This window comes from Nocardia araoensis NBRC 100135 (assembly GCF_000308435.1).
GTDB classification, from domain to species: domain Bacteria; phylum Actinomycetota; class Actinomycetes; order Mycobacteriales; family Mycobacteriaceae; genus Nocardia; species Nocardia araoensis.
Genome location: NZ_BAFR01000199.1, coordinates 1 through 56,830 on the forward strand (window position 1 = coordinate 1; position 56,830 = coordinate 56,830).

The window sequence follows — 56,830 nt, forward strand, 5'->3', positions numbered from 1 at the left end:
ACAACTGTGGACGGACAACGAAACGCCCTTCGTAGCCCCTGCGACTGCGATCTGATGGTCGCGCCCCTGATTTGCCCCGGGGGCGTGGCGTGACGAAAGCGCTGCTCGCGGTACATGTCCTGACAGCGATCATTGCCATCGGCCCGGTCACCGTGACCTCGAGCATGTTTCCGCCAGCCGCACGGCGAGCGGCCGAGTTCGGTAGGGACCGCGACCACGCAGTCGTCGCAACGTTGCATCGCATCTGCCGCGTCTACGCCGGAATGGGAATCGCCGTCCCGGTCTTCGGCTTCGCTACCGCAAGCAGCCTGGGCGTCCTCAGCGAAGGATGGCTTATCGCGTCGATCGCCCTTACAGCCGCTGCGGCAGCAGTGCTCGGGCTGCTCGTCATCCCTGCACAAGCCGTGCTGGCAGGTGAAAACATCACACCTGCCGGGCAGTCGCCAGTCGATGAGCTGGCCGCCGCGAAATTGGCCATGTACACCGGCGTTTTCAACCTGCTCTGGGCAGTCGTCACGGTCCTGATGATCGTGCGTCCCGGATCGACGACAGGAGCCTGATCATGAACCCTCGGCATGCGCTCCGCATCGCAGCCATCACCGAGCCACTGTCGCTGTTTGTCCTCCTGCTCAACCTTGTCACCGTGCATTGGCCGATGGTCGCTACACTGATCGGCCCCGTACACGGATGCGCCTACATTGCCGTCATCGTCCTGGTCTTCCGACTGGAGGGAGCTGGACGCGGCGTCAAAGCCACCGCGCTGCTCCCCGTCGTCGGCGGGCTTCTGGCTTTTCGCGCCCTCAGCCGTCGCGAGCACCCTGTTCACCATGCACCAGGTACCGCACCCGTCGAACAGGCCGCCCTCGAACTCTGACAGCCGACGGTACTTGCCCGGAGGACTCACGTATGACCGACCACTGCGTCACACTCATCGATGTGATCGAGCCCCCGCGATCGGCTCGACAAGTTGATCAGACCGCGCAGCCCGTGGCGCAGCGTCGACCATGTCGATTCTCCACCGCTTGATGTCGACTGGGTCAACCACCGGCGGCTGTACCGCTACTGCGGCGAGATCCCGCCCGCAGAGATGGAAGCCCGCCTACCACTCTTCCGGCCCAACCAGCAATCCGCCGGGCTGTCGCCGAGCATTCCGTCCCTGGTCACGTTGTTCCTTTGAGTTATTCCGCGAACAGTGTGACCCCGTCATATGGAACACTTGGGTCCGGTGCCAGCCCCGGTCCCGGCCGGCGGATTGTGTTGCGGCGTTGCGAATATCGCCGCGACGGTCGGCGGCGGTAATCGCGCAATGCCATCGAAGTGGGCGATTGGTCCCAGCCAGCGGTTCCTCGTGGTGCCGATCCCGGAGGGCTGCGCGGCTTCGCCGACTACCAGCCCGTGGTGGACACCGCGCGGCCTGGGCATTCCAGCGGGACCGGTGGAAGCGCGCACTGGCCGTGGTCTGGTGTGCGGGCCTCGCGGTGCTCGGTTTCGGAGCGACGAGCGCGGTATTCGATCGGCTTTCCCCGGCGGATAGGCGACCAGGGTTCGCCGTCAGCGCCGCGGCGGCGCGGTCAGGTCGAGCTGTGTACCCGCGGTGGCGTCCAGGGTCGCCATGCACATCCGCAGGACCTCGTCACGCGAAACACGTTGGTGGACGAGCCATTCGACCGCCACCTCGCGAATGAAGGCGATCCATCCGATCAGCGCCGCAGCGGCGACCTCCCGCGCGTGTCCTGTGGCGCCACACGCGTCGAGGAGGCGCTCGCACAGGGCATTCAGGTCCTCGACCACCGGTCCGCGCACCGCCGGATCGGCGGCCAGGGCGGTGCGGTTGGCGATAAGAACCAGCGGAACGTGGTCGCGGTAGAAATCCAGATGTGCCACCAGGGTCCGGTAGGCGGCGGTGCGAACCGGCTCCTCGGGGTCGATGCGCAGTTCGGCGAGCAGTCGATCGTGGGCTCGTTTCCAGATGGCCGCGAAGAACTCCCCCTTGGTGGGGAAGTAGTGGTACATCAGGGCGCGGGAGGCGCCGGCGTGGGCGGCGATGTCATCCATCGAGAGTTCGTCGTAGGAGCGTTCGCCGAACAGTCGTGCGCCTACGTCCATCAATTCGTCGCGGCGCTGCTCGGGGGTGAGGCGGCGTCGGCTCGGCATCTGCTCATGGTAGGCGTAGGCGTGCGGTGGTTGACGCGAGCCGCGGCAGCGGCCTACCGTAGTAGCTTATTCTACAATCGTCTAATAGGGGTCGGTATGCGACGAGTGCTGCAGATCTGGTTACTGGTGTTCGGGTTGGCGTGTGTGGGAATCGCGTTGGCACATCTGTTTTTCGGTACTGCCAGCATCATCGGTGCGGGGCCGGTGAACGCCACCATCGATTCCGATATGCGCTTCTATGCCGTCGTGTTCGGCGCTTACGGGATGGCCGTGGCGTGGTGTGCGCGCGATGTGGAGCAGAAGGGGCCGGCGATCAACTCGCTCGGCGCCGTCTTCTTCGCCGGGGGGCTCGCCCGACTGCTGGCGTGGGTGGTGAGCGGGGAACCCAATTGGTTCTATGTGCTGATGACGCCGGTGGAACTGCTGATTCCGATCCTGAACTACTTCCTGGTGCGGGCGGTGTGCGTGGACCACGCGTCCAACGACGGCCGCGCATGCATAATCCAGAGCGGCCCGATCCGAAATTCGCATTCCATCACTGCCGCACTCCCGTTCGAATTGGAGCTACAGCTCGACGGATCGGACCGCCCGAAACGGGTGCGAGTAGTGGACGTCTTCACCGTGAACGAAGAGGGACTCGTTACGTCCATGAAGGCATACTGGTCACCCGAAGATATCCAGGAAATCTGACGAAGTAGGCCCCCAACTGCTCTTGATCACCGTCGGGTCTTGCACGATCTATGTATAGGCACCAGGGACCTACGGGGGAGCGAAAGTCGGTGTCCGCCAAGCCGCATCGACACCCGCACCGGGTGTTCGGTCCAGCTCGACCACTACCTGGAAGTGCTGAAGATCAAACCGGGCGCGTTCCCGGGCTCGACCGCGCTGGCCCACGCCCGCACGGCGGGAGTGTTCACCCGTGCCCACGAAGCGTTCCGGGCAGCGGCGCGACGAGTCAACGGCGACGCTGAAGGCGCCTGGGAGCTCTGATCGAGGTGTTGTTGCTGCACCGCAGCCTCAACGCTGCCGATGTGATCGCCGGAAGCGTGGCCGCCCTCGAGGTCGGGGCGTGAGCGCCGATGTGGTCGCGGTCGAGGCCCGCCACCCGACCACCAAGAGGGCTGGCGTCGAATTGGACCTCACCACACCGCCCACCACCTCCGGCAAGGGCAGCGAGTTGTCAGCCTCACCCAACGCCGGCTCACCGACCCGGCTGCGATTACCGCCGTGCTGCCCCCGACCCGCGGCCCTTGCCACGCGTCACCGCCTACGACGAACTCCTACCCCGCCGCGTCACCCCACCACACCACCCATCACCGATGCGTCCGACGCCGAAGAGAGCAGCGCCTCATGAGCCAGCCCAAAACCCCGCAATCCCGCCGCGGCCGACCGGTGGGCCTGGCTGCTGCTGGCCGCCTACACCCAACTCCTCTCGCCCCAGCCTTGCGGCCGACCAACGGCGACCTTAGGAGAAACCAGCTACGACTTACACCCGCCCACGTCCGTCGAAGGTGTGGGCACCTGCGCACCTAAGCCCCTCTGCCCCGCCAGTGCGCCAAAACCCACCCGACCCGTGTTTGCGGTAGTCAGGCCGGCAGCCAGCGCTCTTCGTAACCGGTGCGGTGGGCCAGCCGGGCCAGTCCACCCAGGAACAAGCGTTGCAGCCACAGGGGAACGTAGGCGATGTAGCCATCCTGATATTTCCACAGTAGTGCCAGGGCGAGCGGATTTCGTGGGACTCCCGCGCGGGTGGTCGTACCGGCAGCGTCCAGGGCTTGCCACAACTGAAACATCTGCCAGTGCCGCAGCGGTGGACGGATTTCGTGATCGAGCACGGTGTCCGGCGCCTCGGTCCAGAACTCGTGCACCGCACCCGCTTTCGCGTGCGCTGCATCACCCTGCACTGCGATCGTTTCAGCGCCGTCGATGCGAAAACGGGCTTGTCCGTGCCGCACGGTCCAGGATTCCGTCAGCTCCGGATGCCAGTGCGGCCCCGCCTCGCGGCCGGGGGTCGGCAGATGGTGCCGCAGACGCAGATATGCACCGCGGTCGTCGACACCCTGATCGACCAGTGTTACCCGATGGCCATTGCGGAAGTGGAGGACGATTCCCATCGTTCAGATATAAAGGTAACCTTCATATTGTGTCAATGCCCTCCCCCACAGACGACGGTGGGCCCCCAAGCCTCTTGAAACTGCTCGTTCTGCTGAAGCACTCGATGGAAGGCGAGCTGAATCGCCGCTTGCGCGTCGCCCTCGATGAGGACATGCGCCCGGCGCACTACGCGGTCTTCCGCCATCTGGATCCGGCCGGCTCGCGCGTGGGTGACCTTGCCGAGGCCGCAGGGATGACGCAGCAATCGATGGGTGAGCTCGTTGCCCACTTGGAACGTTGTGGCTATGTCGAGCGACGAGTCGATCCGACCGACCGGCGAGCACGGTTGGTTGTAATGACCGAGTTCGGCCGATCAGCCTCGGCCACAGCCGGCGAAATCCTCGCTGACCTCGAGGACCGCGTCGCCGCCCGACTCGGGACGGACGGCCTGCACCAGTTACGCAGCCTCCTCGCGCAAGTTCATGAGATCCTCGCCGCCGATCGGCAGTGATATGGCGAACCGGTCAGCCGCATCGGTGCCGGATTCAGCGGCCGAGCCACGGTGCAATCTTTCAGTTTAGGAACGCGGAGACGTGTTCGGCTGCCCAGGTCGTGAAGCTGAGGGCCGGGCGACCGAGAAGTTCGGCGACGGTGTCCGTGGTCGGGCCCGGTCGGCGGACATAATCGGCCAACGAGCCGAGCAACCGGTCCGGGATCTCCTCGGGCAGACCTTGAGCCGTCATGGAAGCGCGCACCTGTTCCGGCGCGATCTCGACGAAGGACAGCTCGCGCCCGGTTACTTCGCCGAGAATGCGCACCTTTTCGTACTGGTTCAGCGATGTCGGCCCGGTGAGCACGTACCGGCGACCCGCGTGGCCGTCCTCGGCGAGGGCTCGGACCGCCATCGTCGCTATATCGCACTCGTGGATCGGGGAGGTAGCAGCCGAGCCGTAGGCACCGCGCACCACGTCGCCGCCGCGCAGCTGCGGCACCCAGGCCAGAGCGTTGGCAGCGAAATCCGCGCACCGCAATACGGTCCAGGCCAGACCCGACGCCTCGGCGGCGGCCTCCAGCGCGGTGAATCCCGCGATGAACCGCGGCTCGCCCGCTGGGTACGCCACGGTCGCCGCCGACACCACCACGACCCGCCGCACCCCGTGTGCTCGTGCGGCCGTCAGGATATCGGAGGCCGATTCGGTGACAGCACGTGAGCTGAGCAGCACCGCGTGCGCGTCGCGCCACACTTCTTCGGGGATCTTCGCAATCGACGGGTCGCCCTCGATCACCCGAACAGACTTCAGCAGTGCCGCGTTCGCCGCGACGCGGCTCACCGCGGTGACCTGTGCGCCCGCGCGGTTCAGTTGTGAAACAACCTCGCGGCCGATAATCCCGGTCGCTCCGATCACAACGAACATGACCGATCCTTCCTTTGATCGCGGTGGACGGCAACAGCCTCCATCGCTGACACATAATTCAAAGTGAGAACTCTCGAGTGGATCTCGCCCCACTACGGTTTTCGCGGGGCCGCCCGGATTGCAGACGCTATCGGCGTCGGGTATGAGCTGTCAGGATTCGAGGGAGGCGATCGGGGACTCCTAGGCTGCTCGCGGTGGCCAAATCGAAGACCGGGATGGCGATTCCGATTCCAGCGTAGATACAACACCGTCACCGGGGTCATTAATGAGGCTTCGTTTCTCGGTCACCCTTGCTATTTCGAGAGCCTGCGTGGCTGAAGGCCGACCTTCGCGCGGCCCACTGCGAAGCCTGTACCAGTACGGTGCGTTCGGGGAACAGGTAGGCCATCGCGGTTCGGCTCCATGAGCTCAGTCTGTGCGGATCGGGGAGCCTCCCGCAATGACATAACGCCCACAGATCCGGACACACTTGGGAATGGCACGAGGACCGGATCTGTGGGGTGGTTGTCCTTGTGGACCTGCGAGCCGCTTTCGCAAGATCGAAGTGTGTTGGTTTCAAAGCCCGCAGACGTGGTGGTGGCGGATGGCGCTGTGCTTGATATGGCAAGCCCAGTGCAAGTGCTGTAACTGGGCCGGGCATCGGATCCGTTGCGCTTCCTCGGACGGGCGGCCGGTGCGCACCGAGGTTGACTGCCACCGGTGACGGTGTAGTGGCCATCGCCCGCCGATGCGGATTCGGCTCCGAGAAAACCATGCGCCGGGGTTTCGGAAGGTTTTCAGCGTCACCCCGAACGACCGTCGCCAGCGGTTCGTCACCGCTACAGAGTAAAAGAATTCTGCCCGAACAAGGAGTTATCGTGCATATTCCACGTCGCCGTGCCCTCTGGGGCGGCGCAGCAGTCACCGGCTTGTTCCTCGCCGCGGCGCCCGCATGGTCGCAGGCGGAGCCGGCCGGGCCACCCTTGACACCGCTCGCCGTCAAGGCGCGTCTATTGCTCGACGAGGTGGCCCAGCCGCACGTTCGCAATCACAGCCTGCGCAGCTACTTTTTCGCCCGCGCGGTCGCCGAGGAGCAACGCCTGGCATGCGACGACGAAATCGTGTTCCTCATCTGCGCATTGCACGATATCGGCATGACGGACGTGGCCAACGGTGATCAGCGGTTCGAAATCGACGGGGCCGACTTCGCGGCGCGCTTTCTCGAAGACAACGGCGTCACCGACGCCCGGGTGGACCTCATCTGGGATGCGATCGCCGCGCACACTTCGGGATTCATCCATTCCCCGGTGTACCAGCGCCGCCGCCCACCGGAAATCCAAGCCGCCGTGACCGGCATCGGGATCGACCTCGGCGGCGGCCCCTCCGACCTGCCGCCCGGCTACGCCGACCGGATACACGCGGCGTATCCGCGACTCGGCGGAAGCGCCGCGCTGTTCCGCACAATCGAGCAACAGGGCTTGGCGAATCCCCGCAAGGCGGGGCCCGCGACTTTCGCGGGCGAGGTCGTGCGTCAGCGTCACCCGGATGTCCCGTACGAAACCGTCGAAGACATTATCGCGGCAAGCGGATGGGCCGACAACTAGTCAGGTACCTTCGGTCCGGCGTGCCGAGGGGCTGGGTTCGAGACAGTAGAGCAGACCTTGCCGGGCAAATGCACTCAGCTGCGACGCTGCCACCGGAGTGCCTCAGCGCCGCCGCGGCCGAACTAATCAGTGGCCGCGGCGGCGACGTAGAGGGCGGCAGTGATCGGTGTCTTATTCGGACAATGCTCGTTCGACCGGCCGGTCGGCACCAGCGGGCGAGATTCTCCCGGTGCGAATTCTGAGCAATGCGAACGTGATCAGTGCGATTCCGGCCAGCGCGGCCCCGCCGGGAAGCCACCACGACACCAGCCGCAGTTTCGTTTCGACCGAATTCAGTTTGTCGACCGCATCGGCCGAAGAGTCGTCCCTGCTGGCGAGTTTGCTGATGGACAACGTGATGGGTGCACCGGCCGGGAGTCCGATGGGAACGGCGGTAAGCGTTGTCGTCTGCTGCAATCGGACCGGAGTGCCGAATTGTTTGTCCGCGAGCACATCCAACTGCAGGTGCGAGCGGAGCTCGAGCGGGATCCGTTCTGGAAGCGGCTGATTCGGCACCGGCATGCCGAGCGTCGCCACTGCCGACGCGGGAATCGACGATCCATCGCCGCCGAACCGCTGCGCGATTGCCGTGCGCACCTTTGCCGGATCTGCCAGCGGAGCGTTTCCATCGGCGGTGTAGTGCAATACCTTCCGGCCATGGAATGTGGCCTCTTCTGCGAAAACGAGAGGTTGCGTCGTCCGGGTTGCCGCATCGTAGTAGGTGTAACCGTCGTGGGCGGGGTGGGGTGGAAGGCTGAATGTGATCGCACCGTGCTGGTCCTCGACCTCGGCTCCGCGGGGCGCTTCGGCCTGGCGCAGCGTGGTGCGATCGAGGGCGAAGGTGTGCTGTTCGGTGGACAGAGCCGGGCCCCGCGGGATTCCGAACATTTGAGAGTTGCTGCGCACGACGGCGGTATTACCGTCGACCTGCACCACCCGCACGCTGCGGTCGATTTCGACGTCGACGGTCGTCGCACCAGCGGGATTCGGTGTGGTCACCGAACCGGTGTACACACCATGGCTTTCGAAATCGGCCGGCAGGCGCATGAGCATCGGGACGACGACTACCCGGGTGGCGCCAGCGGCGAGAATGAGCGTGGCCCCGATCAGCGACCAGACGACGAGAGAACGCGAAATATTAATGGCTGACTCCTCGATGAGTGGGAAGCGAGTGAGTCAACGATGCAATGGCACACGGCCACGATCCATGGACGGATCGTCAACGTGGCCGCCCTCTTCGTCGTCTTTTTTACAATTTGCTACCGCAGATAGCCTGCACCCGCGCCGCCAGGAATTTCGAGATCGCATTCGGCGGCGAGCGCCCATGCGAATCCAACGAGACCGTCGGTCGAGGACGTCGACATGCCGGTGAGTTCCTCGATCTTGCCCAGCCGGTAGCGCAGCGTGTTGACATGGACCACCAGCGCGGCCGCGGTGCGCGGGATATTTCGATCTTGTTCGAGGTACACGCGCAGTGTCTGCTCCAGCATCGGCCCGAACTCTCCCGCGGTGCGCAGCGGCGCCAGCAACCGGTCCCGATAATATCGCCCGACATCGGGGACCGATGTGACAGCGAGCCGCCACCCCAGATCCTCGAACGCGACCACCCCGCTGCGACCCAGGTATAGCGCCGACTCGAAAACACGTCCGGCGATCTCGAACGAATCCCGCGCACGCATCAACGGCAGCATCGGGCCGATTCCCGCGACGACCTCCGCATCGCCAACGTCCGGCGGCGCCCCGACCACGCCCACACACTCGGCATCGACGACTGCGAGCACGGCGTTGCGCCGGCCATCTGCGGCCACTGTCTCGAGCCGACGCCGCAGCTGTTCCAGCGACATCGCCGAATCCCGGGGGCGGGCTCTGACCGCTGCATAACGCCCAGCGGGATCAAGTCCATAGAGCGCACCGCGCCCGCTGAGTTCGCCGGACGACAGATGTCCGGACAGCAGGCCGCGCACGAATGCCGCACGGTCATGGGTGTCGCCCAGGGCGCGCTCGATCCCCAACTTCTGGTACACCTTCGACGCGCGGGCGGTGAACGCGTCGCTCATCGACCACAGTCGGCGCACGCCGTCCAGCATGAGGTCCGGCGACGCACCGCATTCGATGGCCAACTCCGTGAAGCGAGCTTGTATCGCCGAGATCGATATCCGGTATCCGTGCAGCATGTCCTCGATCGGAATGCCCTGTCCGGCCCGCTCTCGGACGGTGATCTCCGCCTCGGGGAACTCACCGGGCGTCGCCGACCGCAAGGCGCGCACGGCCACATCGAGATTTCGCCGCACCGACGCCCTGGCCGCCGAATCCGGTACGCCCTCGTACGAGGGTAGTTCCAGGCGGATCAGCTCGATCGATCGTTGCGCCAGCAGCGGCTCCTCCGCTAGCAGCCGATCGGCTACCGCACCCAGCGTCGTCGCCGAGAAAGTTTCGCACATCGTCACGCCTCCACGCACTGCGTTGCTGTGAAGCTACCTCGCAACCTCGCTATGACGAGCCGAATCAGCAAAACGCTGGCGACGACTTGTCCCGGCCCCTTCACCGCACAGCGCCCGCCCGCCCCGACCGAGCCACCTCATCGAGCGACTCTTGCGACCGCGGTCCAGTCCCCCGGTTTCCCACCACCGCAGTTCTATGCGGGCCGTCCTTGCATATGCGGAACGTCCAATTCTATGATGATGGTCCAACTACTCACTGGAGAGTGCCCATGCGATTGATCACCTTTGCCGCCGAAGGTCGGCGTGTAGGAGCCTTGCTCAACGGCGACGACACGGTCCTCGACCTCGCCCTGGCCGCACCGGACCGGCCGGAATTCGCCTCCATGTCGACATTGATCGAATCCGGCGTGGAAGGGCTCGACCGCGCCCGCGAACTTGCCTCGGCTGCGCCGGAGCATGCACTGATCCCGGCGACAGCGGTGCGCTGGTGCCCACCCCTCCCCCGTCCGGCACGGATGCGCGATTGCGGCCTGTTCACCCAGCATTTGGCCGACGCGCTGCAACAGATCGCGCGCCGCCAAGCCGAGGGCGCGGGCGACGATCCGGAGGCCGCATTCCAGGAACTCATGGCCAGCGGCCGGTTCACCCTGGACCCTCTGTTCACCGAGCGTGTGCTGTACTACAACGCGGATCCGCTGCTGATCACCGGCCCGAACGACACCGTCGCGCCGCCGGAGGGCGCGAAGGAGCTCGACTATGAGCTCGAATTCGCCGTTGTTGTCGGCCGCGACGGCCGCGACATCCCTCCGAATCGAGCCCGTGACCATATCTTCGGCTACACCATCTACAACGACTGGAGCGCCCGAGATCTGCAACTGCGACTGATGCAAACCGGCGTCGGCCCGGGCGAGGGCAAGGACTTCGCCACCTCGCTGGGCCCATGCCTGGTGACCGCCGACGAGATCGCCGACCCCTATGCGCTCACCATGATCGCACGGATAAACGGCGAACAGTGGTCGTCTGGCAGCACCTCCACCATGACCCACTCGTTCGAGGACGCAATCGCCCAATTCAGTCGCACCGGCGGGGTTTTCGCGGGCGAAGTCATCGCATCCGGCACTGTCGCCTCGGGCACCGGATTCGATGCCGGCAAGCACCTGTCATCCGGAGATCTTGTCGAACTCGAGATCGAGGGCATCGGCATCCTGCGCAACCGGGTGGCGTTGTGAACGGCGTGCGTATCGCGGGCGCGGCGCGCACGGCATACGGCCGATTCCCTGGGCGCGGTGTCGCTGAGCTGGCGCGGACCGTGCTCGCCGACTGTCTCGCCGATGCCGGTGCCGAACCCGGTGAGGTCGGCGCGGTGTACTTCGCCAACACCGCACAGGGACTCGTCGAGGGACAGCACACGGTCCGCGGACAGGTCGCGCTGCGTGGCACCGGAGTCGCCGGGGTTCCGATTTTCAACGTCGAAAATGCTTGTGCCAGCGGTGCATCCGCGTTCCATCTGGCGGCTACTGCGATCGCGGCCGGACAGGTCGACGTGGCCATGGCGATCGGGGTAGAGCGACTGTCCGCAGCGGACCGTCCGACAGCAGGGCGCCTGTTCGACGGCGGCATCGACGTGGTGCGTCGTGACGATGATCTGGCTCGCCTCGGCGCCGAGCCGGGCGCGGGCACGATCTTCATGAGCATCTACGCAGCCTTGGCCGATCGTTACGGACTCGACCAGAAACAGCTCGCCGCGGTCACCGCCAAGAATCGCGCGCACGGCGCGCTCAATCCGTTAGCCACCTACCGCACTCCGCTGTCGATCGATGAGGTCTGCGCAGCCAGGGTGATCGCACTACCGCTGACCAAGCCGATGTGCGCGCCGATAGGAGACGGTGCCGCCGCAGTTCTGTTGTGCGGACCACGATCCCGGCTCGCCGGAAAGCGTGCGGTGCGCGTTCGGGCCACCTCGATCATCTCCGCCACCGACCGCGGTCTCGACGACGATACCGACCACATCTCCCGTCGCCTGGCCCGAATCGCGTACGAACAGGCCGGAATCGGACCACAAGACGTGTCCCTCGCCGAGGTCCATGACGCCACGGCCGTCGGTGAAATCCTGCAGACCGAATTTCTCGGCCTCGCTGACGCCGACGCGGCAGCCCGTGGTGACACCGCCCTCGGGGGACAGATACCGGTGAACACCTCCGGCGGACTCGAATGCAACGGCCACCCGATCGCCGCCACCGGGCTGGGGCAGTTGCACGAGCTGGTCACCCAACTGCGCGGCGAGGCCGGAGCGCGCCAGGTTGACCGGCCACGCCTCGCCTTGGCCGAGAACGGCGGCGGGTTTCTCGGCGTCGAGGAAGCCGCGGCGGCCATCACGATTCTGGAGGCGCCGTGAATACCGCTGTTCTGCTGGATCAGTCCGCCACCCGCGATCCTGGGGCGCCCGCGGTCTGCCACGGTGACGAGGTCGCTTACACCTATCGTGAGCTCGCAGACGCTGCCTGCGCTATCGGTCGGCTGCTGCGCGAACAGTACGGCCTGCGGCCGGGCGATCGGGTCGCCCTGGCAATGTCCAATAACGTCCACTACTTGGCGGTTATGTTCGGCGCGTGGTGGTCGCGCCTGGTGGTGGTACCGATGAATCCCCGCCTGCATCCCCGCGAGTTCGAGGAGCTCATCACCGACAGCGGGGCGAAATACTGTGTCACCACTGCGGATCTCGCGACACCGGACAACGTGCCCACCCTCGATGTCACCGCTCTGGCGCACCGCGCCCGCAGCGCGGAAGGTCGCGAGGCACCCGCCGCCGCGCGACCCGACGACACCGCGTGGCTGTTCTACACCAGCGGCACTACCGGGAAATCCAAGGGCGCCATGCTGACTCATCGCAACCAAGTGACCGCGGTGCTGTCGGCGTTGGCCGATATCGGCGATGCCGCCGATTCCGCGCTGCTGCATCTGACACCGCTGTCACATGCGGGCGGGCTGTTCGCGCTGGCGTTCGCCGCCAAGGGGAGGGCCAATCTGCTGCCCCGCGACGGTGCCGTGGACGCCGCCACACTCGCAGAGTCGCTCACCGCATTCGGTCCAGTGTCGTTCTTCGCGGTGCCGACCATCCTGCGGCGACTACTCGACCCGGCACTGCTCGCCGACGACCTGCTCCCACAGGTGCGACGAATCTTCTACGGCGGCGCGCCCACCTATGTCGAAGACCTGCGCGAGGTTGTCGCCCGTTTCGGCCCGCAGCGGTTGTGGCAAGCCTTCGGGCAGGGCGAATCTCCCTGCACTATCACGCATCTCACGCCAGGCGAACACACCGAGCTACCGATCCATGGCCGCCTGATGACCGTCGGTCACGCCCGCACCGGCGTCGAGGTGGCGATCATGGACGACAACGGCGCACTCCTGCCCGTTGGCGAGGTCGGCGAGGTGGTGGTCCGCGGCGACACGGTCATGGCCGGTTACTGGAACAATCCTGCGGCCACCGCCACCACATTGCGCGACGGGTGGCTGCACACCGGCGACCTGGGCCATATGGACGACCGTGGCCGCCTCACGCTCGTAGACCGCGCCAAGGATCTCATCATCTCCGGCGGATCCAACATCTATCCGCGCGAGATCGAAGAGGTACTGCTCACCCATCCCGCAGTGGCCGAGGTCGCCGTCGTGGGACGGCCCGACCCCGAATGGGGCGAACTCCCGATCGCCTTCGTCGTCGCCGAATCGGTGAAACCGGCCGAATTGGACGCCCTGTGCCTGGATCGGCTGGCCCGCTACAAGCGGCCGCGCGATTACCGCTTCCTCACCGAACTCCCCCGCAACGGCTACGGCAAGGTCCTCAAAACCGAACTGAGACGCAGCGTCTCCGCACAGAAAGGTCAGCAATGACGCGACTGATAGATCTCACTTACCCCATCGACCCCGCTTTCCGTGACATGGTGCCGCTGCCGGAGCTGGCCAAGATCGTCGGCCCGACCGTGGAGTGGGCGACGCACACCGGCGCCGGCCGAGACATGCTGGTCTCATTCTTCGGTTGCAGCCCTGAGGATCTCCCCGACGGCGAGGGTTGCGCCGGTGAGGAGCTGAACAGCTTCGGCACACACTGCGGCACCCACGTCGACGCCCCCTGGCATTCCGGCAGTGTCAGTGAGGGTAAACCGGCGCGGAAGATCAGCGATATCGATCTTTCCGAGCTGTACGCCCCGGGCATGGTGCTCGACGTGCGGGAGTGGGCGCGTCCCGGCGAGGCGATTCCCGTCGACGCCCTGAAGGCGGCGGTGGCGGCCACCGGGCGCGACATCCAGTCCGGTGACGCGGTGCTCATCCGCACCGGGCAGGAGCAGTACCCGATCTCGGACCTGCGCTACTTCAACTATCCCGGCATGTCCGCAGAGGGCACTCGATTCCTCACCGACCAGGGCGCCAAGATCCTCGGCACCGACGGTATGGGATGGGACCGTCCGATCCCAGCGATGGCCAAGGCCTACAAAGAAACCGGCGACCGACGCCACATCTGGGACGGCCATTACACCATCCGCGACAAGGAGGCATTCATCGTCCAGCAGATGGACAATCTTGCTGCCCTGCCACCCTCCGGATTCACCGTCGGCTTCTTTCCCCTGAAACTCATCGGTATGAGCGCCGCGCCGGCCCGCGTCATCGCCTTCCTCGACGACTGACCGTCTGTTGAAACCGCCCCCGCTCGCCGCCGCCGCGCCGTGAGCGGGCGCGGTTTGAACAGACGAGGTTCGTACGGTGACAGTGTCAGGCAGCGCCGTCAGTTCGTGTCACCGCCTGGTGCCAGCACAACGCGTCGATCACTCAGGCGCGCGTCACCATTTCTCGGTACAGATAACGATGCGTTCCGCGTAGTCCTCGGATCGCAACCGGATTGCGGATCATGGACGTAGGCACCTCCTGACGCAGCCTATGAGCGCAGAGTGACAGAACGGCCCTTCTCGCTCTTCCGCACACTGCTGCTCCGCCTCGACGAGGAGGGATTTCACACCTCCCTCATCGCCATGTTCGGCTGGGCGCAGAGTCGTGATCACCACCGCATGGCGCTGAAGTCGATCGGTTGGGGATGAAGGGCTTTGACACGTTCGGCGAGGCCTCGCATCCGGAGCGTCATCTCGCTTGCCGGAAGCTGTCGGCGATCCCCATGACCGGGCAGCAGCCATTCGAAACCAAGATCGGCCGATCGTGCCAGCGACTCGGCCAGCACTTCGACCGAATACCAGGTGACGCTCTCGGCAATTTCGATATCTCCGGTGGTGCGGGACCAGTACACGCTGTCCCCGCTGAAACAGTATCGGTCGTCGACTATATAAAGCACACTTCCCTCGGTGTGACCCGGAAACGGATGCGCCATTACGCCGTCGACGACCTCCACGGGCTCGGCTCCCCGTATTATCTGATCGGCATCCGGGGCTGAATCGAGATCACCCTCGTGAATCCACAGTCGAGCCCCGAATCGGTCTGCGTAGCGCCGGCCATGTGCAGCGTGATCCCTGTGGGTCAGCAGAACGTCCGTTACCACGCCGAGCTCCTCGTATCAAGTTGCCAGCGACTCGCTCCATCGGGGCGTATCGACCATGAGGTTGCCGCCGCGGCGTCGCAGCAGATAGGAGTTGGCGCCCGCGGTGCGTGACGAGTTGTGGCCACACAGGTAGAGCCCCTCGTCCAGGCGCATGGGGAACGGGTCGAACTCCGCTGTCAGTGGCACGTTCTCGCGCCGAACGGACCGGGTTTGACAAGCGAATGCGGCTGCCGCCAACGCCTGTTCCTCGGCTTCGTCGCGCGGTTGACGCAGAATTTCGGAGCGACCATCGACCTCGCCGATCAATCCGGGCGCCAATTGTCGGGACACATCGCAGTTCACGCAGCGATCGTCTACGAACCAGGACATTTGCAGAACTCCCTCCTCGGTGCGACGCAGCTACGTCCGCACCTTTTCAGGAGTACCAATCATGGCGCGGAAATTTCAAGCCTTGACTTATTTGTAAAACCCTATCTGGGGATTCCATCGACAATTTGGTGCTGCAACGGCAGCTGAGTGAGCTGGTGGTGAATGTAATCTGGTGTTGGATCGAGTTGTGGCCGAGTTGGATTCGTTGATGTCGAGGATTGGGGGTCGATTGACGCGTTCGGAGCCGCGGGCTCGGGCGCGGGAGTACGTGGCCGGGTTGACTGCGAGTCTGGAGCGTAAGAACAGGTGGACGTTATCCGAACGCGCTGGTGAGGTGGGCCCGGACGGGATGCAGCGGCTGCTGCGCAAGGCCGACTGGGCACGCCGCCAGATCGACAGCACCTGGGTGTCCGGGCGCGGGCACTGGCTGCTGGCACGGCGGTCGATCAGCGCCCCGACCGAGATCGCCTACTACCTCTGTTACGGCCCGGCCACCGCACGGCTGGTCGATCTGGCCTGGACAGCAGGGCCGCGCTGGCACGTGGAAGAGGCATTTCAGCAGGCGAAAGGCGAGGCCGGGCTCGACCACTATCAGGTCCGCGCCTGTCGAGCCTGGTACGCCCACATCACCCTGTCGATGCTCGCACAGGCCCGGCTCGCTGCATCCAAAACCATTGCTGTAAAAGGGGAGTCGACAAAACCGCCGAAGACATGATCGCTCTGACACTACCGGAGATCCGGCGACTGCTGGTGGCATTCGTGCTCACCCCGATCCATGCTGCCGATCACATCTGGAACTGGTCGACCTGGCGCCGCCGACGACAACACCAAGCCCGGCTGAGCCACTACCGGAGACGAGGACACCCACTCAACTGGCCACTCGAGTGCCGTTGCAGTACCAAGCGACGGCGCCGCCTTTGTCTACGACCCGATCGTGCGGCGAAGACGCATCGACCTCTTCAACTGCCTCCTCGAACTCACCGACGATCAGAAATAGGACGTATAGCATAATACTGGACTTTACGCATAAGCAGTGTGTCACGGCATAGGATTGTGAGCATGAGAGAATGCCAGCATGGCCGGTCGTCGTGAGGAGTCCTCAGCGGAAAGTCGTCGTCGCCTGCTCGCGGCGGCCACGGAGTTGGTCGCGGAGGTAGGTCCCCGTGGCACCTCGGTGCAGGCTGTTGCCGAACGCGCGGGCATCAGCCGTGGGTCTATTGCGTGGCACTTCGGCTCAAAAGACGGTCTGATCGTGGAGGTGGTGAAGGATGCTTTCGCCGCCGCGCTCGACCAATACCGCAAGCGCATTGGCAAGGTGGGCACGATTACGCTGGGTACGCTCATCGACGCGCATCTCGCCGTCATGACCTCACACAGCGGCCGGGTGTTCGCGACTGTACTGCCCGAGGTAATGCTCGCACCCGGACCAATCCGCGACGCCTACATCGCTGGTTACGAGAATAGTCGCCGCTTCTGGGTTGACGCACTCAGTGAAATCCTCTCGGGCACGCCGGGTATGCCGGACCCAGGGCCCCTGTCCGATGTGCTGTTCGGCAGTACCATCGGTATCAATGTGATGCACCGTTTGGAGGACTCCATTGACCCCATAGGAGGGTTGGGTTCGTTGCAGCGGATCTTCGACCTGGCCGTGGCACATTCCCGGACGAAGGCCGAACGCCCGGCCGAATCGGGATGACCCGAGATGCGAATGCCCGCGGCCGAAAGGCGGCGGGAAACCGCGCGACCGTAACGACCGGACTTCTGCCGATGGCCGTGGACAACCGGCATCGCTGTCGCGAGACAATCGAATGTCCTTTGCCACCGGAAGGTTCCGTGACTTACACCACTCCGACTCGGCCGGTCGGTGTAGCGACTGCGCTCCCTGCCCTGGCACCGTTCGCCCGCACCGCGACCCGGCTGGACCCGCGCCCCGGAAATCCCTTGCCGCAGGACAGTTCGGTCGGCGGCCCGCTGCTGTAGCCGGTACCCGAGCCGTGGCCGCACTGCGACGGTCCCACACATTGGACGGACTTAACCCGGCCGTATCCCCAGCGAACGTGCGACTGGTACGAGGGTTCCGTGCTGCTCCATCCGTCAAGAGCATGACTGCGCAGGAACGGGATGCCTACGACAGCATTCATCCTCCGCGGGAGGCTGCGATCACGAGACCATCGGTCTCTCAACAGTATTCCGAGACACTCTCTGTAGGAATGGGGGCAGCTCGCACTGCCACTAATGTTCGCGATGCCGACTGCCATCGAGGTAGGTTTCACGCCTAGAGCGCTTCGATCGACACATCCAGCCCAGAGCCGCAGGGAGCAACGTCATGACTTGGCAGCATCGCCGTCGATCACGGTTGGTAGGTGCGCCACTCAATGTGCTGGCGATACTGGGTGGTGCCGGGCACAACTGGTTCGAGCGATGGGCTGGCGTCGGGATGGCTCTGGAGCCGTGGCTGGGTCGGCGAGCCAGCAACTTCCTGTGGGCGATTGTGCCTGTGCATCTAGTACACAGATGTGATCGCCAAGGGCACGGCGACGAGGCTGTTCTGGCATTCAACGCGGGTGTGTCGGTGGCCACGGTGGCCGTTCATTTCGTCGACTGGCCGTGGTCACGCCGGCTCGGCGTTGTCCCGTGGCTGCAAGAAGCGGAAGGTATGGAGCCTCGCTTGCTGCCGGCCTACAACACGGTCCTGTTGATGTGGGGGATCAGCAGTGCTGGTGCCATACTCGTGGAGACTCGACGTAGCGATTTGAAATATGTCATCGCCGGGCTGCTCACCTTCCCATTGCAACTCGCCTCAGCGCGGCACCACTTCGTGTGGGCGCAGAGCCATGTTTTTCGCGCGGAACGACAGCCAGTAGAGGGTCGAGTCCAGGGGCTTTGTGCAGGAGGGGCGGTTACCGCTGATCCGGTTGGTTAGGTGGTGAGGGTTGGGTTGGTGTGGGTGGCGCTGCGAGATCGGGCCAGGACGTCCAGGCCGAGATAGCCGCGGCCCTCGATCCATTGGTCGTGTTGTTCGGCGAGCACGGCGGCGAGGAGGCGGATGATCGCGTTGCGGTCGGGCACGATGCCGACGACGTCAGTGCGGCAGCGGATCTCTTTGTTCAATCGTTCTTGATCGAAGCATCCTCGAGGGCATGAGGGGGCAGGCCCGGTGGGCCTGCCCCCTCGTCACGAACTTGTGCGACGAGGCGTCAGTGCGGCGCGAGCGCACTCATCAGTTGCGCCGCGGTGGCCTCATCGATGCAGGTCGGCTTGCCGCCGTTGTCGGAGTGGAAGCCGCCGCTCTTGATATTGCCGGTGAAGTAGCACAGCGGCAGTCCCGGCCTGCCCTCCGGGAAGTTGAGCGGGGGCGCGATTCCGCCGAGTGTCTCGTCATGCAGGGCGCGCAGGCCCTTGATCACATCGGCACCGGTCGAGGTCGGGGACAGGTTCACGGCCTTAGCCGCTGCCAAGAACAGCTGGCCACCCGCCCATGGGAAGAACAGGGGCGAGCTGAAATCGGGGCTGTCCTGCAGACCATTGGTGTACCTGGCGATCGCGTCACGGAAGGCTTTCACGCCCGGATTCGATGTGTCGGTGTAAAGCGCGTTGGTACCCGCGAAGACACTGCCGTCGAAATTCGGATCCCGCTGCCAGCTCTTCTCGAGTGCGGTGCCGGAGGGAATCTGGGTCGGCTTGTAGCCTTGCTCCGCGCACGAGCGCGCTATGCGGGAAATGACATCGACACCGACGCCGGAGAAGACGGCATCAACTCCCTTGTTTTTGAATGCGATACAGGGAGCGATGTAATTGGGAGCGGTTGACGCGATCTTTTCAGACGCGAACCCCAGCCCGGCCTGCCGGGCCATCGGTTCCAGAAGCTGCGGCAACTGCTCGCAAATCGGGGTCTCGGCGCAGTAGTTGACACCGAGGGTCTTCGCATCCGCCTTCTTGGCCACTGCCACCTCGCCGAGCATGAGCACCGGCAGGGTGGTGCCGGAGGCGAAGAAGTTGGGGTCGGTCACGAACGGGGCGTCGATGGACTGCCCGCCGACCACTGGAATGCCCTTCTCGCCGACGTAGCTCGCCCAACTCGAACTCACCAGACTCATCTGGCCGACGATCGCCTGCACTTTGTCCTGCTCAACCAGTTTCTTCGCATTCGCCAGTGCTGTTGCCGGGTTCTGCCCGTCATCGTAGACGACCAGCTTGACCGGATGGCCGTTGATACCTCCATTGTCGTTCACCGACGAGGCCCAGGCTTGGAGCACGTCGATACTGTGGCCGAGAGACCCTGCGAGCGGCCCGGTGCAACTACACAGCGACCCGATGACGATCGGATCGCCCTTCAGCCCGCCGTCGGACACCTTTCCCGCCGATGACGTACTGTCCGAATGTGCCGAGCACGAGGCAAGCGCGAGGGCCGCCACGACCCCCAGCGCGCCCATGCACAGCGACCATGCTTTCTTCATTGTCGACTCCACTGCGGCTGCCCGATGATGTTTACGCCCACGTCCTGGCGCCGCTCCCAGGAAGGGTGTCCCGCCGTCCGCGACGGCAAGCCTGTTCGAGGCCGAGGCGAGGTGGCTCACGGGTTGTGTCCCTCGAAGCTCGTGCTCTCGTATTGAATTCCGAGATACTTGTCCAGCACCTCGTCCCGGCGTATTGCCGAAGCCGGCCCGGAGAATGCGACAGCACCCCGGTTGAGCAGTACAACGTCGTCGGCGACGGCCAATGCGCGGTCGACATACTGTTCGACCAGCAGAATCGCGGCACCCGTTGCGCGCAAATCGTTCACCGCCTCGAATATCTCGTCCACGACCAGCGGTGCGAGACCCATGGAAACTTCGTCGATGAGAACGATCGTGGGTGAGGCGAGCCACGCGCGGGCCAACGACAACATCTGTTGCTGGCCTCCGGACAACGAGCCCGCCCGCTGGTTCAGCGTCGACCGCAGTGCCGGGAAGATATCGAGTACGGCGTCAGCTGCGGAGCGGCGCCGCCACGGTGGCGTCAGCAGGCGGAGGTTCTCCCCTACCGTCAAGCCCGCGAACACCCCGCGGCCCTCCGGGATCAGGCAGAGCCCCGCCCGGGCTCGGCGGGCCGGGCGCGACCGGGTCGTGTCGGCACCATCCAGTGCGACCGTGCCCGATCGGACTGGCAGCAGCCCGACCGCTACCCGCAGCAGCGTGGTTTTGCCTGCGCCGTTCGGCCCGAGCAGGGATACCACCGAGCCGCGCGGTACGGTCAGATCGACACGGTGCAGGACGATCGTTGATCCGTAACCCGCTGTGACCGAGCTCAATTCGAGTGCCGGAGTAGTGAGCGTCATGCTACCGGCTCCTCGATGCGGCGCCTGCCGTCGTCCGGTACCCCTAGGTAGGCGTGCTGGACAATCTCGGATTCCCGCACCTGCGCGGGCGTCCCGCGGAATATCGGCCGCCCGAAGTCGAGCACGAAGATCTCCTCGCACAGTTCGAGCACGAGCGACATGTCGTGTTCGACGAGCAGGACGCCGACACCGCGTTGGGCGACGACCGTGCGCAGGATGCGCCCGAATCGGGCAGTCTCCGCACGATCCAGGCCAGAACTCGGCTCATCCAGCAGCAGGATCCGATACGGTCCCGCGAGACAGCGGGCGAGTTCGACGAGTCTGCGCTGTCCCGTGGACAGCGAACCGACGCGACTGTGCGCGATCGAGTCGATATCGCACAACACCATGGCTGCCCACGCCGCGGCGTGCACTCGGCGGCTGTGCCCCCATGCGGGAAGGACGTGTGCCAGCGGGTTGGCAGCGGCCAACGGACCTTCCGCTCCCATCGCGACGTTCTCGTAAACCGTGAGCGAGTTCAGCAGCTCCGTCCTCTGGAAGGTACGGCCCAGACCCAGTCGAGCCCGGCGCGCAGTCGATGATCGAGTGATCTCGCGTTCACCCAACCGGATTTCACCGGCCTGTATCTCGACCAAGCCGGTGCAGGCGTCGAACGTCGTGGTTTTGCCTGCGCCGTTGGGGCCGATCAGCCCGGTGATGCGGCCGGTGGCCACGTCGAATGAGAAGCCGTCGACCGCGACGACACCTCCGAAACGGACGGTGAGATCGCGAACCCTCAGGACTGCGGGTGGCACGGTCCCCAACGGCGCGGTCGAAGGGATTGTCATCCGGGGCTCGTCCCGGCCGAGAATACGGTCTAGACGCCGCCGGACCGTGGCCGGAATCCGCAGCCGATCAGCCGTGACGGCGACAACGACCGCAAGAGCGCCGAAGACGAGTTGCAGCCGGAGTGCGACTTCGTTACCGGTGAGGTAAGACGGCACTATGACGAGTGCGGCCGCGGCCAGCAGCGCATACCACGGTTCGCGACCGATCATGATGACGATGACCGTGAAGTAGATGACGGACTGCAGCGGCTGATAACTGTCCGCCGAAACTGTGGTCTGAGCCATCCCGGCGAGCGCACCGCCCAGCGCCGCGAGAAACGCCGAGATACAGAAGACGATCACGCTCGTGATTTCGACAGTGACGCCGCTGGTGCCCAGCGCCGAGGGCGAATCGGCGAGACCGCGGAGCAGCCGGCCGAGCCTGCTGTTGTGCAGCACCACCATGGCGGCCGTCACGACGATCGTCACGGCGAGCACGAGCCGATGGAACGCCGAATCCGAGTCGAGCCCGAACGCGTGGGGACGGGGCATCTTCAAGCCGAGACCGCTGGTGCCGAACATGTAGTCCTCGGCGTAGAACATCACTTGCAGCACGACGCCGAATCCGAAGGTCGCCAGTGCCAGGTACAGGCCGCCCAATCGAATAGCGGGTATCGACAGCACCGCGCCGATAGGCACCACCACGAGCCCAGCCGCGAGGAGCGCAACCAGCCACGGCAGATGCCGATCAACAGCGAAGTGCGAGAAGGCGCTGGCGCCGATCGCGGCAAACGCGACGTGACAGAGCGAAATCTGCCCGGAGGTGCGGACCAGCAGTCCGAGCGACAAGAAGACGATCACCATCGCGAGCCCAACCGTCCAGTCGGTTAGATGAAGTCGTGCGAATTCCGGTGCCAGCCAGAGGATTACCAACACCACTACACCGCCGGTCAACCGCAGCACCGACGGCGCGGTCCACGCTGATCGGACCCGAGCAGCGCCTCGGTCGCGCTCTTCGGGACGGCGTCGCGGCAGAAACAGCAACACCACGAAAAGAGTCAGGAACGGCAACGCAGCGGACACTCCCGACAACAGTCCGGTCGTGAAGTAGTGAGTCGCCACCGAGGCGAGCACTCCGATGAGGAGCCCACCCCCGAAACTGCCGGGCAAGCTGGTGAACCGGCCGATAGCGGCAGCCCCGAACGCTTGGAGGACCAACAAAGTCAAGTGCATCGGGTTGAGCGGCAACAAAGGTGCGAACAGCACGCCGGATAAGGCCGCCAGGCTCGTTCCCACGCACCAGGCCCAGCGACGCGTCGATATCGGGCTGGTTCCCGCCATATCGAGCAGGTCCGCGTTCTCGACGACCGCACGCATCGCGATACCCCTCCGAGAGAACCGCAGCGCCACCGAAAGCGCGCCGGTCACAACCACCGCAGCGAGAAACGTCGTCACCGCGGACCACTGGACCTGCACACCCGCGATGATGAACCCGCCCTCCGGCAGGAATATCGGAACTACTCGCGTCGTCTTCTGACCGTAGAGAAGAGTTGCGCCCGCTTCGATGAAGAGCAATATTCCGACCGTAGCGGCGATGCGCAGCGCCAGTGCCGACCGGCCGACCGACCGCGCCAGCAGCTCGAGCAGGAACCCCAGAGCCGGACCGACGCCGAAAACACAGATCGCCGCCGCAATCGGCCACGCCACGCCATTGGTGACATGCAACGTGTAGAAGGCAAATGCCGATACCGCCGCCATCGCCCCGTGCGCGAAATTGAACAATCCGGATGTCCTGTAGGTCAGTACCAGACCGACCGCAGCCAACCCGTACACCGAGCCGGAAACGATTCCCGCTATAAGGAACGGCAACAGATCTGCCACAACTCACTCCATGTTTCGATCGAAAGCCGTGTAGTACTCGAAGAGTGTCGATCGCCGACACCTACCGGATCACCGGAAAACGCAGCCTCTGCCTATTAACGAAAGCTTTGAAAGCGCATGGACATAATCGTTACCGCTCCGCTCACATCACAGCCCCTGGGCCAAGCCCCCTGGCTGGATTCGCCTCCGTGGAAAATGCGGATGCCAATGCCGCGGTGGCGGATTCATCGGCGCAGTCACGCGGTGTTGTAGGCCTCGTCCGCGTGCAACGTGGCAAGCTTGCGTCGTCGCGGACCAGTCGATCAAGCGATATCCCGCTCATCGAGGACGGCGGGAGGTAGGCGCCGCCAGGCCGGCCCCGGTCCAGACAGTGAACCGGCGATGCCCACGCGCTACCTCCTGTGCCAGATCGTTCTAGCCACCGATGAGTTCCGCCAGGCGAGTCCACGCCAGGTGGATTCGTGGATCGTCAACGGCCTCGAGAGTCGTCAGCAGGTGATCCGCGTGAACATAGGTGGATGCTATTCGGTCGATGACCTGACCGAGGGTCTCGGTATGCAGGGTGCAGCCGTAGCGGTGCTGCGGCATCCGGTGTTCGATCCAGCAACCGTGGGCCGGCCGGCCGGCCAGTCCGCCCGGTCGCCGCTTCCGGAAATTCCGCGGTGTTTCGCCACAACGCGCCTTGCACAACCTCAGTCAGTTCTCTTCTCGAGCGTCATCAAGAGTGACCGTGGCGTGTGTGTGGTTCTGGCGACGGCGTCGATCGTCGCGCCCGGCTGGGCACGCAGGCGCCAACGCGCGGCAATCGTTGCCAGGGCCAATGTTGCCTCCACCACCGCGAAGACCTCACCGATGCATTTGCGTGGCCCGGTACCGAACTGCAGCACTGCCCCACGGGGGATGTCTGCGACCCGTTCCGGTGACCATCGGTCGGGATCGAAGGTGTTCGGATCCTGGAACAATCGCGGGTCACGGTGCACCACATACGGACTGAACATCACCGAGCTACCTGCCGGGATACGATAATCGACAAGGTCGACATCCTCGATCGCGGACCTGGTGAGTATCCAGGCCGGAGTGTAGTAGCGCAACGCCTCGGTTACCACTTGGGCGGTGTAGGGCAACTGCCGGAGGTCGGCGTACTCGGCGGCCCGGCCGTTGAGCACCTCATCCACTTCCGCGAACAATCGCGCCTCGATGTGCGGGTGTCGGCTCAGTGTATAAAATATCCATGTCAGTGTGGTGGCGGTGGTTTCCGACCCGGCAACGAGAATGGCTGTCACTTGATCATGAACCTCGTAATCCGAAAGCGTATCTCCGGATTCACCGTCCTCTGCCTCGAGAAGCATGCTCAGCAAGTCGTTACGTGAAATACATCCGCCGCGGTAGTCCGCGATCACCTCGTCCACCATCGAGTGCAGTCGCGCCACGCTAGCCGCCCATTCCCGGTTGCGGGGCAGTGGGAGCTTGTTCAGCAGCGACAAGGGAGTAACCATCCGCTGATACATAAGATCGAATACGCGCGGCATCGTGTGCACAATGAAATCAACCAGATCCTTGCCGGGTTCGGCGGAGATCAGGCTCTTGGCGGCAACCGCGATCGTGAGTGTGGCCATTTCGATCCGGATATCGACGGTATCGCCGGGACGCCAGGTGGCCGTTCGCTCGAGGATCTGCTCCTGCATGATTTCGGCGTACTCGGCAATGCGCTCACGCCTGAAAGCCGGTTGCATGAGCCGGCGTTGCCGCCTGTGGGTTCCGCCTTCGGCACTGATCAAGCCATCACGGATCAGAGCGCGTGCTACGGAGATGTGATCGCCTTTGTAGAAATGACTCTGTTCGGTTACGAGGACACTGCGGATCGCTTCTACGGAGTTGAGCACATAGACTCGCCGTGGGCCGAGTTTGATCTGGACGACATCGCCGTGATCACGGAGCGACTCGAAGAAACTCAGTGGATCGCTGTGCATCCGCAAGGCGTGTCCCAGGAAAGGAAGTCCTGAGGGCGCGACGGGAATTACCGCTGCGTCGGCTGCGCTATCGGTCTTGTTCATCAGGTTCACCTTTCAATTCGAAATGGTCGGTTCTTGCGACGGAGTAACGAGTCGGTGGTCGGATGCGTTCGAGACTCGAATAGACGGCAGCCGAACCGTATTCGAGGGACGGCAGACGGGGAATTCAACCGGGAGTGCCGCCAGGGCCCGATGGAAGGGTCCCGGCCGCCAGGCCGGCTCTCCGGCCGATGCGGACAGCGTCATCTCGGGCAGCACATCGAGCAGCTGATCGATGGCGTCCTGAGCGATCAGATACGCCGATGAACGGGCGGGGCAGGCATGGGGGCCGATCCCCCACGCCAAATGCGCGCGATTACCGACATGTTCCACGCCTCGGATCGCCGGGTCGTTGTTGCAGGCGGCCATACTGACGAGAACCGGTTGATGCGCCGGCAGCCAGACGTTGTCGAGGAGAACCGGCTGCCGAGGGTAGGTGGCACACAGATTCGCCAGCGGCGGGTCGTTGAACAAGACCGCGTCGAGGGCGTCGCGGGTGGACAGACTCCCGGTGTGGACACCGCCGGCGAACTCGTCATCGGTGAGCATCAGCAGCAGCGCGTTGCCGATCAGGTTCTGCTGCAGTTCGAACCCGGCGCCGTAGAAGCCCGTCACTTGGTGGATCACCTCCGTCTCGTCGAGTTGGGCCGGATGTCGCAGCAAATGGGAAGTGACGTCGTTGCCGGCTTTCGCTCGCTTGAGGGCGACCAGTTCCAGCATCGCTTCGCTGAGCATCCGATTGCCGTCCTCGGCATCGATGCCCTCGAACAGCGCGGCCATTCCTTTCGCGGCACGCTGGCTGATCTTCGGGGTAGAACCGAGCAGGGCTCCGACAACCTCGAAAGCCAGCGGAGAAGCGTACTGGCTGATCAGGTCGGCCGTTCCGGCCTGGCAGAAAGCATCTATCAGGGGAACTGCGATGTCCTCGACGATGTCGTGCAGGGCATACAGGTCCACCTCGTCGATGCTCCCGGTGATGGCCTGTCGGTAGCGCTCGAACTCAGCACCTGCGTTTCTGCTACCGATCGGGCGCCATTGCAAAATCGGCAGGACCGGGCAGTCGGCGGGGATGTTCTGCTGCCAAATGCGCGGATCGGCCGGGAAATGGCTTGGATCATTCAGGATTCGTATCGCAGTGTTGTAGCTGATCACCAAGGTGGCCGGCACGCCCGGCGACAGCTCCACGGGCACCAGCGAGCCGTACCTGCTGCGCATGGCCCGGTAGGCGCGATGGGGATCTGCGGCGAACTCCGGTGCGTACAGCGGCACGCGCTCGCCGCCCTCGCCGGGTGGCGAACCACCGCCAACAGGACAGGATGCATGCGAAAGCGAAGTAGTCATGGCCGACGCCCCTGGTTGCCTCGATCGGTCAGGTGACGCTCTTCGATGCGCAACCGGACATTACAGAGGAAGCGCCGTAAGGGAATTCGAGGTGAATCCCGCCTTCTTCTCCGGGTCATGGTTCTCAGTCTCGCTCGTCGCTTCACATCGCGGTTGCGAACTTCGATTCCCTGCCTGACAGTGTAATTTTGGCGCGCCTCACAACAATTCCAGGTGAACAGCATCCAGCAACGGACACTTCAGCTGCGGGATCGCTAGTTTCCAAAGCCCACTCTCGCAGCGGTTTCTGTCTCGGTGGTCGTAGCCGCCACTCCTCGATCGGAACCGTGCGACCGGCCAGTGAGGTGACGCAGTGAGTGGGGCGGAGTCCCGGACTTGCTCGACGTCCACGAACGCCCCGTACTCCAGGTCGGCGAACTATGCATGGGGTGGCTGCGCAATACCGCAGCCACTTCCCGTTACCGGCGGCGCAGCATCGCGGGATCAGCGGTGCCTGCGTGCGCAGACCCATCCATGATGGATCGCAGCCGGGCCTGAGCGCGAGATGATTCTCCTACCACGACCAGGCACTTCCAGCCGGACCGAATCCACTGCCGCCAAGGCGAGCAGGCCGGCACCCATCAGGACGGCATCTTCGCTGAGCACGGAAGCCACCTCCGCAGGCACGATCGGGCTGTGGCCGGTGCGGAAGCTCTGCTCGGCCAACGCCTGGCATACGGCGTCGAGGGCAAGGCACACCGAGGCGACAGGAAACATCCTTTGCACTGGTGCAACAATGCGGAAACCGTCTTGCCATCCATGGATTCCGAGAGGCGCGACAACGCCGTTCGCGGCATGGATCGGCCCAGCGGATGCAATACCGATGGCAGCGATCTCATCCTCTCCGGCAACATCGAGCAGCAACTCTCGGCAACCTTCCCATACAGCGTCAGCGGGCACATCGGTCTGCCTTGAGCCGCAAACGCTTCCATCGGCGGCGACTCGACACGCCGCAAACCTCGTGGCGCCGATTGCCAATGCCATCGCTGTCACGTCATTCACCGCCACAATGAGAACTCCTTCAGGAATCAGCAGGTTCCGCCGAAGTAGAGTCGACAGCCGGGAGCACCGCTCGAATCGGTGTCGACTGTCTACCAGAACACTCTCGTCCTTCGATGTTCGCGCGTAGTTCGAACCCCGATTCTCTGCCGAAAAACAGAATTACGCGGCGGAAAACGACGGTGCGGTCCATATCGGTTTCCGCACCGATCGAGCGTTTGGCTTTGCGATTTCGGGTCGCGGTGCCGCGCTACGGCTGGTGGCCGTCGTCGTTTGAAGACGGAACGGCAGGATCCACAACGGTGCGGACTGGTGGCGGTGCTTGCCCTCGGCAAAGGTGCCGATCAGCTCGCCGATCCACACGACCTACGCCGTCGCGTACTCGTCGAACGGAAGAAGCCCGTGCCCGGGGGTACGGCCCCGCGCAACCGCTGCCGCCATGGTGATTACCGGTCCTGAAGGCGCTGGGCGAAGACCAACTCGGCGGCACGTAGGGGTGAGAAAGTGCGGCCCCGGACCCAAGACTGTTCGGGACATCTCCGGCACAGTGATGCGGCGAGCACGCGATAGTTCTCGAAGTCGTCACTCTCCCTTGCCGATCGGCGTCCAAGTTCTCTTTTCAAGTTGGATGGTTACGTTATTGGGTAGAAGATCCCGGTTTCCGTACCCACATCGGGATCGATGGTGGATGCTGAGCCTCCGGACCATGAGGAGGGGCGTGACTCACTTGGATCTTCCCGATCGCTGGTCATCCGTGTGGGTGTCGGACATCCGTCGGGTGGCAGTGCTGCAGCGCGCCGGTGGTTCGTGTGTCGGCGTCGATAAGGTCCGCACTGTGGTGGACACCACTCCGCCCCTCGCACCGATTGCCAGCAGCCGACATCTGCTCGCCCATTCGAGGCGACGATCGAAGCCGCTGCCACGATTGCCCGCGCCCCGCGCGTGTTATCGCACGTCCTAGAGCAGCACGCCGCTGGCACAACCTCCCACTGCGATTCCGAACTCCCCTGTCACCGTGAGCCGAGCAGGACAGCAGAGACGGAACGACCGGAATGGCATCGAACGATCGGGAGGATACTCTGCGAGCCGTGCGCCCTATCATTCTGTCCTAGAACAGGGTTGGTATGAGATATTCCGAGCTTACAATTTCTGACACTGGAACTTGGACCGAGCTCTGCGACAGTTTCGTGCCCATGATCCAGCATTATCCCGACTCCGACCGCTGGTCAGCGCGCATGACCGTGCAGGAGACGAGGGCATACCAGCTGTTGCGGTGGGATCAGCTGGGTGACCGCTTCGGGGAGCGGACGCCGTCACTAGTGCGGAAATTCCCCGGTGACGACTTCTATTGGACAGTCTTCCCGGAACAGCAGATGGTGGCCGTTCAGAAGGAAGAAGAGCTCAATGAGGTCGGATCCTCGCGCGCGATCTTGCTCGATCTGAGCCAGACACTTCAAATCTATGTACCGACGTCGAAGGCATTTGCACTCAAAGTGCCTCGGGAAGAGATCGATCACCGCATTCGGGGAGCCGGTCACCGGCACACTGTTCTCGACATGAGTTGCGGGCTCGGGCGCATCGTGCAGGGCATGATTCACAGTCTTCATGCCGAGCAGTCGGCTCTCAGCGATCGGGAGTTCAATGCGGTGAGCGATCGGGTCAGTGAACTGCTGTGCCTGATGGTTATGGGTGACATGTCTCCGCAGCGGGCTCATCTGGCCGAGACGGCGGAGGCCATACGACGTTATGTTCGTGAGAACATCGGCACCGGAGACCTTCGACTGCCTGCGGTTTCGCAAGCGCTCGGCTGGTCCACTCGGCAGCTGCGGCTCGTCTTGCAGCAGGTCGGCACCACGTACCGGGACCTACGTCAAGAGGAATCGTTGCGCGCCGCGCACGACATGCTCGAGCGGCGTGGATCGAACGAGCTGTCGATCGAGCAGGTGGCGACGCGGTGTGGTTTCACGCCGACGTGGTTCTCGACGGCATTCAAGGCGCGTTATGGCGAAACACCGCGGGATTTCCGGAAACGGCGACTGGACGAGCTGGCTATGAGTGATCAGCCACCGCCACCCTCTAACCCTCACACCTCTCAATGAAAGGACAACGAGGTCCACCAACGGCTTTCCGGTCCGCTCTCCGAGCGTCAACTCGCCGTGCTGCGCCGATGGTGGCAAGGCGGCTACGCCACAGACCACACCGACGAGCCAGAGACCTGAAGTCTCAGGCGGCCGGCCCACAACCCCGCCGCACTTCTAGAGACGTCACATTTCCTCTGACCAAGCATGGCGAAACAAGTCCGAACCCGTGGGACCGTTCAGTCCCGCCGACTTCAGTCCACCGGCGAGCCTGGAACAATCCGGTTCGCCCACTCGCGGCAATCAGTGCTCACCGCACCGAATCAATCATGGTCCTCACCCCGCCGCCGCGTGGTACAGCTCCCGATGCTCCGCCCACGGACGCGACCGCTCCTCCGCACTCATCGCCAACAACTCCCGCAACTTCCCCCACGCCACCTCATCGGTCGGCGTATACACCTGCATCCACGCATTCGGCACCGACGGCAACGACATACTCGTCAAAAACATCTCCAACTCCCCCACCGCCAAATTCCGCACCGACTTCGTCCGACTCACCGGCACCGCCACATCATTCAACGCCCACAACGACGCGAAACTCTCACTCTCCCCACACAACTCCGAAATGAACCCCTCCCACCCCGGATCACCAAGATTCTTCGCATACGCCCCACGCAGATACCCCACCATCCGCCGCAGATCATCCCAATTATGGCGATACGCGTTACAGCACTCCGGCGTCAAGAACACCCGACGCGCCACATTCCGCTCCCCCGCCAGAAACCCCGGGCACAACGCCTCATACGAAGAGTTGTGCGCCAACACGTCATACCTGGCACTCAACACCACCCCCGGCAACGGCTCCAGATGATCCAAAATCACCTGCAACTCCTCCGGCAACGCCGACCCGGATTCCACCGAAGGCACCGTCGGCACATCCGCCAACCGATACAAATGCGCCTTCTCCGCCGCATCCAACGACAACGTCCGCGCCACCGCATTCAACACCTGAACACTCACGTTGATGCTGCGCCCCTGTTCCAGCCATGTGTACCAGGTGATTCCGATCCCGGCCAGCTGGGCGACCTCTTCGCGACGCAGCCCTGGAGTACGTCTGCGGGGCCCGGGCGGCAATCCGACATCCGCCGGCGAGATTCGGGCGCGCCGGGATTTCAGGAAGGCTCCGAGTTCGGCACGCCGCGCCTTGCGCACCGCCTGCACGTCGACGACTTCGGTCATTTCAGAGATCATCCCCTACCGCGACACAAGTATCCAGGTGCTGCCAGTACCAGTTTCGGCGTGGTGCGGCGCGGGATGTTCAGTTCGTCGCGGCTGGGTACGACTGTGGAATGGTGCGATGGCGTGAGGCACTCGAAGGCGTCACCGCGTTCCTGGCCACCGCGGTGGCCGGGCTGTTGCTGGTCGTGCCGCTCAGCTTCGGCAGGACCTGCCATTGCACGCCGTATCAGGTGAATCGACTGGTCTCGAGTGTGCCGCGGGAGGCGGCGATCGGTGTGCTGGTCGCGGCGGTGACCGCGGTGGTCGCGGTCAGTCTGGCCCGGGCGCGTACCGCGTGGTGGATCGCGCTGGCGGCGACATCGCTGCTGTTCGTCACACACACCGTCGAAGCGCACAGCGCCTCGCCCGACATCCTGACGACCACCGCCTATCTCGACGCGATCGGCAGCGGCGTCCTGCTCGGCGCGACGGGCGTGGCGGTACTCGGCCACCGCGTGCCCGCGACCGGTTTCGTGCTGGGCGCGGTCGGCTGTTTCGTGGTCATCACGCTCTCGCAGGCGTCGGGGCTGCTGGGCAACCCGCATCGGGCGACGGCCGAGCCACACGTGTGGTCGGTGTTGGAAACACAGCCTTTGTGGTTGTTGGCGGCGGTGGCCGGGCTCATCCTGGCATGCCAGGTGGTCACCCGGCACCGGTTCACGCCGGAACCGGTCTATCCGGAGTTGCCGCTCAGCCCGGTCATCGCCGCGATCGTGCTCGTCATGACCGAATTGGCCGTCGCGGAGTGGCGCTTCCGTCACGGCGACGGCAGCGTCGAGCTCATCGCGACGGCACTGTGCACGCTGCTGGCCACGACCGTCGCCGCCTGGCTGCTACCGCGCCGGGACGGGATCGCGATCTACCTCGCGGTCGGGCTCAGCGCCACCGGCAGCGCTGTGGGCAACGGCCCGCGACCGGTATGGAGCGTGCCGCTACTACTGGGCCTGATCCTGCTGGGATATCTCGTCGGAACCCGAATCCGAGCGGCGGATCCGCTGGTAGGCGCTGGTTTGCTGGCGACGGTCGCGCTGTTCGCCGCCGTCGCTCCGCCAGGTGGCATGCGCAATATCGTCACGGCCGCGCTCGCCGTCATCGCGGGCTATTGCGCGGCCTGCTTCCAGCCGCGAACGGCGGGCAGCATTCTCGCGATCGCTCTCCTCTGGCGCCCCTCGACTGTGGCGCCCATTCGTACCGAGTCGTTCGACTGGACGATGGTCTCGCCGCGCCATGTGCAGGATTGGGGCCCGATCACCGTTGTTTCGGGCTCCGAATGGGCGGCGTTCGCCATCACGGTCGGCTGCGGGGTCGGACTCGGCCTCCGCGCTCTTCCCAGGAGGAGAAGAGCACCCGCGCAACGCCGTGCTACGGCCGACATGGCGGCGGCGCGACAGACGATCTCCAGCGCGGCGTCGACGGTTCGGCATGGGCGCATGGAACCTGGTTAGGCGACTCGCGCATCGCTGACGTGACCTCTGGCGTGCGGCAGAGGTCGACCGAGCGGCATCTGCGGTACCGGCGGCGCGGGTGGAGTGAATCGCAGAATCTCCGAGAAACCCTGAAATCCACCGGGAATGGGCACTTCCACCGGGATATCGGGCGTACCGAGGGACGACGGCTGCGCGGCGGCGGGAGCGGCCGCGAACACCGCTGCCGCGGCGACGACCCCCGCGGCGATCGTCCAGGCGTGCCATGCACCACGTTGCGAGCGTTGATCAGGTCGAACATCGGCGTCGAACGCCATAGTGCGGTCCTCCGATCTGCGTCGGCAGGCCCGGTACGACCCATCCGGTGACACGGGACGTCGCCGAGCCTCGAATTCGTTCGAAACACCGCGGTGCTTGCGTTCCACTGGATCCGGAGAGTCATGCTCCCGCACGCACTCGACGAGCCCGCGCGGGACACACGACGGGGGCATAACGAAAAAACAACGAAGGTCAAGCTTTCGCTTGCGCCGACGAGCGAGCCGGATTCGCTTGCCCGGCTGCCTTCGGATCGAGTTCGCCCTGTTTCGCGCGCACCCCGGCATCGACCCGGTCGCCGAGATTCTTGTCGACATTGCGCCAGTACTCGAAGGCCCGCTCCAGCACCGGCGCGCTGACGCCGTTCAGCAGGTGGCCCACGATGTTGTCGACCAGCCGCTGGCGTGCCGCGTCGTCGAGCACGTCACGGACCATCGTGCCCGCTTGGCCCCAATCGTCGTCGTCCCGGTGCAAGGTGTAGGCCGAGCGCACGAGCTCACCGTCGGCGTGCCATGTCGCGGGCGGACCCGCGACGGCGGGATCCGCGTGCGGGCCACCTTTCGAGTTCGGGACATAGACCGGATCGCCCGGGTTGTGGTGGCGCAGCGCGCCGTCCTTGCTGTACGAGCGGACGGTGGTGGCGTGCGGCGTATTGACCGGGAGTTCTTTGTAATTGGCCCCGATGCGGTATCGGTGCGCGTCGGGATAGGAGAACCAGCGGGCCATCAACATCTTGTCCGGGCTCGGCCCGGTGCCGGGCACCGAGTTGCTGGGCTCGAATGCCGCCTGTTCGATCTCGGTGTGGTAATCCGCCGGGTTACGGTCGAGCGTCATCCTGCCGACGTCGATCAGCGGATAGTCGCCGTGCGGCCAGACCTTGGTCAGGTCGAAGGGATTGAACCGATAGGACTTCGCCTCGTCGAACGGCATGATCTGCATCTTCAACGTCCCACTGGGGAAATTGCCGCCTTCGATCGATTCCCACAGATCGCGGGTGTGATAGTCGGTGTCCATCGCCGCCATCTGGTCGCCTTCGTCCTGGGTGAAGAACTCGATGCCTTGATCGGTCTTGAAGTGGTACTTGACCCAGAACCGTTCCCCGGAGGCGTTCACCCACATGTAGGTGTGGCTCGAGTACCCGTTCATGTGCCGCCACGTGCGCGGGATGCCCCGGTCCCCCATCAACCAGGTCACCTGGTGCGCGGATTCCGGCGACAACGTCCAGAAGTCCCATTGCATGTCGTGATCGCGCAGATTGTTGTCGGCACGGCGCTTCTGCGAACGGATGAAGTCCTGGAATTTCATCGGATCACGGACGAAGAAGATCGGCGTGTTGTTCGCGACCATGTCGAAGTTGCCCTGCTCGGTATAGAACTTCAGCGCGAAACCGCGCGGATCACGCCAGGTGTCAGGGCTTCCGCGCTCGCCGGCGACAGTGGAGAACCGGGCCAACATCTCCGTTTTCTTCCCCGGCTGGAACACCTCGGCCATGGTGTAGGCACTCACGTCGTGGGTGACCTCGAAGACGCCGAACGCGCCGCCGCCCTTCGCGTGTGGCTGGCGCTCGGGCACCCGTTCCCGGTTGAACGCCGCCATCTTTTCGATCAGATACCAGTCCTGCAGCAGAATCGGCCCGTCCGGCCCGACGGTCAGTGAGTGCTCGTCGCTGGGGACCGGGATCCCGGCGTCGTCGGTGGTGTAGTTCGGAACAGACATCTCTCTCCTCTCCTACGAGCCGCGGGCGAAAGGCCTGCGACGAGACCGCAGGACGAACGGCGTCGCCGACCCGACTGCCACGTGGCCTGCCGGTAGGCTCCCGCGCTCGACGGGCGGCACCCGATGCGGCGTCGGTCGACCGAAGGTCGATACCCGTCCCGTCGGTCCTCTCCATCGACTTCCCAGGGTCGCATTGCTCAAACTGCCGTTGACCAGGCCCTCCACGACGATGTGCGACCGGATCGGCACCACCGGCGATGCCGGATCCGGGCGCGGACGATCAGCAACGGAGGCTCTTGGGTGCGGCGTCCGATGCCCAGCCGGGCCGCGTCGGCGCGAAACGGCGTGCGAAGCGGGCTGACCGGAATTCCGCCGTCGCTTGGGTAGATTCCCCCGCGATGTCCAGACTCCCCACCACATCAGGTGCGAACGACGTGACCGACGCCGCGGTGCCCGCCTCGATGGTCGGGCGCCGGTATCGCAGCGGCGATCGCTACGAGGTCGGCCGCGAAAAGGTCCGCGAGTACGCCCGCGCGGTGCGCAACCATCACCCGGCGCATTGGTCGGAGGCGGATGCGGCCGACTTCGGCTACGGCAGGCTGGTCGCGCCGCCGACCTTCGGCGCGGTGCCCGGGTATCTCGCCTACGCCGAGGTGTTCGACACGCTCCTGCCCGGCTACGACTTGAGCCGGACCATCCAGACCGATCAGATGATCGAATTCCACCGCCCGCTGCTGGCCGGCGACCGCATCGGTTTCGAGATGTGCCTGGACTCGTTCCGGCACGCGTTCGGCGGCGACCTCATCGTCCTGCGCCAGACCATCGTGGACCAGGACGATCGGCCGGTCCTCACCTCCCGGACCAGCTTGGTCGGGCGGGCCGACGAGGCCCTGCCGACCTGGTTCGACGCGGTGGTCATGCAGGGAGTACGCCCGGACGCGCGGCAACAGCGCCGCGTCCCGCCCCCGCGCTACGTCGGGGACGACAGCGAGCCCGCGCACCGCATCCCGCCCCCACCTGCGAGTCCGCGGGTACGGCGGTTCGACACCGTGCGCCCCGGAACGGAGCTTCCCGGACGCACCCTCACGGTGCGCCGAGGCGACCTGGTCAATTACGCCGGGGTGGCGGGAGACCCGAACCCCATCCATTGGAGCACCGACGCAGCCGCGAGGATGGGACTGGAAAGCGTTGTCGCGCAGGGCTTGTATACCATCGGGCTCAGTGTGGACTTGCTCACCTCGTGGCTGGGCGACCCCGGCGCCCTGCGCTCCTACAACGTGCGCCTGACCAATCCCGTGCACGTCGGCGCGACCGGCGGCCGGATCGAATTCTCGGGCCGGGTGAAACACCTGGACCCGGACAAACGCACCGCCACCATCGCGGTCACCGCCGAGCACGATGGACACAAGATCTTCGGTCGCGCGACGGCCGAGGTCGTCCTCGCGTGATCACACCCCCGTGGAAGCCGGCGGCATCGATGTGTTTGGGCCGGAGCAACGCGGGCACGTTGGAGGCGGAGTTCGCACCCGCCGAGATCGGCGGACGCGAACTCGGCACTCGATCGAGCGGGCAACCGGCCCGCTCGCACCCGAAAGGACCGGTATCTGTCGTGGTTGTGCTTCTTGCTGTGATCGGCTCGGCTTCCCTTGCCGTCATCGCGGTCCATGCCACGGTCGTCGCCCGCAGCTTGGCCGAACTCCGCTCTCCGCGCCGCGATGGCGCGCTCCGAGCCGGCGAGCGGAACACCGCGCGGCTGACGGGCACCACGGTCTGACCTTCCGGCGCCCCTTCCGCGCTCACCTCCGCGTCCGCCCAGGTGAACACCGTCATGTCTCGGTCAGGTGGAGAATCGGATACGATCTTGGCTGCCTCTCGGTCCAGCAAGCGGCCGCTGAGACAGTCGGCGTGCGCTGGGGCCGCCCTTTGGTGATCGGAGGCCGGGTTGTCGGTGTTCGCCGACGACGGCGGTAGTGCTGTCACTCGTTCCGCCACATTTGCACCGGTGACCGGTGGTGCCCATGCGGCGTGACGGGGCCGAGGACGATCCCGAGGTGCTCGTCGGCGCGGATTGGCCGTGGCAGCAACCTTCGGTGCTCCTGATCGAGGACGATCCAGGGGACGCGCTGCTGGTGGAGGAACTGGTCCTGGACGGCGCTCCGGGCCTGCGGCTGGACTGGGTCCGGTCGCTGGCCGAAGCCGCCGAGCACCTCGCCTCCGCCGAGCCCGACTGCGTGCTGCTGGACCTGCATCTGCCCGATGCCAACGGGCTCGAGGCGGTGGAGCGCATCCGCAGCCACACCGACCAGGTCGCGATCGTGGTGCTGACCGGACTCGACCAGGAGCAGACCGGGTTGGCCGCGGTCGCGGCGGGAGCCCAGGACTACCTGGTCAAAGGCCGGGTCGAGCCCGAACTCTTCGGGCGTGCCGTGCGCTACGCCATCCAGCGCAAGCAAGCCGAGCGCACCAGCGCGGCCCTGCAGGCGAGCAATATGCGCGCGCAGGAGAACGCCCGGCTGGAACGCGGACTGCTGCCCACCCCGCTGCTGCGGGGACAGCGGGTCGTCGATGTCGTGGCGCGTTACCGTCCCGGCCGGGCTCATTCACTGCTCGGCGGCGACTTCTACGATGTCGTGCAGGACGCGGACGGCACGGTGCACGCCGTCATCGGTGACGTCTCCGGCCACGGCCCGGACGAAGCGGCGACCGGCGTGGCGCTGCGCCTCGCCTGGCGCACCTTGGTGCTGAGTGGGGTGACCGGCGCACGGCAACTGCGGTTGCTCGAGCAAGTGCTGCTGGCCGAACGCACCGGCAAACAGACCTTCGCGACCGTCACGAGCCTGATGCTGCATCCGGGCGACCGCCGCGCACAGGTGCTGCGGGCCGGGCACCCGGGGATGCTGCTGCGCTCGTCCTCCGGATTGACCTGGGTGGAGGTGCCCGGCGGGCCTGCCCTCGGCTTCCTGCCCGGTCGCGCCGAGTGGCCGGTCCACGATCTGGACCTGCCGCTGGGCTCAGGGCTGATGGTGTTCACCGACGGCCTGTTCGAGGGACGGGTCGGGACCGACCGGGAACGGCTCGGCGAACAAGGGCTGATGGAGGTCGCGCGCGCCGTGCGAGCCGGGGATCCCGATTGGTTCGTCGACGAGCTGATCGGCCGTGTGGAGGCACTGGCGGGTGCGTCCGGCGGTTTGGACGACGATGTCGCCATTCTGTATCTGCGATGGAACAGCGACAGACAAGGACAGGACCAGAACTGATGACGACGACGACCGGACGACCGCCGCTCAGCGCGCGGTTGACCGCCCAGGCGTGGTTCCAGCTGGTGCTGGCCGCGATGGTGCTGGTGGTGATCATCGGCACGGTGGCGGGCGCGCAGGTGATCGCGCAGACCAATCGCGTGACCGATCGGCTGCTCGACAAGTCGCTGCCCGCGGCGGCCGAGGCCTACCGGTTGCAGAGTGCCCTGGTCGACCAGGAGACCGGCTTGCGCGGCTACGGGATCACCGCCGACCCGCAGTTCCTGCAGCCCTACCGGAACGGCACCCGCGACGAAGCACAGTCGGTTGCCCGCCTGCGGGAGCTGCTCGCCGACCGGCAGCCGCTGCTCGACGAACTGGACGTCGTGGAGCAGGCCGCGCAGCGGTGGCGCACCGAGTACGCGGAGCCGCTGGTCGCGGGGTTGGACTCCGGGTCGGCCCGCGGTATCGAGCCCACCACCGGCCGCGGTAAACCGCTGTTCGACGACTTGCGGAGGCGATTCGATGCTCAGAACAGCAGTCTCGCCGCGGCCATCGCGCGCGACGAGGACGAGCTCACGCACACCCGCACGGTCCGTGACGCCGTGCTGGCCGGGATGGTGGTGGCGTTCCTGCTGACCGGCGTGCTGCTGACCGTGCTGGTCCGGCGCTTGATCGCCCGCCCCCTCGGGTCCCTGACGGACGCGTCGCTGCGGGTGGCGGGCGGCGACTTCGAGCATCACATCGACGTCCACGGCCCCGCCGACCTGGCGTCCGTCGCGAACGCGGTGGAGAGCATGCGCCGCCGCATCGTGGCCGAGCTGGACTCCTCGCGGGCCAAGGAAGCCGCGCTCGCCGAGCAGAAAACCGATCTGGACCTGCAGGCCGTCGAATTGCGCCGGTCCAACGCGGAACTGGAGCAGTTCGCCTACGTCGCCTCGCACGACCTACAGGAGCCGCTGCGCAAGGTGGCGTCGTTCTGCCAGCTGCTGGAGAAGCGCTACGGCGACAAACTCGACGAGCGCGGCAAACAGTACATCGACTTCGCCGTCGACGGCGCCAAGCGGATGCAGGTGCTCATCAACGACCTGCTCACCTTCTCCCGCGTCGGCCGCATCACCGACCGCACCGAACCCACCGGCCTCGGCCAGTCCCTGGACAAGGCCCTGACCAATCTGTCCGCGGCGATCGATGACACCGCCACCAGCATCCGGCGGCCGGACGAGCTGCCCGAGATCGTCGGCGATCCGACACTGCTGACCATGCTGTGGCAGAACTTGATCGCCAACGCCATCAAGTTCCGCGAGCCCGACCGCGCACCGGAGATCGAGATCACCTGCGAACCGGACGAGCACGGCAACGGCTGGCTGCTGTCGGTCTCGGACAACGGCATCGGGATCGCACCCGAATTCGCCGAGAAGGTGTTCGTCATCTTCCAGCGGCTGCACAGTCGGGAGGAGTACACCGGAACCGGTATCGGGCTGGCCGTCTGCAAGAAAATCGTGGAGTATCACGGCGGCCGGATCTGGATCGACACCGATTACACCCGGGGGGCGCGCTTCTGTTTCACCTTGCGCACCGCCGATTCCGACAGCTCCACCCGTACCCCCGAACTCCCCGTCCCCGAAGGAGCCACCGCATGACCTCCGGCCAGCCCATCGACATCCTGCTCGTCGAGGACGATCCCGGCGACGAGCTGATGACCCGCGAAGCCTTCGAGGACAACAAGATCGGCAATACCTTGCACGTCGCCAGGGACGGCGAGGAGGCGCTCGAATTCCTCTATCGTCAAGGGCGGTACCCGGATGCGCCGCGGCCGGATCTTATCCTGCTCGACCTGAACCTGCCCAAATACGACGGCAGGCAGGTGCTGGAGAAGATCAAAGCCGATCCCGATCTGTCGCACATCCCGGTGGTCGTGCTCACGACATCGGCGGCCGAAGAGGACATCCTGCGCAGCTACCGGCTGCACGCGAACGCGTACGTCACCAAGCCGGTCGACCTCGACCAGTTCGTCGCCGCCATCAAGCAGATCGATGACTTCTTCGTCCAGGTCGTCCGGCTGCCGCGCCAGACTCTCTGATGGCGCTCGCCGCGGTGCCCCGGCCGCTTCCGGGGTCTGTGGCACAGCGATTTACGGTTGCACCGGCGCCAGGAAAGCCGTGGGTTCTCACGGACGGGACCGCGGCGATGAATGGGGAATGATCAACTGGGTATAGCTTCGGGCAATATGGCACACGCACGGCGAACACGACAGCCGAGCCCGATGGCGGTCCACCTGCTCGGCGTGGCGTGGGTACAGCGCACCGATCCCCGACAGGGAGGTAACGAGGTGACGGCGCATCGACGCCACTGGCAGGGCACGACGAGAACACCGGGCCGCGACAGACGCAATCCGTCCCCGGCGGCTGGCGCGCGCTCGTGAACGCGGGCGAGCGGGCCCCGCTACCCAACGCCGTGGCGCCGCTGGAGGTGGACTTTCCCGCCGAGGCGGTGCAATTGGCCACCGTGCGGCACGCCCTGCAGGAATGGCTCGCCCAGTGCGGCATGGCCGCGGCCCCGGCCTACGACGTACTGCTCGCCGTGAGTGAAGCGTGCACCAACGCCGTCGAGCACGGTCATCAGGGCGACGGCGGCGTGGTCCGCTTGCGCGCGTCGATCGACGGCGACGAACTGCGGGTCACCATTTCCGACAGCGGCCGGTGGAAACAGCCCGATCCGCAGGCCGATTCGCTGCGCGGGCGGGGCATGCCGCTGATCCGCGCACTCATTCCAGAAGTCACCGTGACCACCGGCGATTCCGGCACGGTGGTCGAGCTGCGCACCCCCTTCTCGGGATAGTCCCTGACCCTAGGCCGGGCCCGACGGATCGTTGCGCGCGTCGCGTAGGCGGGTGTTGTCGGCTTGCAGCCGGTCGTTGTCCGCGTACAACCGGTCGTTGTCCGCGTGCAGGTCGGCGTTCGCGTCCTCCAAGTCGAGGATGCGGCGGACGCCGGCCAGGTTCACGCCCGTGGCGACCAAGTCGGTGATCCGCCGCAGCCGCGCCAGATCGTTGCCGCTGTAGCGGCGGGTGCCCCCGTCGCTGCGCGCGGGAGTCAGCAATCCGTGACGCTCGTAGAGCCGAAGCGTTTGCACGCCGATTCCGGCCAGCCCGGCGGCGACGGAAATGCCGTACACCGCTTGGCCGGGATCCGGCAGATGCCCCGAGTCGCTCCTGTCCTGCGCCATCCATCCTCACTTCACTTCGGCCGACAGATTTCCTAGTTTAGCGCCTTGCACTCAACTTCCTGAAGTGGTACAAAAAATCTATGCCAGACAACAGAGGTTATCTGGCTCCTACTACGGAGAATGGAGTGATCTGGAGGTGGCGACCATGCTGATGCGCACCGATCCGTTCCGCGATCTGGACCGTCTGACGCAGCAGGTGTTCGGCACGAAGGCGCATCCCGCGGTGATGCCGATGGATGCCTGGCGCGCGGGCGAGGAATTCGTCGTGGAGTTCGACCTGCCCGGCATCGATCCCGAATCCTTGGACCTGGATATCGAGCGCAATGTGCTGACGGTACGCGCGCGCCGTCCCGAACTCGATTCCGGCCGGGAGATGATCGCCGCGGAACGAGCCCGCGGCGTGTTCAGCCGTCAGCTGTTCCTGGGCGAGAACCTCGATACCGACAAGATTCGCGCCGACTACACCGACGGCGTTCTCCGACTCACGATTCCGGTGGCGGAGAAGGCCAAGCCGCGCAAGATCGAGATCGGTCGCGGTAACGGGCACAAGGTGATCGACGCCTGAGCAGCCGTCGACCGCGAGAGTCGACCGCAATCGGAAGCGAGGTGATGTCGAAGCCAGTGATATCGAAACCGAACTGCGACGAGTGTCATCCCACCATTCCGTGCGGGCCCGGAGTTCCGGGCCCGCACGCTGCGGGAGCGAAAAAGGTTATCGCATAGAGGTTTTCTTGCGAACGGACCACCTGATGGAGCATCCGATCATGGCATCCACCGAAGCACGCGACCCCATGCTCGCAACGACCGAGACCGGAACCGGGGCTTCCGCCGAAGCCGCGATCATCTGGCCCGACCCGAGCCCGCTGGACAGCTGGTGGCGGCGGATCATGCACTCGGACCCGGCCGCGTGATCCGGCCTCTATCCTTGACTTTCGTGACCGACCAGCCCCACCGCCACCGTGCCCCGGCGGAATACTGGCGCCGCGGCACGGTGGTCTGGTTCAACATCGAGAAAGGCTTCGGGTTCCTGCAACCCGAAGACGATCCCACGCAGGTCTTCGTCGAATACACCAGCATCGAGACCACCGGATACAAATCGCTGCACGCCGGTCAGCCCGTGGTGTTCACCGCCACCATGCGCAAACGCGGCCCGGAAGCCACGGCGGTGCGCCCAGTGCCGCCCTATGCCTGACCACGGCCACCGGCGCGGCCGAAGCGGTCAGATGACCGTGCCCACGTCTGTTGCGACCACGCTGTCCAAGGCGCGCTCGGCTACGGCGGCAATGGTCATCGACGGGTTGCACGCCGCGGTGTTCCCGGGCATGAGCGCACCGTCGAGCACGTACAGGCCCCGCTGGCCGTGCACCCGGCCTTCCAGATCACAGACGGCCCCCATACTCGCGCCACCCAAGGGATGCCAGGTCGAGGGGAACAGCAGATTGGTGTCGGTGAGAATGCCTGTCGGGCCTGCGATCCGGTGGGCGGCCGGGCCGATGTGATTGTCCTGGATGTAGCTGTCCCCGTCCTGCGGCCACTGCAGAACGGCGTCGTCGCGGGCCGCGTCGTAGACGAAGTGCCCACGGCCGTCGCTGACGCCGTACCCGACCATCATGGTGCTGTTGGCGTCGGAGCCCATCGGCGGGATGGACGCCTGGATCACAGTGTGGGCGGCGTGCGGGTCGGACCAGTTCTTGCTTCCGTAGACGACCGGGCCGCCCTGTTCCGCACCGAAATTCGCGGTCGGATCGGTCCACAGGTAGATGCGGTCGGCGTTGGTGCCCCAGCCCTGCCCGAGCCCATCGGGCATATCGGGGATGAGGCCTTTCGCCGAGGCGCGCACCAGCAGCCGGGTGGTGTTGAGGCTTCCGGCGGCCAGCACCAGCGCGCCGGTGGTGATGATCTTGTTCTCCAGCACGGCGCCACTGGTGTCGAGGCGTTCGACGTGGACGATCCACTTGCCGTCCGCGGCGCGCTCGACGTCGGTGACCTGGTGCAGCGGCTCGACCGTCACCAAGCCGGTCGCCTCGGCGGCGGCGATGTAGGTGACGTCGACCGAATGCTTGCCGCCGTTGTTCACCCCCATGGCGCCGTCGCCGTTGGTGTAGGAAGGCTTCATCTCGCCCCGCAGCTCGGCCAGGGCGAAGTTCCAATCGATGGGCATGGGGACCTTCGACAGCGGAAGCCCGGCGCCGCGCACATGGTCGGCGAAGACTCGGGCCGCCGCGTAGTTGGGACTGTCGACCAGCTCGTCCGGGGCGACGGCCAAGCCGAGCATGCGTGCCACCCGCGGGTAGTGCACCCGATCCATCGTCGCCCAGTCCAAGGCCTCGGGGAAGTGGGTATCGAACACCTCCCGCGTCGGTTGCAGGGACATCCCTTGATAGACCAGCGATCCGCCGCCCACGCCCGCTGCGCACAGCGCGGTCATGTTGGTACCGGGCACCGCCTCCACGAGGCCGGTGTACGGCTCGAATACCAACGGCTTGCCGAACAACACCGGGCTGGACTTGTACCAGAGCACCCGCTTGTCCAGCGCCGAAGCGCGCGGGAAGGTCTCCGCGTTCGGGCCGGTCGGCCAGCGCAGACCTCGTTCGAGCACCAGGACCCGCACTCCGGCTTCGGCCAGGCGCAACGCGGTGACACCACCGCCGAACCCCGATCCGATGACGACCACTCGATGCTCTTCACGGGTGAGCGGAACGCTGTTCACCCGCGCGGCGATCGGACTCGTCGTGTTCGCGTAGCGCGAGGCGACCAACAGGCCACCCGCCGCGGCTGCCCCGGTCAACAGTGACCGGCGCGAAATTGCTGACATCACACACCCTCGAAGATCAGGCGCGAGCTCGGATCTCGCGCGGCCGACCATGGCCGCTACGGGACAGTAATATAACCGGACATACGTGTCCGGTGGTGGTCGGATATGTAGCACAGGTCACAATCCCGCGCGTGGTCCGATGGCGACGGATGCAGGTCGCGCAGGACGCCGTCATCGGGTGCCCGACGAGCGGTTCGGGCAGGTCGGCCGGGCCTTCGTGGTGACCAAGCGCCCGGTCGCCGAGGACGACCTGATCGCCCGGAGCCGGGACCGGATGGCCGTCTACAAAATCGCGCTCAACGCAACCGGCAAGGTGATGAAACCACCAGATGCGGTACGGCGTTCGCGCGCTGGATATCGTGCACACGCCACCCGCAGAAAGGATGCCGCATGACCGAGTTCCGTGATTTCGACGCGCTGCGCGCCGCGGTGGGGACCGTGCTCGGGCCCGGGGAGTGGCTCGAGATCGATCAGCGGCGCATCGACCTGTTCGCCGAGGCGACCGGCGATCACCAGTGGATCCACGTCGATGCCGCCCGCGCCGCCGACGGCCCGTACGGCGCCACCATCGCACACGGGTTCCTCACCCTCGGGCTGCTCGCTCCGATCAGCCAGCAGCTGATGTCGGTGCCCGCGGCACGGATGGCGATCAACTACGGGCTGAACAAGGTCCGCTTCATCAGCCCGGTCCGGGTCGGCAGCCGGGTGCGCGGCACCGTCGCGCTCACCGCCGTCACCGATGTGCCGGGCGGGGTCCAAGTCGAACGCACCGTGACGATCACCGCCGAGGGCGCGGACAAGCCGGCTTGCGTCGCCGAGCACGTGGTCCGTTATCTGGCCTGACGGCGGATGCTGATTCGCAACGCGCCACGCAGTCCGGCAGCCCGCACACCGAGGCGCGCCGGCGCGGCGGGCGAATCATCGATGCGACACGGGGCTGCGTCCGCCGGCACCGGGCTTCACACCGCCGCTCGGAACTGCTATACATTAGGGGAGGCTTACCTCGTTAGTCGAGGCTAACCTCAGCGATAAGGTGACCCTGTTGTGAGGCTTCATGTACGTCTGCATTTGTAACGCGGTGTCCGAAGGTGACGTGCACACCTGCGTTTCCGCGGGCGCCGACAGCATCCGCCAGGTGAAGAACGCCTGCGGATGGAAGCCCGGCTGCGGCAGCTGCACGGCGCGCCTGGCCGAGGTGTTCGGCCGCGCACGGGCGTCCGCCGAAGCGCAACCCTCGGCCGCCTAGTCGACACACCAGGCGGTCTGCCGGCCGCTGCGCGCATTTTGTGCCACGATCGCTGCTATGGACGGCGACAAGGACATCGTTGCGCTGCTCAACGAGCAGCTGACGGCCGAACTCACGGCGATCAACCAGTACTTCCTGCACGCCAAGATGCAGGAGAACTGGGGCTTTACCAAGCTGGCCCGGCATACTCGGCACGAGTCCATCGATGAGATGAAACATGCCGAGATCCTCACCGACCGGATCCTCTTCCTGGAGGGCCTGCCGAACTACCAGAAGCTCAACCCTCTGCGCATCGGGCAATCGGTGCCCGAGCAACTGCGGGCGGACCTGCAGATCGAGATGGAAGCGGTCGAACGGCTTCGCCGGGGCATCGAGTTGATGCGTTCGCGCGGCGACGTGACCTCCGCTCGCATCTTCGAGCAGATCCTCGAAGACGAAGAGCAGCACGTCGACTACCTGGAAACCGAGCTCGATCTGGTGGAGAAACTGGGTGAGCCCCTGTATCTCCAGCGCTTCACCGAGACTCCGGACGACTGATCGGCTGCTTCCCGGTGCGACGCGGAGAGACCGCACCGGCGTTACGCCCCCACGCGCTATGCCGAGGCGTAACGCCGGGCCAGCCGCCTCCGGTGCTCGGCGGGCGCGTACCGAACAGTGCCCGATTCAGTGTGGCTCGCTCAGCGGGAGAGCCTTGATCAGCCGTTGAGCCAGACGTCTTTCAGTCGCGTCGCCGCGTCGGCCGACTGACGCACACCCGCCGCATAGGCGGGAGCCAGCGCCGCCGCGTCGAACAGGTCGAGTCCGAACACGGCGACGGCTTCCTCGTCGGGGACTATGGAAATCTCTGTCGCCGAGCCCAATTCGCGATCGCTGGGGATGCGCGGGAACATGTGCGCCAAGGGTTCGAGAATCACCACGACATCCGCGCCCGCGGCCAGGTCCGCGTTGACCGGCGAGCGCAACCCGCCGTCGATGTAGTGGCGGCCGTCGATCGGGATCGGCGGGAAGACGCCGGGCACCGAGGTGCTCGACGCCAGCGCCGCGGGCAACGACGCCGCGCCGTCCCTGGTCCATGCCCGCAGTTCACCGGTGGTGATGTCGATGGCGGTCACGATGAGATCGCGCGCGGGCCATTGCGCCACACCGGCCAGCCCGCCGATCCGCGCGATGTGCTCGTCCGGGTCACCGGCCTGCGCGGCCAGCGCCAGCTCCCCCGCGCGGCGGCGCGCCTGGGCCGGATCCTGTCCCGGGGCACGCAGCACGGCGAATATCTCCGCCATGCGCGCCGGATCCGCCCGCACCGGCGCCGCCGACGGGGACGGTGGCCGCAACAATCGCGCCGGATCACCGCCGTCGGCCAGGACCGCGCCGACGACCGCCCCGGCGGAGGTCCCCACGAACCGGTCGGCCGACGACAAGTCGACACCGTTGTCCCGCAGCCCGACGGCCAGTCCCGTCAACCACGAAATACCGACCGGACCACCCCCGCCCAGCACGAGCGCGACCGAGAAACCATTGGCTGCCATCGTGTCCGACATGCCGCCAGCCTATCCGCCGAAGCGCGGCTCCCAACTCCTACGGCGGGTGATCGTCGTGGCTCACGCCGCTGCCTCACCCGCCCCTTCGACGATCTCCACCGATCTCCCCCGCATTCGCAGCACTCGCCTCACCCACGGTCAGGTCCCGCGACATCGATGGTCATTCCGGTCGCGCGCATTCGCGTGGTTCTCGCCATAGACCCATCCGAACAACCCGTTGCTGCGCCGTACGATCTTCGTGTTGTGCGGCGCCATGACGAATGTGCCCACCCAACCTTTCAGGCCCGAGCCGATGGTGCCCGCGCGCCGGAGCGCGAGGTCGGACTGGCGGCCGACGCGGGGATCCCGCGATCTGTCCGGGCTCAGCGAATACGGCTCCGCGATTGCGCGGGCTCACGGTGTCGTCAGGGCAACAAGCGGTCGCATCCGGGTGGCACGAAGACTTGTCGACGCCGTCGCGGCCAGAGCGATCGACAAGCCCGCCGCGACAATCGCGGGATACATCCACCACGGACCGGCCGGGATCGGCGACCCGGTTTTGACGATGCTGTAGGGAACGACGGTGGCCGCCGCAGCGATCGTGCCGAGAACGATCGCGATGCCGGTCGCCGCGGTGCTCTCGACCACCACCGTCCCCAGCACTTGCCGACGCGTCGATGACGTCAGGCGAAGCAGGCCGAACTCTCTGCGACGTTCCCAGGTGGCCGCGATCAGCGAGTTGCCGACCGTGATCGAGCAGAATGCGATGATCATCGCCACGACAAGGTAATTGGCGGCCGCGAACTGCGGACCGATGTCGTCCGCGGCGCGGTCCGCGATGCTGTCCTCGGTGCTCTGCATATACAGCGTGCCGGTGGCGATGCCGATGAGCAGGGTCAGTGCGCCGACGACCGTACTCGCGTCCGCCGCGCGAGCGGCCAGATTACGCAGAGCCAATCTGCCGACGCTGCTCGGCAGCCGGGCCGCGAGGCCGCCGAGCGGCGCGATGGCCAGTGGACTCAGGAGAGCCAGGCCGATCGCGACACCGATGCACGCGGGTCCGGCTCCGGCGGCCAGGAGGGGCCCGTCGGCCATGAACAGCGTGCCGATTCCGCAGCCGCATCCGATCAGCAGGAATGCCCCGCCGAGGATCGACCTCGCCCGGGAGACCGCGACCGCCTCCGCGCCCGAGGCCCCGGCCGGCGCGAGCACCGGCGCGACCATCGCGGCGCGCCTACCCGCGAGCCCCGCGGCCGCCATCGCCGACAGCGACGAGACGGCCGCGCCCACAGCGATCGTCCTCTCGTTCACGGCGAGCTGGATCGGCTCGTCGACCACACCGAACGCGATCATCCGGTCGAGCAGGAATGTCCCGAGTCCGATTCCCGGTAGCAGGCCGACGATCATCGCGGGCAACGCGACCGCGCAAGTCTCCACGAGCACCAGTGCGCGCACCTGCCGGGGAACAGCGCCGATCAATCTGATCAGGGCCAACTCCCGGGTGCGCTGCTGAACGACGAGTGCGACCGTGGCGGCGATTCCGAAAGCCACGACCACGACAGTCCAGCCACCCATGATCGCCGCCAGGATCGCGAGCGATTCTCCTTGCGGTACCGCGATACCGGTCTCGACCAGTGTGGCGAAGGCGATCAGCAGCGTGGTTCCAGCCGCGATCACGCACGCCGAAGCGATGTACGCCGAGACGCGCGCTCGGACCGTACGCAGGGCGAACCGCCACATCACCGGACACCACCCCGTGCGGCGGAGCCGTCACCCAGCCGCGCCATCCGTGCCGCCACCACGTCGGCGCTGGGTCGGGACAGCATGTCCACCACCCGTCCGTCCGCGAAGAACACCACGGCGTCGGCCACGGCCGCGGCGATCGGATCGTGGGTGACCATCACGATGGTGCGCCCGTCCCTGTCGACCGCTTCCCGCAGCAGACCGAGCACTTCGGCGGCGGCACGGCTGTCGAGGGCGCCGGTCGGTTCGTCGGCGAAGATCACGTCGGGCGCGCTCAGCAATGCGCGCGCGATTGCCACGCGCTGTTGCTGACCACCCGACAGCGCCGCGGGCCGCGTCCGCGCATATCGCTCGAGGCCCAGCCGCGCCAGTACCTCGCGGACGGCGTCGGCCGGAACCGGACGGGAAGCGAATTCCAATGGCAGCGTGACGTTCTGCGCCGCGGTCAAAGTGGGAACCAGGTTGTAGGACTGGAAGACGAAGCCGAGGCGATCGCGACGCAGGCGTGTCAGCGTGGTCTCGTCGAGCGTCGTGAGCTCGGTGCCCTCGATCGAGACCGAGCCGGACGTCGGCCGGTCCAGCCCCGCCGCGCACTGCAGCAGCGTGCTCTTGCCCGAACCGGACGGTCCCATGACCGCCGTGAAGGTGCGCCGCGGAAAACCCAGGCTCACATCGTCGAGGACCCTGACCGCGGCAGGCCCTTCGCCGTACACCTTCACCACCTGACGCAGCTCCACGCAGTAGCGCGCGAGTGGCGCCTGCGGCACATTCCGTGAGTACACCGTACGAGTCATAATTGCATGGTAACGAGCGCCCGCCGGATATGTCGCATCGAGTCATTGAGAAGGTCTTTACCAGCATGTATGTCAGATAGAGCACGATTTTCACCTCCGGACCACCCCAAGGTAGACTTTCGTCACCACAGAGAAGACCGTGACGAAAAGAGGGCGAGGATGCCGACCTGCCAGATCTGCGGCCGGGAACTGGCGCCCGCAGCACGCGGCAGACCCGCCAGATACTGTTCCCGCGCATGCCGCGCGCGGGCGTACCGCGAACGCGTGGCGGCGAAACAGCGACAGGCACCCGCGTCCGCGGAGGCGGCGGGCGCCGGACTATCCGTCGATCGCGTGGTTCGGGCAGCGATCGAACTGGTCGATCGCGAAGGCGGCTTCCGCCTCTCCATGCGCCACACCGCCGCCGAACTCGATGTCGGCGTGATGTCCCTCTACCGCTACGTCTCGGGAAAGGAAGAACTCGGTCGGCTGATGATCGACGCGGTCTTCGGCGATCACCCGCTACCGGAACCCGGCCCGCCGGGCTGGCGAGCCAAGCTGGAACTCTCCGCGCGGCAAGAATGGCAAATCTACCGCGATCATCCTTGGGTGCCAGAGCTTTTCGCGCTGACGACCAGACCACCGATCGCGCCGCGGCTGATGGCCTACACCGACTGGCGCATCCGCGCGGTCGACGACCTCGGCCTCGACTTCCCCACCATGGTCCGGATCGCGATCATGGTTTCGACCCACACCCAAAGCTCGGCGTATCCGCTTGCCCGGGAACAATTCGCGAAGAACACCCGCGAGGAATGGCTGGACGCCCGCACCGGGAGAATCCAGGAGGCGTTCGCCTCGGGCGCGCTTCCGATGATCGCGCGGTTCGGGGACGACGCCCTGGAAGCCTCTCAGCCGCACAGCATTTTCGAATTCGGACTGCGGTGCCTGCTCGACGGCGTCGAGAACATCATCGTCGAGCGCGACGCCCACTGATGCGCTGGGACGCCCTGACCAGCGAAACCCCTGCGGGACAATCGGATCGGTTACGCTGGGGGGTGAGTCAGGGAGGCTGATAATGCCAATCAGATATCGTCAGCGCAAATCGTTCGGGCCGCTGAAACTCAACTTCACCCAATCGGGCCTGTCGTCGTGGAGTATCAAGATCGGTCCGTGGTCGTGGAATTCCCGAACCAAGAAGAACAGTGTTGACCTGCCCGGTCCGCTGGGCTGGCGCCAGCGCTGAGCGGACCGCGGATTCAGGCCCAGACCCGCGACAGCGCCGAACGGGAGTACGTCCGCTGGGGCGTCACCGTGATCAGGTCACAGACCTCGACGAGTTCACCCGGCACCGCATTGCCGAAGTGATGCAGACCCGGCGCGATCACGGCGTCGACGCCGAAGGTGCGCACGACTTCGATCAGGCGATCGACCGGCGCGTCGGTACCGGCGCCGAAGGTCACCGTCTTACACAGCTCATAGCCCAGACGTTTGGCCAAACTCCGCATCTGCGCTTCATCCCAGTCCTGGGACACACCCGAGACGTCCTTGCGGAGATATCCCAGCGCGGGTGGTTTGGCCCTCATCGGTACTCCCTTGCCGCGGTCGTTGCTGAAGTCGTCGAAGCACCTGCGCTCCCTGCGGCTCGCGCCGTGTCGACGCATCGGATCGCAGGGGGAGCATGTTATTGACATCATATGTTGTCAACAGCAGTCGATGTCAACATGTGCGGCGTTCGACGCGTTCGGCTTCCCGGCATCGCACGCACCGAGCGTACCGCCGCCGCCTCGGCCGCGCCGGGTACCGAGATCCGCCCCCTGCCAGCAACTTTCGATAGCTGCGCGGGTGAGACAGTGCCGCTGTGGCCGCACCGCCGACGCGCGGTCCGCCGACTACTCCAGAATCCCGGTCTGGCCGCCCGATCCGGGCGCTCGGGTCACCGGCCGCCGCGCCAAGACCACACCGAGGGCGATCATGCCCGCACCGAGCACGAAGTGCAGCCAGTTGTCCGCCGTATCGAGCGGCACGAAGTTGGCATCGCTGTCGGGATTCACGACGAGCCCGTACAGCCACAGCACCAGATAGAGGACACCCCCACCGACGAGGAACGCGCGCGCCGATGGGGCGGTGCGGGCGGCCAGCACTCCGGCGATGCCGAAAGCCAGGTGAACCGCGTTGTGCAGCACCGAGACGCTGAAGAGTCCGAGCAACTGGGCCTGGGAGTGATGTCCCGCCCAAGCGAGCTCACCGTAGTGGGTGGTGATCCCCGGAATGAACCCGAGGATTCCGACCAGGAGGAACGCCGCTCCTACCGCCGTGGCGGCGACCTGCAGCGGAGACCGTCGATCCGTTGTCGCGCCGGGTGTGGAAGTGGACATCGCCGAACCAGCCCTTTCGGTGTGGGTGGACCTTCGTCCCCACCGTGCTACCCGGGCGAAAACGGGGCAAACAGCGGCAGCACCGCGGACGAGTGACCACTGAGCCATCGAATCGGCAGAGCGAGCGAACGAACGAGATGCTCGGTTGAGACCCCACCCACATACCGCGCAGCGGCGGCGCGGCCGTGATCCCCATCTCCTCCGCTCGCCACACCGGGAGCCACGCCACCGGAAGCATCGGCGTTCGCGCTGGTACACCCCCCGCGGCGGAATCGGTCGCGCGTTTCGGAGGAAATTCGGTGCCCCGCCGCGGATTCGCGCGCGCCACCCGGTCGGTGAATACTGTCAACGACTCGAAAACAACTGTCCGCCTTGGTAAGCCGACGCAGTCTGTCCATCGGATGGTGATGCCAGGGAGGCGATGACCGTGTTGGTTTGGTGCGTTGTGGCGATGATCGTGGTGGTCCTGCTCGGAGGAGCGGCGACGGCGATGGCATGGGATCCGCGGGGGCGTCGCCGCTCTGCCGCCGCCACGCCGGTTCCGGTATCGGCGACATCGGAGTCCACCATGTCGACGCGGGGCGACTGGCCGCGCACACGCTGAAGGCGAGATCCGGCTGGCCGCCCCGCGGCCGCGGCGGATCATCGCCGCGGCCGCGGGTGCGACGGACCGCTCAGCTGACGGAGACGCTGCCGCCCTTGGGCAGATAGCCGATCTTCTCCACGGGCAGCTCACCGACCACGGAACCGGTGCAGTCCCGTCCGGAGTACAGCGTGACGGCACGATCGGTGCTGTTGACGACGGTGATCTGGAACGTGGTGTAGAAGGTGCCGTCGGTGTTCAGGCAGCCCACCGGATCCGCGTGCAGTTCGCCGTTGATCCCCAGCGTGCCGACCGCGGCCTGCGCCGTCCCCGCCGACAGCATGGCCGCGGCCCCCGCCAGGGCCAGCGCACCGACAAACCCAGCAGTACGAATCATTCGTGCCTCCAGTTCTTTTCGATGTCGGCCAACCCCGAAGCCGACGTCTGGTGAAAATGCGCCTGTGATTCTGTCACGAGTTCCAGCCGGGCGGAACCGTGCTGGTCAGACGCACGAGACACGACAACGCCCGGCCGGGCACCGAGGGCGCCCGGCCGAGCGGGATCGCGATCAGGCGACAGCGCCCTCGCCGCGAAGGGCCTTGGCCTCCCTGCGCACCCCGAACGCGACGATGACCTCCATGAGGCCGATGATGATCAGCCACACCCCGGCCAGGACCGCCAGCGTGGCCACCGACTGCACCGGCCAGACGATCAGCACGACACCGGCGATCGCGGTGACGACGCCGAAGAGCACCTGCCACCAGCGTCCCGGCAGTTCCGGTTCGGAGATCGCGGCGACCAGCAGCGCGATCCCGCGAAACAGCCAGCCGATGCCGATCCACAATCCGAGCAGCAGCAACGAGGCCAGTTCGTCGCGGAAGCAGAAGACGCCGATCACGATGGACAGCACGCCGATGATGAACGACAGCACCCGCAGGCCGGTGCTGGCCGGCGCGCCGAAGGCCGCGATCAGCTGCAGGAAGCCGGTGACCACCAGGTAGATGCCGAAGATGATGCCTGCCGCCGCCAGAGTGATATCGGGCCAGGCCAGGATCAGAATGCCGAGGATCACCGCGAGAACGCCGGTGAGCAGAATGGTTTGCCACGCACGGCGGGCAAGAGACTGCAGGGGACCCTCTACCACGCTGTTTGTCGTCATTACATGATGCTATAGCGGCTCAGTATATGTTTACTGGACATTTGCTGACTGGAGTGCAGCGCGGCTGTCCAGCCGGCACGACGGCGTTGTCCTGTCTTCACGTTTCGCCATCCGGACGGCCGGGTAGTTATCCCTTAGTGACTCTTCGTTGGCGCCCCTGGGGTGAACGGGTGGGTCGGGGTTCGGTGAGACTCGGGTGGCTAGGAGAAGAGGGTGGCGGTTCTGCTCGTGTTGCAGGCGCGTGGGCTGGGTGATCTACTCACCGCCGTCCCGGCTCTTCGTGCGCTGCGCCGAGCCAAACCGCACGATCGCATCGTCTTGGCCGCGCCGCTGCGACTCAAGCCGATCGTCGATCTGATCGCCTCGGTCGACGCCCTTGTGCCCACCTCCGATCCGGGTAGCCTCCGCTGGGACGCGCCTCCGCCCGAGTTGGCGGTCAACCTGCACGGCGCGAGCGCCGAGAGCATCGTCACGCTGTCCAAGACCCGGGCCGAACGCATCCTCACCTTCCGCAACCACGCGTTCCCCGAGTTGTCCGGCCCGGAGTGGAACCCGGACATGCACCAGGTGGACCGCTGGTGTCACCTGCTGGAGTACGACGGCATCGGCGCGGACCGCCGCAACCTCGGACTGGTTCCGCCGGTGTCGACGACCAGCCGTCGCGACTGCGTGGTCGTGCACGTCGGCGCGGGCGCACCGGCGCGCCGCTGGCCACCGGACCGGTTCGCCGCCGTCGTCCGGCACCTGCTCACCCTCGGGCGAGAGGTGGTCATCACCGGAGACGAATACGAACGCCAGCTCGCGCTCGGCATCGCCGCGCGGGCCGGCCTGCCGGTCGGCCGAGTGCTGGCCGGGCAGCAGAACCTGATCGATCTGGCCGCCACCGTCGCCGAGGCCGCGTTGGTGATCTGCGGAGACACCGGCGTGGCGCACCTGGCCACGGCGTTCGGCACCCGCACCGTCCTGTTGTTCGGCCCGACACCGCCACGGTGGGCGGGCCCACCCGCGCACCTGCTCGGCCGGCACGCCGTGCTGTGGACCGGTCAGGTCGGCGATCCGGACGCCGACACTCCCGATCCCGGCCTGTTGCAGATCGGCGTCACCGAGGTGATCAACGCCGTCGACAAGCAGCTGAGCAAGCGCAGTTGGCCCGGCACGGGTACCGACCGCCGCAAAACGGCGTACCGGCGGGTGGGATGACCACCATCGGGACGACGAGCGTCCCGTCCGCGGTCAGGTCGCCGTCGCGGCGGTCCTGAGCGCCGCGGAATAGGCGGCGATCGCGCTCGGCCAGAACTGCTCGAGATAGTCGCGGGCATCGGCGAGACCACGTGGATCGAGGGAGTACAACCGGCGATTGCCGTCCGGCCGCATCATCACCAGCCGCGCCTCGCGCAGCACCCGCAGGTGCTGCGAGACCGCCGAACTGGTCACGCCGATTTCCTCCGCGAGTTCGCCGACCGAGCGTGCGGCCTGCGGCAGTGCCTCGAAGATCGCGCGGCGGGTCGGGTCCGCCAGCGCAGTGAGGGCACGAACTCCATTAGTCGCCACTCACACAGTGTGCGCATCCGGCGTTTCGCCGGTCAACTGTCGCCCTGACATCGTCATCCCAGCTCACTCGGGAATCCGGCGCCTGTCGTCACCTTCCCGTGACCGACGAGCTGGGCTTTTGGCCCACGGTGACGGTTGCCACAGGATTGCGGACGCTCACGACAGGTCCCGTACGTTCGACTCATGCCCGTGACCTTTCCGTTACCGATCCGTCGCGTCGCGACGCGGTTTCGCCGCGACAGCGCCGCCGCTCGCGTAGTCGCCGCGTCCGCGGTCGTCACCGCATCCTTCGGCATCCTCGCCGCGGCGCAGCAGGACGAGGACACCGACGCGTCCGCCCGTCTCGTCGCGGGGAAGATCGCCTCGGGCGAGATCCGCCCGGCCGAGGGCATGGCTCGATTCGCCGTCTTCACCCCGCCGCAGACCCCGGCTCCGCAGGCCGCCCCGATGCCCGCGCCCTGGGATCCCAACCGCATCGCGCAGGACTTCGCCCCGCCCAAGACCGTCCGGCCCGCCGCGGGCGTACTCACCTCGAATTTCGGCACGCGCTGGGGCGCGATGCACGCGGGCCTGGATTTCGGCGACCCGATCGGGGCGCCGATCGCCGCGGTCACCGACGGCGTCGTGATCGACGCCGGTCCCGCCTCGGGCTTCGGCCTGTGGGTGCGCGTGCGACAGGACGACGGCACCATCGGCGTCTACGGGCATGTGAACGACATCCTCGCCAGTGTCGGCCAGCCGGTCCGCGCGGGCGACGTCATCGCGACGGTCGGCAACCGTGGCTATTCCACCGGCCCGCACCTGCACTACGAGGTCCGGCTGCCCGACGGCACACCGATCGATCCGCGGCCCTGGCTGGCCGGGCGCGGCATCGATGTCGGGTACGCCCAAGAGGACTGATCTCGATCCGGTTCGCGGGCATGGGGGGCTCGCGAACGAACTCGGCGACAGCGCCGTCGCCGGCGATGGGCCGCGAACGCAACGACGCGTTCGCGGCCCGATTCTTTGCTCCGAGCTGAACGGGCATCCCGAACGCGACGACACCGCGATCACGCCACAGGATCACATCGCGTGCGCCCACTGCCGGACGAACGGCGACGAGCCAGGACACGACCGTATGCGGCCACACGTGCGTCTGCGGTACCCCCACCGATACCCGGGTACTAGATGCGAATAGCGCCGCGGCGGGACGACCGCCGGGGTCGGCGATTTCTACGTTCGGTCCATGTCCACAACACATTTCGCCGCCGCACCCGAAGCCGAGTCGCGAGCGAGAGCGCAGAGGGCGACGCGTGGGCGACTGCATCGACCGCTGCTGGGCACGGTCGTCGCGATGGCCGCGCTCGTCCTGTTCTCCCTCGCGGCGATGCTGGTCGACGACCGCACACTGCTCGGCGAATCGGTCTGGCTCAAGCCGATGAAATTCGGTTCGGCCTTCGTCCTCTACAGCCTCACCCTGGCGTGGCTGCTGTCGTTGCCGCACAAGGGCAGCCGGGCCACCTGGTGGCTGGGCACGGTGTTCGCGGTGACCGGACTCATCGATGTGGGATTCATCGTGCTGCAGGCCGCACGCGGTACGTTCAGCCACTTCAACACCGAGGCCGACCCGGTGAACTCGATCGGGCAGATGGTCTTCGCCTCCGGCGTGCCCGGCCTGTTCCTGGCCAACCTGGTCATCGTGCTGATCCTGTCCTGGCAGCGTTTGGTGGACCGGCCGACCGCACG

Annotated in this window: 57 protein-coding genes and 4 pseudogenes (1 of these 61 cut by a window edge); 35 read left to right on the forward strand and 26 right to left on the reverse strand. The window is 65.8% G+C overall.

Annotated features, from left to right (window positions below; translation table 11 throughout):
• Positions 1–89 precede the first annotated feature (89 nt).
• From ON21_RS25590 to ON21_RS38690, 3 genes are all read left to right on the forward strand, one after another.
• On the forward strand, positions 90–560 hold the full coding sequence (locus tag ON21_RS25590) for a DUF2269 family protein (protein WP_039801756.1): 471 nt from the start codon (positions 90–92) through the stop codon (positions 558–560).
• A gap of 2 nt (positions 561–562) precedes the next feature.
• Entirely contained in the window at positions 563–874 is a 312-nt protein-coding gene (locus tag ON21_RS25595) for a DUF3817 domain-containing protein (RefSeq protein WP_063821129.1), read from the forward strand.
• A gap of 93 nt (positions 875–967) precedes the next feature.
• Entirely contained in the window at positions 968–1,177 is a 210-nt protein-coding gene (locus ON21_RS38690) for a hypothetical protein (RefSeq protein WP_157170967.1), read from the forward strand.
• 374 nt (positions 1,178–1,551) lie between these two features.
• On the opposite strand, the gene ON21_RS25600 is transcribed toward ON21_RS38690, so the two are convergent.
• Positions 1,552–2,154, reverse strand: coding sequence for a TetR/AcrR family transcriptional regulator (locus ON21_RS25600; protein WP_039801758.1), 603 nt, complete (start codon positions 2,152–2,154; stop codon positions 1,552–1,554).
• A 105-nt stretch (positions 2,155–2,259) separates the two neighbouring features.
• Between ON21_RS25600 and ON21_RS36570 the strand changes: the two genes are divergently transcribed.
• Both ON21_RS36570 and ON21_RS40230 read left to right on the forward strand, forming a co-directional pair.
• The gene (locus ON21_RS36570; protein ID WP_063821130.1) at positions 2,260–2,844 is read left to right on the forward strand and encodes a DUF4345 family protein; all 585 of its coding nucleotides are present in this window, start codon (positions 2,260–2,262) and stop codon (positions 2,842–2,844) included.
• Between the two features lie 120 nt (positions 2,845–2,964).
• Positions 2,965–3,446, forward strand: a pseudogene (locus tag ON21_RS40230) (IS21 family transposase); the annotation flags it as partial.
• 294 nt (positions 3,447–3,740) lie between these two features.
• Here ON21_RS40230 and ON21_RS25610 read toward each other — a convergent pair.
• Positions 3,741–4,268, reverse strand: a complete 528-nt coding sequence (locus tag ON21_RS25610) for a cupin domain-containing protein (protein ID WP_039801760.1) — start codon at positions 4,266–4,268, stop codon at positions 3,741–3,743.
• A 74-nt stretch (positions 4,269–4,342) separates the two neighbouring features.
• On the opposite strand from ON21_RS25610, the gene ON21_RS25615 reads away from it, so the two are divergent.
• Positions 4,343–4,759, forward strand: coding sequence for a MarR family winged helix-turn-helix transcriptional regulator (locus ON21_RS25615; RefSeq protein WP_245562730.1), 417 nt, complete (start codon positions 4,343–4,345; stop codon positions 4,757–4,759).
• Between the two features lie 61 nt (positions 4,760–4,820).
• Here the strand turns inward: ON21_RS25615 and ON21_RS25620 are convergent, their stop codons facing one another.
• On the reverse strand, positions 4,821–5,663 hold the full coding sequence (locus ON21_RS25620; RefSeq protein WP_039801764.1) for an NAD(P)H-binding protein: 843 nt from the start codon (positions 5,661–5,663) through the stop codon (positions 4,821–4,823).
• 857 nt (positions 5,664–6,520) lie between these two features.
• On the opposite strand from ON21_RS25620, the gene ON21_RS25625 reads away from it, so the two are divergent.
• Positions 6,521–7,246, forward strand: a complete 726-nt coding sequence (locus tag ON21_RS25625; RefSeq protein WP_039801766.1) for an HD domain-containing protein — start codon at positions 6,521–6,523, stop codon at positions 7,244–7,246.
• A gap of 171 nt (positions 7,247–7,417) precedes the next feature.
• Here the strand turns inward: ON21_RS25625 and ON21_RS25630 are convergent, their stop codons facing one another.
• Positions 7,418–8,443: a porin PorA family protein gene (locus ON21_RS25630; protein WP_083880887.1), complete on the reverse strand. Its 1,026-nt coding sequence runs from the start codon at positions 8,441–8,443 to the stop codon at positions 7,418–7,420.
• Positions 8,444–8,544: 101 nt separating this feature from the next.
• Positions 8,545–9,726, reverse strand: a complete 1,182-nt coding sequence (locus ON21_RS25635) for a PucR family transcriptional regulator (RefSeq protein ID WP_039801770.1) — start codon at positions 9,724–9,726, stop codon at positions 8,545–8,547.
• Positions 9,727–9,995: 269 nt separating this feature from the next.
• On the opposite strand from ON21_RS25635, the gene ON21_RS25640 reads away from it, so the two are divergent.
• The 4 genes from ON21_RS25640 to ON21_RS25655 are packed head-to-tail and all read left to right on the forward strand — an operon-like array spanning position 9,996 to position 14,405.
• Positions 9,996–10,955 (forward strand): fumarylacetoacetate hydrolase family protein, encoded by a 960-nt coding sequence (locus ON21_RS25640; RefSeq protein ID WP_039801772.1) that lies wholly within the window; start codon positions 9,996–9,998, stop codon positions 10,953–10,955.
• On the forward strand, positions 10,952–12,121 hold the full coding sequence (locus ON21_RS25645) for a thiolase family protein (protein WP_039801774.1): 1,170 nt from the start codon (positions 10,952–10,954) through the stop codon (positions 12,119–12,121). Before ON21_RS25640 ends, ON21_RS25645 begins: the two co-directional genes overlap by 4 nt.
• Positions 12,118–13,614: an AMP-binding protein gene (locus ON21_RS25650; protein ID WP_039801776.1), complete on the forward strand. Its 1,497-nt coding sequence runs from the start codon at positions 12,118–12,120 to the stop codon at positions 13,612–13,614. The genes ON21_RS25645 and ON21_RS25650 overlap by 4 nt, the downstream gene beginning before the upstream one ends.
• Complete coding sequence (locus ON21_RS25655) at positions 13,611–14,405, forward strand: cyclase family protein (protein ID WP_083880889.1); 795 nt, start codon at positions 13,611–13,613, stop codon at positions 14,403–14,405. The genes ON21_RS25650 and ON21_RS25655 overlap by 4 nt, the downstream gene beginning before the upstream one ends.
• Before the next feature lie 368 nt (positions 14,406–14,773).
• On the opposite strand, the gene ON21_RS39670 is transcribed toward ON21_RS25655, so the two are convergent.
• Both ON21_RS39670 and ON21_RS41045 read right to left on the reverse strand, forming a co-directional pair.
• Complete coding sequence (locus ON21_RS39670) at positions 14,774–15,118, reverse strand: MBL fold metallo-hydrolase (RefSeq protein ID WP_218004145.1); 345 nt, start codon at positions 15,116–15,118, stop codon at positions 14,774–14,776.
• A gap of 162 nt (positions 15,119–15,280) precedes the next feature.
• Positions 15,281–15,595: an MBL fold metallo-hydrolase gene (locus ON21_RS41045; RefSeq protein ID WP_373281154.1), complete on the reverse strand. Its 315-nt coding sequence runs from the start codon at positions 15,593–15,595 to the stop codon at positions 15,281–15,283.
• Here ON21_RS41045 and ON21_RS40240 point away from each other — a divergent pair.
• From ON21_RS40240 to ON21_RS38700, 4 genes and pseudogenes are all read left to right on the forward strand, one after another.
• On the forward strand, positions 15,476–15,781 hold the full coding sequence (locus ON21_RS40240; protein ID WP_245562733.1) for a hypothetical protein: 306 nt from the start codon (positions 15,476–15,478) through the stop codon (positions 15,779–15,781). The genes ON21_RS41045 and ON21_RS40240 overlap by 120 nt on opposite strands.
• A gap of 217 nt (positions 15,782–15,998) precedes the next feature.
• Positions 15,999–16,349 (forward strand): annotated as a pseudogene (locus ON21_RS41250) (IS701 family transposase); the annotation flags it as partial.
• A 360-nt stretch (positions 16,350–16,709) separates the two neighbouring features.
• Complete coding sequence (locus tag ON21_RS25670; RefSeq protein WP_083880892.1) at positions 16,710–17,330, forward strand: TetR/AcrR family transcriptional regulator; 621 nt, start codon at positions 16,710–16,712, stop codon at positions 17,328–17,330.
• A 630-nt stretch (positions 17,331–17,960) separates the two neighbouring features.
• The gene (locus ON21_RS38700; RefSeq protein ID WP_157170969.1) at positions 17,961–18,557 is read left to right on the forward strand and encodes a hypothetical protein; all 597 of its coding nucleotides are present in this window, start codon (positions 17,961–17,963) and stop codon (positions 18,555–18,557) included.
• Here ON21_RS38700 and ON21_RS25675 read toward each other — a convergent pair.
• The 7 genes and pseudogenes from ON21_RS25675 to ON21_RS38705 form a co-directional block, all read right to left on the reverse strand.
• Positions 18,554–18,751 (reverse strand): annotated as a pseudogene (locus tag ON21_RS25675) (transposase); the annotation flags it as partial. The gene ON21_RS38700 and the pseudogene ON21_RS25675 sit on opposite strands and share 4 nt — an antisense overlap.
• An 80-nt stretch (positions 18,752–18,831) precedes the next feature.
• Positions 18,832–20,091 (reverse strand): ABC transporter substrate-binding protein, encoded by a 1,260-nt coding sequence (locus tag ON21_RS25680; RefSeq protein WP_063821131.1) that lies wholly within the window; start codon positions 20,089–20,091, stop codon positions 18,832–18,834.
• A gap of 116 nt (positions 20,092–20,207) precedes the next feature.
• Positions 20,208–20,951, reverse strand: coding sequence for an ABC transporter ATP-binding protein (locus tag ON21_RS25685; protein ID WP_039801781.1), 744 nt, complete (start codon positions 20,949–20,951; stop codon positions 20,208–20,210).
• Positions 20,948–23,638, reverse strand: a complete 2,691-nt coding sequence (locus ON21_RS25690) for a branched-chain amino acid ABC transporter permease/ATP-binding protein (RefSeq protein ID WP_039801783.1) — start codon at positions 23,636–23,638, stop codon at positions 20,948–20,950. The genes ON21_RS25685 and ON21_RS25690 overlap by 4 nt, the downstream gene beginning before the upstream one ends.
• 692 nt (positions 23,639–24,330) lie before the next feature.
• Positions 24,331–25,692 (reverse strand): cytochrome P450, encoded by a 1,362-nt coding sequence (locus ON21_RS25700; RefSeq protein WP_063821133.1) that lies wholly within the window; start codon positions 25,690–25,692, stop codon positions 24,331–24,333.
• A 12-nt stretch (positions 25,693–25,704) separates the two neighbouring features.
• Positions 25,705–27,030 carry a cytochrome P450 family protein gene (locus tag ON21_RS25705; protein ID WP_245562734.1) on the reverse strand — a complete coding sequence of 442 codons (1,326 nt, stop codon included), beginning with the start codon at positions 27,028–27,030 and terminating at the stop codon, positions 25,705–25,707.
• Between the two features lie 483 nt (positions 27,031–27,513).
• Positions 27,514–28,071, reverse strand: coding sequence for an ROK family protein (locus ON21_RS38705; RefSeq protein ID WP_157170970.1), 558 nt, complete (start codon positions 28,069–28,071; stop codon positions 27,514–27,516).
• A gap of 1,190 nt (positions 28,072–29,261) precedes the next feature.
• On the opposite strand from ON21_RS38705, the gene ON21_RS36065 reads away from it, so the two are divergent.
• The gene (locus tag ON21_RS36065) at positions 29,262–30,167 is read left to right on the forward strand and encodes an AraC family transcriptional regulator (protein ID WP_051021344.1); all 906 of its coding nucleotides are present in this window, start codon (positions 29,262–29,264) and stop codon (positions 30,165–30,167) included.
• A 315-nt stretch (positions 30,168–30,482) separates the two neighbouring features.
• On the opposite strand, the gene ON21_RS25720 is transcribed toward ON21_RS36065, so the two are convergent.
• Positions 30,483–31,385 carry a helix-turn-helix transcriptional regulator gene (locus ON21_RS25720; RefSeq protein ID WP_039801841.1) on the reverse strand — a complete coding sequence of 301 codons (903 nt, stop codon included), beginning with the start codon at positions 31,383–31,385 and terminating at the stop codon, positions 30,483–30,485.
• Positions 31,386–31,495: 110 nt separating this feature from the next.
• Between ON21_RS25720 and ON21_RS25725 the strand changes: the two genes are divergently transcribed.
• Complete coding sequence (locus ON21_RS25725) at positions 31,496–32,869, forward strand: hypothetical protein (protein WP_039801787.1); 1,374 nt, start codon at positions 31,496–31,498, stop codon at positions 32,867–32,869.
• Positions 32,870–33,358: 489 nt separating this feature from the next.
• Here the strand turns inward: ON21_RS25725 and ON21_RS25735 are convergent, their stop codons facing one another.
• Positions 33,359–34,879: a catalase gene (locus ON21_RS25735; RefSeq protein ID WP_039801790.1), complete on the reverse strand. Its 1,521-nt coding sequence runs from the start codon at positions 34,877–34,879 to the stop codon at positions 33,359–33,361.
• Between the two features lie 398 nt (positions 34,880–35,277).
• Here ON21_RS25735 and ON21_RS25740 point away from each other — a divergent pair, with 398 nt between their 5' ends.
• From ON21_RS25740 to ON21_RS25765, 6 genes are all read left to right on the forward strand, one after another.
• Positions 35,278–36,327, forward strand: coding sequence for a fused (3R)-hydroxyacyl-ACP dehydratase subunits HadA/HadB (locus ON21_RS25740; protein ID WP_063821134.1), 1,050 nt, complete (start codon positions 35,278–35,280; stop codon positions 36,325–36,327).
• A gap of 161 nt (positions 36,328–36,488) precedes the next feature.
• Entirely contained in the window at positions 36,489–36,653 is a 165-nt protein-coding gene (locus ON21_RS38710) for a hypothetical protein (RefSeq protein ID WP_157170971.1), read from the forward strand.
• Between the two features lie 244 nt (positions 36,654–36,897).
• Positions 36,898–38,136, forward strand: coding sequence for a PP2C family protein-serine/threonine phosphatase (locus ON21_RS25750; RefSeq protein WP_051021345.1), 1,239 nt, complete (start codon positions 36,898–36,900; stop codon positions 38,134–38,136).
• Positions 38,136–39,758, forward strand: a complete 1,623-nt coding sequence (locus ON21_RS25755; protein WP_051021346.1) for a sensor histidine kinase — start codon at positions 38,136–38,138, stop codon at positions 39,756–39,758. Before ON21_RS25750 ends, ON21_RS25755 begins: the two co-directional genes overlap by 1 nt.
• Entirely contained in the window at positions 39,755–40,198 is a 444-nt protein-coding gene (locus ON21_RS25760; protein WP_039801796.1) for a response regulator, read from the forward strand. Before ON21_RS25755 ends, ON21_RS25760 begins: the two co-directional genes overlap by 4 nt.
• 338 nt (positions 40,199–40,536) lie before the next feature.
• A complete protein-coding gene (locus tag ON21_RS25765) occupies positions 40,537–40,956 on the forward strand; it encodes an ATP-binding protein (protein ID WP_039801798.1) in 420 nt (139 codons plus the stop codon).
• Between the two features lie 9 nt (positions 40,957–40,965).
• Here the strand turns inward: ON21_RS25765 and ON21_RS25770 are convergent, their stop codons facing one another.
• A complete protein-coding gene (locus ON21_RS25770) occupies positions 40,966–41,343 on the reverse strand; it encodes a MerR family transcriptional regulator (RefSeq protein WP_051021347.1) in 378 nt (125 codons plus the stop codon).
• Between the two features lie 145 nt (positions 41,344–41,488).
• On the opposite strand from ON21_RS25770, the gene ON21_RS25775 reads away from it, so the two are divergent.
• From ON21_RS25775 to ON21_RS25780, 3 genes are all read left to right on the forward strand, one after another.
• Positions 41,489–41,908 (forward strand): Hsp20/alpha crystallin family protein, encoded by a 420-nt coding sequence (locus ON21_RS25775; protein ID WP_039801847.1) that lies wholly within the window; start codon positions 41,489–41,491, stop codon positions 41,906–41,908.
• A 199-nt stretch (positions 41,909–42,107) separates the two neighbouring features.
• Positions 42,108–42,254 (forward strand): hypothetical protein, encoded by a 147-nt coding sequence (locus tag ON21_RS38715; RefSeq protein ID WP_157170972.1) that lies wholly within the window; start codon positions 42,108–42,110, stop codon positions 42,252–42,254.
• Positions 42,255–42,277: 23 nt separating this feature from the next.
• A complete protein-coding gene (locus ON21_RS25780) occupies positions 42,278–42,535 on the forward strand; it encodes a cold-shock protein (protein WP_051021353.1) in 258 nt (85 codons plus the stop codon).
• Between the two features lie 27 nt (positions 42,536–42,562).
• Here ON21_RS25780 and ON21_RS25785 read toward each other — a convergent pair whose 3' ends face one another.
• Complete coding sequence (locus ON21_RS25785; RefSeq protein ID WP_083880896.1) at positions 42,563–44,158, reverse strand: GMC oxidoreductase; 1,596 nt, start codon at positions 44,156–44,158, stop codon at positions 42,563–42,565.
• Positions 44,159–44,313: 155 nt separating this feature from the next.
• On the opposite strand from ON21_RS25785, the pseudogene ON21_RS25790 reads away from it, so the two are divergent.
• The 4 genes and pseudogenes from ON21_RS25790 to bfr all read left to right on the forward strand — a co-directional run.
• A pseudogene (locus ON21_RS25790) lies at positions 44,314–44,552 on the forward strand (AMP-binding enzyme); the annotation flags it as partial.
• Positions 44,549–45,001 carry a MaoC family dehydratase gene (locus ON21_RS25795; RefSeq protein WP_039801802.1) on the forward strand — a complete coding sequence of 151 codons (453 nt, stop codon included), beginning with the start codon at positions 44,549–44,551 and terminating at the stop codon, positions 44,999–45,001. The pseudogene ON21_RS25790 and the gene ON21_RS25795, both read left to right, overlap by 4 nt.
• A gap of 211 nt (positions 45,002–45,212) precedes the next feature.
• Positions 45,213–45,404, forward strand: coding sequence for a (2Fe-2S)-binding protein (locus ON21_RS25800; RefSeq protein ID WP_039801804.1), 192 nt, complete (start codon positions 45,213–45,215; stop codon positions 45,402–45,404).
• Between the two features lie 57 nt (positions 45,405–45,461).
• A complete protein-coding gene (bfr, locus tag ON21_RS25805; protein ID WP_039801806.1) occupies positions 45,462–45,941 on the forward strand; it encodes a bacterioferritin in 480 nt (159 codons plus the stop codon).
• 158 nt (positions 45,942–46,099) lie between these two features.
• Here the strand turns inward: bfr and ON21_RS25810 are convergent, their stop codons facing one another.
• The 3 genes from ON21_RS25810 to ON21_RS25820 all read right to left on the reverse strand — a co-directional run bounded on the left by ON21_RS25810 (position 46,100) and on the right by ON21_RS25820 (position 49,458).
• Positions 46,100–46,942 (reverse strand): patatin-like phospholipase family protein, encoded by an 843-nt coding sequence (locus ON21_RS25810; RefSeq protein WP_051021348.1) that lies wholly within the window; start codon positions 46,940–46,942, stop codon positions 46,100–46,102.
• Positions 46,943–47,335: 393 nt separating this feature from the next.
• On the reverse strand, positions 47,336–48,661 hold the full coding sequence (locus ON21_RS25815; RefSeq protein WP_039801807.1) for an FtsX-like permease family protein: 1,326 nt from the start codon (positions 48,659–48,661) through the stop codon (positions 47,336–47,338).
• Entirely contained in the window at positions 48,661–49,458 is a 798-nt protein-coding gene (locus ON21_RS25820) for an ABC transporter ATP-binding protein (RefSeq protein WP_051021349.1), read from the reverse strand. Before ON21_RS25820 ends, ON21_RS25815 begins: the two co-directional genes overlap by 1 nt.
• 333 nt (positions 49,459–49,791) lie before the next feature.
• On the opposite strand from ON21_RS25820, the gene ON21_RS25825 reads away from it, so the two are divergent.
• On the forward strand, positions 49,792–50,430 hold the full coding sequence (locus tag ON21_RS25825; protein WP_051021350.1) for a TetR/AcrR family transcriptional regulator C-terminal domain-containing protein: 639 nt from the start codon (positions 49,792–49,794) through the stop codon (positions 50,428–50,430).
• 82 nt (positions 50,431–50,512) lie between these two features.
• Positions 50,513–50,680, forward strand: a complete 168-nt coding sequence (locus ON21_RS37370) for a DUF4236 domain-containing protein (protein ID WP_083880898.1) — start codon at positions 50,513–50,515, stop codon at positions 50,678–50,680.
• 13 nt (positions 50,681–50,693) lie between these two features.
• Here the strand turns inward: ON21_RS37370 and ON21_RS25830 are convergent, their stop codons facing one another.
• From ON21_RS25830 to ON21_RS25845, 4 genes are all read right to left on the reverse strand, one after another.
• Positions 50,694–51,020: a hypothetical protein gene (locus ON21_RS25830; protein WP_039801811.1), complete on the reverse strand. Its 327-nt coding sequence runs from the start codon at positions 51,018–51,020 to the stop codon at positions 50,694–50,696.
• 306 nt (positions 51,021–51,326) lie between these two features.
• Positions 51,327–51,812 (reverse strand): DUF4383 domain-containing protein, encoded by a 486-nt coding sequence (locus tag ON21_RS25835; RefSeq protein WP_039801812.1) that lies wholly within the window; start codon positions 51,810–51,812, stop codon positions 51,327–51,329.
• A 674-nt stretch (positions 51,813–52,486) separates the two neighbouring features.
• A complete protein-coding gene (locus ON21_RS25840) occupies positions 52,487–52,792 on the reverse strand; it encodes a hypothetical protein (protein WP_039801814.1) in 306 nt (101 codons plus the stop codon).
• A 171-nt stretch (positions 52,793–52,963) separates the two neighbouring features.
• Positions 52,964–53,554, reverse strand: coding sequence for an HdeD family acid-resistance protein (locus ON21_RS25845; protein WP_039801815.1), 591 nt, complete (start codon positions 53,552–53,554; stop codon positions 52,964–52,966).
• 213 nt (positions 53,555–53,767) lie between these two features.
• Here ON21_RS25845 and ON21_RS25850 point away from each other — a divergent pair, with 213 nt between their 5' ends.
• Complete coding sequence (locus ON21_RS25850; protein ID WP_039801817.1) at positions 53,768–54,754, forward strand: glycosyltransferase family 9 protein; 987 nt, start codon at positions 53,768–53,770, stop codon at positions 54,752–54,754.
• A gap of 33 nt (positions 54,755–54,787) precedes the next feature.
• Here ON21_RS25850 and ON21_RS25855 read toward each other — a convergent pair whose 3' ends face one another.
• On the reverse strand, positions 54,788–55,105 hold the full coding sequence (locus ON21_RS25855; protein WP_039801818.1) for an ArsR/SmtB family transcription factor: 318 nt from the start codon (positions 55,103–55,105) through the stop codon (positions 54,788–54,790).
• Positions 55,106–55,288: 183 nt separating this feature from the next.
• On the opposite strand from ON21_RS25855, the gene ON21_RS25860 reads away from it, so the two are divergent.
• Positions 55,289–56,005, forward strand: coding sequence for a M23 family metallopeptidase (locus tag ON21_RS25860; RefSeq protein ID WP_039801820.1), 717 nt, complete (start codon positions 55,289–55,291; stop codon positions 56,003–56,005).
• A 325-nt stretch (positions 56,006–56,330) separates the two neighbouring features.
• Positions 56,331–56,830: the beginning of a hypothetical protein gene (locus ON21_RS25865; protein WP_086006487.1), read on the forward strand. It continues 562 nt past the right edge of the window; only the first 500 of its 1,062 coding nucleotides appear in the window; it begins with the start codon at positions 56,331–56,333; the stop codon falls past the right edge of the window.

Coding starts and splice junctions, on each gene's coding strand:
- ON21_RS25595 (WP_063821129.1), top strand. CDS start 563: ATGAACCCTCGGCATGCGCTCCGCATCGCAGCCATCACCGAGCCACTG.
- ON21_RS25600 (WP_039801758.1), bottom strand. CDS start 2,154: ATGCCGAGCCGACGCCGCCTCACCCCCGAGCAGCGCCGCGACGAATTG.
- ON21_RS25610 (WP_039801760.1), bottom strand. CDS start 4,268: ATGGGAATCGTCCTCCACTTCCGCAATGGCCATCGGGTAACACTGGTC.
- ON21_RS25620 (WP_039801764.1), bottom strand. CDS start 5,663: ATGTTCGTTGTGATCGGAGCGACCGGGATTATCGGCCGCGAGGTTGTT.
- ON21_RS25635 (WP_039801770.1), bottom strand. CDS start 9,726: ATGTGCGAAACTTTCTCGGCGACGACGCTGGGTGCGGTAGCCGATCGG.
- ON21_RS25640 (WP_039801772.1), top strand. CDS start 9,996: ATGCGATTGATCACCTTTGCCGCCGAAGGTCGGCGTGTAGGAGCCTTG.
- ON21_RS25655 (WP_083880889.1), top strand. CDS start 13,611: ATGACGCGACTGATAGATCTCACTTACCCCATCGACCCCGCTTTCCGT.
- ON21_RS25670 (WP_083880892.1), top strand. CDS start 16,710: ATGGCCGGTCGTCGTGAGGAGTCCTCAGCGGAAAGTCGTCGTCGCCTG.
- ON21_RS38700 (WP_157170969.1), top strand. CDS start 17,961: ATGACTTGGCAGCATCGCCGTCGATCACGGTTGGTAGGTGCGCCACTC.
- ON21_RS25680 (WP_063821131.1), bottom strand. CDS start 20,091: ATGAAGAAAGCATGGTCGCTGTGCATGGGCGCGCTGGGGGTCGTGGCG.
- ON21_RS25685 (WP_039801781.1), bottom strand. CDS start 20,951: ATGACGCTCACTACTCCGGCACTCGAATTGAGCTCGGTCACAGCGGGT.
- ON21_RS25700 (WP_063821133.1), bottom strand. CDS start 25,692: ATGAACAAGACCGATAGCGCAGCCGACGCAGCGGTAATTCCCGTCGCG.
- ON21_RS25705 (WP_245562734.1), bottom strand. CDS start 27,030: ATGACTACTTCGCTTTCGCATGCATCCTGTCCTGTTGGCGGTGGTTCG.
- ON21_RS36065 (WP_051021344.1), top strand. CDS start 29,262: ATGATCCAGCATTATCCCGACTCCGACCGCTGGTCAGCGCGCATGACC.
- ON21_RS25720 (WP_039801841.1), bottom strand. CDS start 31,385: ATGACCGAAGTCGTCGACGTGCAGGCGGTGCGCAAGGCGCGGCGTGCC.
- ON21_RS25725 (WP_039801787.1), top strand. CDS start 31,496: ATGGTGCGATGGCGTGAGGCACTCGAAGGCGTCACCGCGTTCCTGGCC.
- ON21_RS25735 (WP_039801790.1), bottom strand. CDS start 34,879: ATGTCTGTTCCGAACTACACCACCGACGACGCCGGGATCCCGGTCCCC.
- ON21_RS25740 (WP_063821134.1), top strand. CDS start 35,278: ATGTCCAGACTCCCCACCACATCAGGTGCGAACGACGTGACCGACGCC.
- ON21_RS25750 (WP_051021345.1), top strand. CDS start 36,898: ATGCGGCGTGACGGGGCCGAGGACGATCCCGAGGTGCTCGTCGGCGCG.
- ON21_RS25755 (WP_051021346.1), top strand. CDS start 38,136: ATGACGACGACGACCGGACGACCGCCGCTCAGCGCGCGGTTGACCGCC.
- ON21_RS25760 (WP_039801796.1), top strand. CDS start 39,755: ATGACCTCCGGCCAGCCCATCGACATCCTGCTCGTCGAGGACGATCCC.
- ON21_RS25770 (WP_051021347.1), bottom strand. CDS start 41,343: ATGGCGCAGGACAGGAGCGACTCGGGGCATCTGCCGGATCCCGGCCAA.
- ON21_RS25775 (WP_039801847.1), top strand. CDS start 41,489: ATGCTGATGCGCACCGATCCGTTCCGCGATCTGGACCGTCTGACGCAG.
- ON21_RS38715 (WP_157170972.1), top strand. CDS start 42,108: ATGGCATCCACCGAAGCACGCGACCCCATGCTCGCAACGACCGAGACC.
- ON21_RS25785 (WP_083880896.1), bottom strand. CDS start 44,158: ATGTCAGCAATTTCGCGCCGGTCACTGTTGACCGGGGCAGCCGCGGCG.
- ON21_RS25795 (WP_039801802.1), top strand. CDS start 44,549: ATGACCGAGTTCCGTGATTTCGACGCGCTGCGCGCCGCGGTGGGGACC.
- ON21_RS25800 (WP_039801804.1), top strand. CDS start 45,213: ATGTACGTCTGCATTTGTAACGCGGTGTCCGAAGGTGACGTGCACACC.
- bfr (WP_039801806.1), top strand. CDS start 45,462: ATGGACGGCGACAAGGACATCGTTGCGCTGCTCAACGAGCAGCTGACG.
- ON21_RS25810 (WP_051021348.1), bottom strand. CDS start 46,942: ATGTCGGACACGATGGCAGCCAATGGTTTCTCGGTCGCGCTCGTGCTG.
- ON21_RS25815 (WP_039801807.1), bottom strand. CDS start 48,661: ATGTGGCGGTTCGCCCTGCGTACGGTCCGAGCGCGCGTCTCGGCGTAC.
- ON21_RS25820 (WP_051021349.1), bottom strand. CDS start 49,458: ATGACTCGTACGGTGTACTCACGGAATGTGCCGCAGGCGCCACTCGCG.
- ON21_RS37370 (WP_083880898.1), top strand. CDS start 50,513: ATGCCAATCAGATATCGTCAGCGCAAATCGTTCGGGCCGCTGAAACTC.
- ON21_RS25830 (WP_039801811.1), bottom strand. CDS start 51,020: ATGAGGGCCAAACCACCCGCGCTGGGATATCTCCGCAAGGACGTCTCG.
- ON21_RS25835 (WP_039801812.1), bottom strand. CDS start 51,812: ATGTCCACTTCCACACCCGGCGCGACAACGGATCGACGGTCTCCGCTG.
- ON21_RS25840 (WP_039801814.1), bottom strand. CDS start 52,792: ATGATTCGTACTGCTGGGTTTGTCGGTGCGCTGGCCCTGGCGGGGGCC.
- ON21_RS25845 (WP_039801815.1), bottom strand. CDS start 53,554: ATGACGACAAACAGCGTGGTAGAGGGTCCCCTGCAGTCTCTTGCCCGC.
- ON21_RS25860 (WP_039801820.1), top strand. CDS start 55,289: ATGCCCGTGACCTTTCCGTTACCGATCCGTCGCGTCGCGACGCGGTTT.